We start from the raw sequence: 52,290 nt of genomic DNA on the forward strand, positions 1-52,290 counted from the left end.
TAGCTACGACTATCGCAACATGCATGCACCGACGCTGACCTTCGGCACCAGCGTCACGACGCCGGGCAACTTCCAGCTCGCGGAAATCCGCGACCGTCCGTCCAACGTGCTCAACCAGTTCCGCAATGCGCAGCTGCGCACCGAATGGGACGTGACCGACAATTTCACGGTCAAGGCCGGCGCGGTATGGCGGCGCTACAACTACGACATCGTGGCGTTTACCCGTGACACGGCGGTGTGCGGCAATGGCGGCGTCGATCGCGTGCTAGGCACCCTGACCTGTTCGCCGACCAGCCTGTTCGGTCCGACCGCCGTCTATGGCTTCCCGGTCACTGCGGCGCTGTCGGAGCTGTTCACGCTGACCGGCTCCAATGCGCCGTCGGGCACGACCACCAGCTGGCTGATCCCCAACCTCGAAGCCGCCACGGCCTATACCAACCTTTATGGCCGGACGGCGAACCTCGACGGCGGCAATAATCGCGGCGTCGTTGAGGAAACGACCGGTGGCTATCTCCAGTTCGATGCCAAGGGCGCGATGTTCGGGCTCGATTATGCGCTCAACGCAGGCATCCGCTATGTCCGCACCGACCAGTCGTCCTACGGCATCAACAGCGGCGTCGTGGTGACGGTCGAGCGCGACTATGAGGACTGGCTGCCCTCGTTCAACCTTGCCCTCTATCCGTCGAACGACATCATCATCCGCGGCGCCATCGCCAAGGTGATGACGCGTCCCTCGCTCGGCAATTTGACGCCGGGCGGTTCGGCCGATGGCTTCAACTATCGCGTCACCAGCGGCAACCCGTTCCTGCTGCCGTTCCGTGCGACCAATTTCGACCTGGCGTTCGAATGGTATTTCGCGCCCCAGTCGATCTTCTCGGTCGCGCTGTTCAAGAAGGATGTCGCGAGCTTCCCGGTCGCGATCACGCGCACCGGCACCTTCACCGAGACCGGCCTGTCGCCGTCGGTGCTCGTGCCGTCCTCGCCCGCAGCGCTCAACCCGATCCAGCAGTCGCAGCCGATCTGGACGATCGCGACCACCGGCAACGGCACCGGCGCATCGCTGGAAGGCGTCGAAATCGCGCTGCAGGCACCGTTCAAGTTCCTGCCCGGCTTCCTGTCGAACTTCGGCGGCATCGTGAACGCCACCTTCGTCGACAGCTCGGCCACCTATACCCAGCAGGGTCCGGCAACGACGCCGGGCGGATCGCTGCCGTCGGTTTCGGTCGAGAACACGCTCTATGGTCTGTCGAAGAAGCAGTACAACGCGACGCTCTACTATGAGGACAGCAAGTTCAGCGCGCGCGCGTCGGTCAGCTATCGTGACGGCTTCACCGATGCAGGTTCGGGCACCGGCAACGTGTTCGAAGGCTATGAAGCGATCACCAATGTCGATGCATCGGTGCGCTACAAAGTGACCGACTATCTCGAACTCTCGGTCGAGGGAACCAACCTCACCGACGCCTATCGCGAGCGCTGGACCGACATCAGCGCGCGTCGCAACTATGAAAACAACCACTTTGGCCGCACGATCCTCGTGGGCGCGCGGATCAAGATGTGACCGAGAGAGGGGGCATGGCGGATCGGAACGGGGTTCCCCTTCGACCCGACCGCCGTGCATTTCTCGTAACCGCCGGAGCGGGGGCGGCGCTGCTGGCGTCCGCCACCGCTCATGGCCAGACTGCACCGCCGGCCACCGGAACGCCGGGGCCGGCGGGGCTTCCCGACCCGACCGAGACGATCGACCTGTGGCCCAAGGGTGCGCCGGGCCTGCCCGCCACACCCCCGGTCGAGACGGTCACCGAACGCAGCACCGACCGCGACCTCACCGACCGCGCAGTGCTCGGCATCACCCGTCCGCGCATGGTCGTGTTCCGCCCGCACCGCCCCAATGGCGCGGCGGTGCTGATCACCCCCGGCGGCGGCTATCGCCACATCGTCGTCGATAAAGAGGGGTATGAGCTGGGCCGCTGGCTGTCGGCGCGCGGCTTTACCGTCTTCGTCCTCTTCTACCGCCTACCCGGCGAAGGCTGGGCCGCCGGGCCGAACGTGCCGCTCGCCGATGCCCAGCGCGCAATGCGCCTGATCCGCCACCGCGCGCGCGACTATGGCATCGATCCGCAGCGCGTCGCCGCGATGGGCTTTTCCGCCGGGGGACATCTCTGCGCCGACCTGCTCACCCGCTTCGACGCGCGCGTCTACGACCCCGTCGACGCCGCCGACCGCCACAGCGCCCGGCCCGACGCGGCCGCGCCAATCTACCCCGTCGTCACCATGACCGCGCCGCACGCCCATGCCGGATCGCGCAACTTGCTGATCGGCGCGCATGCCGACGCGACGCTGGAGGCAGCGCATTCGCCCGAGCGCAACGTCCCCGCCAACGCTCCGCCGGTGTTCCTGCTCCATGCCGAGGACGACAACGTCGTGCCAGTGGAGAACGCGCTGCTGCTCCGCGCCGCACTGCGCGCGAAGGGCATTCCGGTGGAAACCCATCTCTTCGCCCATGGCGGCCATGGCGGCCATGGCTTTGGCCTGCGCAAAACCCTGGGCAAGCCAGTTGCAGCATGGCCGGACTTGTTCCTGGCCTGGGCAACCGGCATCCTAGTCTGAACAATAGGGAAAGTACGATGCGTATGAACCGCCGCGACCTGATCGGTGCTGCTACGATGGGTAGCGCTATCACGCTGACCCCGGCGGCTACAGCGGGAAAGCAACGCCAGCCCCCAGCCCCCGACTGGAAGCGCGGCTTCGACAATCAGCGCATCCCCGACCTTGGCGATGGCCGATTCCTCAACCCGCTGATGGCGGGCGACCATCCCGATCCGACGATCCTCAAGGATGGGAAGGACTATTACATGACCTTCTCGACCTTCGACTCCTATCCGGGGCTGGTCATCTGGCACTCGCGCGACCTGATCAACTGGCAGCCGGTCGGCGCGGCGCTGACCAAGAATATCGGGTCGGTATGGGCGCCGGAGCTGTGCAAGCACAACGGCCGCTATTTCCTCTACATCCCGACCAAGGGCCCGAACACCAGCTGGGTGATCTGGGCCGACAAGATCGAGGGGCCGTGGAGCGAGCCGATCGACCTCAAGCTGCCCAACCATATCGACCCGGGCCATGCGGTGGGCGAGGATGGCTCGCGCTGGCTGTTCCTGTCGGGCGGCGACCGCGTGCGCCTGTCCGACGACGGCCTCAGCCGCATCGGCGAGCCCGAGCATGTCTATGACCCCTGGCGCTATCCCAAGGACTGGATCGTCGAGGGCTTTGCGCCCGAGGGGCCGAAGATCACCCGTCATAATGGCTGGTTCTACATGATCACCGCGGTCGGCGGGACAGCGGGGCCGCCGACGGGGCATATGGTGATCGCCGCACGCTCGAAATCGATCCATGGGCCGTGGGAGAATTGCCCGCACAACCCGCTGGTCCGCACCACATCCCTGCAGGAAAAATGGTGGTCGCGCGGCCATGCGACGTTGGTCGAGGGGCCGGGCGGCGACTGGTGGAGCGTCTATCACGGCTTCGAGAATGGCTATTGGACGCTCGGGCGACAGGCGCTGCTCGATCCGATCGAATGGACCGACGACGGCTGGTTCCGCATGAAGGGCGGCGACCTGTCACAGCCGATCGCCAAGCCCAAGGGCGGCACCAAGAGCGGCCCTCACGGCATGAAGCTGTCGGACGATTTTGTGACGCTGGATATCGGGGCGAAGTGGAATTTCTTCCGCCCCGCCCCCGATGAACGGTCGCGCGCACGGGTTGCGAACAACATTCTCCATCTTGACGCGCGCGGCACCGCGCCGTCCAGCTCATCGCCGCTGCTGCTGATCGCGGGCGACCCCGCCTATCGCTTCGAATGCGATATCGAGATCGCACCGGGCGGCACCGCCGGGCTGATCCTGTTCTACGACGACAAGCTCTATTGCGGCCTCGGCTTCGACGAGAAGCGCTTTGTCACGCACCAGTACGGCATCGAGCGCGGCCGCCCCGCCAATCCACATGGGCGCAAGATGCGCATGCGCGTGACCAACGACCGCCACATCGTCACCTATGACACCAGCACCGATGGCGGACAGACTTGGCACCGGTTCGACCGCGGCATGGAGGTGTCGGGATACCACCATAATGTCCGCGGCGGCTTCCTGATGCTCCGCCCCGGCCTCTATTCGGCCGGTGCAGGCACCGCGAAGTTCGCCAATTTCCGGTTCGAGGCGCTAGGTTGACGCTGTGTCGGCTTCGCTGACGCGGTGCCGCAGGAACTGAGAACGCCGCTATTCGTCCACGATTGGTCCGCTCGGCTTGATCTCCGCCTCGATCGCCATCCGCACGACCTCGGCCAGCGTGCGCACGCCGAGCTTGACCATCAGGTTCGCGCGATAGCTCTCGACCGTGCGGAACGACAGGTCGAGCCGCCGCGCGGTCATCTTGGCGGACTGGCCCATCATCATGCCGTAAACGACCTCAAGCTCGCGCGGAGTCAGCGGCGCGAACCGCTCGCGCGCGGCGGCCAGCTTTTCACGGCTCGCGGCAACGGTCATCCGGCGCACCTGCGCGATCGCGATACACTCCTTCAGCGTGTCGAGCTGAACCGGCTTTTCGACGAAATCGACCACCCCCGTGCGCAGCGCGGCAACCGCCGTCGCGATGCTGCCGGTGCCGGTCAGCATGACCACGACATGGCGGCTGTTGCGATCGACCAGCGCGGTGTGGACCTGCATCCCGTTCATCCCCGGCATGGTCAGATCGAGCACGACGCAGCCCGGCGGCAGATCGGCCTGCGCCGCCAGGAACGCCTCGCCGCTGGCAAAGCCCTGTACCGCATAGCCGGCTTCCGCCAGCGCGTCGGCGAGTTCGTCACGCAGGGCGGTATCGTCATCGACCAGATAGACGGGGTCGACGGGGCTGGCTGCGGGGTCGGTCATGTGAGCCTCCACGGATGGGACAGCGGAAAGGTGAGCGTCAGCGTCGCCCCTACCGCATCGTCATTATTGGCAAGAGTGATGGTGCCGCCGATCTCGTCGACGATCTGACGACAGATGAACAGGCCAAGGCCCGTGCCCTTGCCCGACGGCTTCGACGTGCTGAACGCGTCGAACGGCGAGTCAGCCAGATCATCGACCAGCCCGGTCCCATCGTCGCGGATCGCGACTGCGACATGGTGCGCGGTTTTGGTGATGTCGATCCGGATCGCGCCGGCGGTCAGTTGTTCGGCGCGCGCCTGTTCGATCGCGTCGGCGGCATTTTGCAGCGCATTGACGATGATCTGCTCGATCCCGATGCGCGGCAGCATCATCGGTTCGATCTGCGGCCCAGGGACAATAGTCAGGTCGATCCCGCGATTCTGCAGCACTGGACGCATGAAGCGCGCGGCATCGTGAATCGCCTGCACCAGATCGGTCGGCTCGCGATCGCCGCGCTCTTCGCGGGCATAGGCCGATGTCCGCTCGATGATCGCAGAGGCGCGCGCAACCTGCTCCAAAATGCGGGTGAACTTCTCGCCCGCCCGGTCACAGGCGGGCGGGTCGCGCTGCAGCATGGTCGCGCCATTCTCTGCCGCGAGCGAAATGGTGAACAGCGGCTGGCGCAGTTCGTGGCTCAGCGCCGATGCCATGCCGCCCAGCTCGATCAGCCGGGCATTGTGCAGCATCTTGGTCTGCATCGCCTGTGCCGCGCGCAACCGCACCAGACAGCCGAACCGCCACTCGCTCGTCTCCGCATCATAGTCGTGCGCAAGCAGCAGGAACCAATGCTGGCTGTCCGATCCAGCAAGGCGCAGTTCGGCCATGATGTCGTTGGTCCCGCGCAGCGAGATCAGGGTGCTGCGGTCCGCCGGATTGAACGGCACGACGCGCTGACACGCTCCCGCGCCCGGAGTCAGCTCCAGAAAGCGCAGCGCATCATCCTCGATCCGCAGGCCACTCAACAGCCGCAGGTCGATCGCGGTGCGCAGCTCGTCGACCGTCCGCGCGAGCCGCTCGCGCTCTTCGTCGGCGTCGAGATAATCGTCCGTCGCCTGGCGCAGCATGTTCAGCACTGCGTTCGACTCGATGAACGGTGCTTCGTCGCGCGGAAAGCGCTGGCGCGCCGCGAAGCTGTGCACCGCCGAGTCCCACAGGCGCATCGACCGCCCCAGCGCGCGCCGAAACCCGAACAGCGCCAGCTCGACCAGCACAAGGTAGGCCATCAGCGGCGACAGGCCGGTGAAGATCTCGCCAAAGCTTTCCAGCACGAGCGGGCGCGGCGACACCAATACGGTCCTTTCGCCATCGCGCCCGGCAACGACGCAGACCCGTAACCAATAGGTAAAGGTGTTGCGATCGTCCGGCCCGCCCTGATCCCCGCGATCGGTGCGGGTGCAGCCCAGCTGCTTTGCCCCCGCAGCGATATCGCGCGTCGGAACGACGATCAGCGGCAGCTCGACCGCCGACCCGGCAACGCGGATGTGCGGCGGCAACGGCGCGGCGGGAGCGCTGGCCCGCGTGTCGGCCACCACGGTCTGGATCTGATCCTCGACGATCGTCAGCCGGTCGCGCACATTGGTCAGATTGCCGATCAGGAACAAGGTCGCAGCCCCGGACACGGCAAGCGATACGACGGCATTCAGCGACAGCTGCAGCGACAAGGTCCGCGCCCGCTCCAGCCCCAGCCCCGCCGCGCGGCGCACGATCAGCAGCGTGACGATGTCGGCAATCCCGGCAAGCGTTACCTCGCACAGGATCTTGCGGAGCAGCAGCAATGCCGTCACTTCCATCGGGCTGTTGTAGCTGAACCGGAACAGCAGCACCGCCACCAGCGTGCCGAAGCTCAGCTGATAGAACAGGGTCACGGTCGAAAAACTGATCTGGCGAGGACGCGACCACGCGACGGCCAGCACATGGCCGACCGCCAGCAGGATCGAATAGCCGTGCCCCCACCACAGGATCGACGGCGCCATCGTCAGCACGGCGGTGACCAGACCCCAGCGCAACCCGAACCAGCGATAGGCGACGAGGTAGAAGAGCGGCCCCAGATAGAATTCAAATCCCGGCGCGACAACGAACCGGCTGCTCGACAACCACACCGCGCCAGCCAGCGCGACCAGCCACAAAGCAATCGCTGCAATGCGTGCCGGCGGGATCAGGGCAATGGCGCGTGGCAGTGCGATCATCGCGCCTCCCCTGCAACGCGCTCCGTGCCGATGCCATCGATGATCAACGCCCTCACCATCGACTCCCCCTAGCGCAACGTCGTCATCCTATCGTTAATCGCGCCACACGCGATTCCCGTAAGAATACGGTCAAATTGAAATTGCATGGTCAGGTCCGTCCGATGCAAGAAGCGCGCGACTGGAGCTATCCCATGACCTTCGACATCAGCCGCCGCACCTTTGCCGCCGGGCTTGCCGCCAGTGCCTTTGCCGGGCTGGCCCGCGTGCCCGCCATCGCTTCCGCACCCACTGCGCCCGGCTATGGCCCGCTGCGCGCGGACCCGGCCGGGCTGCTCGATCTGCCGCAAGGGTTCAGCTACCGCGTCATCTCGCAGCTTGGCGATGCGATGGACGACGGCTTCGTCGTCGGCGACCGCGCCGATGGCATGGGCTGTTTCGCAATCGACCGCCGCCGCGTCGCGCTGGTCCGCAACCATGAGTTGCAGGTAAAGCACCAGAAGACCGGCCCGTTCCAGCGCGGCGATGCGACCCGCATTCCCACATACGACCGCGACAGCGACGGGCGACCGCTGCCCGGCGGCACCAGCACGCTGATCTACAACCTCGCCACCGGGCGGGTCGAGCGCCAGCATTTGAGCCTCGCCGGCACGATCCGCAACTGCGCGGGCGGCACCACCCCCTGGGGCAGCTGGCTGACGTGCGAGGAAGACATGACCCGCGCTGGCAAGAACGTGGGCAAGGATCATGGCTGGATCTTCGAAGTCCCGGCTCGCGCACGCGGGCTGGTCGATCCGGTCCCGCTCACCGCGATGGGCCGCTTCAACCATGAGGCCGCCGCCGTCGATCCGCGCACCGGCATCGTCTATTTGACCGAGGATCGCGAGGACGGACTGTTCTACCGCTTCCTCCCCGACCGCCCCGGCCAGCTGGCGCACGGCGGACGGTTGCAGGCGCTCGGCCTGCGCGACCGGCCCGAAGGCGGCGACACGTCGAACAAGGGCCGCCACGACATCAGCGTCGGCGCGTGGAAGGCGGCGCGCTGGATCGACCTCACCGGCACCGACGCCCCCGATGACGATCTGCGCCTGCGCGGGCACAAGGCGGGCGCGGCGCGCTTTGCCCGTGGTGAGGGCATCCATTGGGGCAATGGCGAGTGTTACTTCACCTGCACCTCGGGCGGGGCCAAGGCGCTGGGCCAGGTCATGCGCTATCGCCCCTCCCCGCGCGAAGGACAGCCGGGCGAAACCGACGCGCCGGGCATGGTGCAGTTGTTCGTCGAATCGACCGATCCGCAGATGTTCAACTATGGTGACAATCTCACCGTCGGTCCGAACGGCCATCTGATCGTGTGCGAGGACCAATATACCGACGTTTCCGACAACTATCTGCGCGGGGTGACCCCGGACGGCGCGCTCTACCCCGTCGCGCGCTGCCGCGTGCAGACCGAACTTGCGGGTGCGTGCTTCTCACCGGATGGTTCGACCCTGTTCGTCAACATCTACAGCCCGACCAAAACGCTGGCGATCACCGGACCGTGGGCCAGCGCGGTCGCGTAAGCGCTCTTGCCGCTTGGCTTGAAGGCACTAGGCTGGGGCGATGATCGCACTCGCCCTCGCCCCGCTGCTCCTCGCCGCCGCCCAGACGGCCGCCCCCGAACCCGACGCCGCCACCCGCGCGCGGGTCGAGCGCGTCCTGACACAGGCCCCGGTGATCGACGGGCATAACGACCTCGCCTGGGAGTTGCGCACCTCCTATGACAGCGCGGTCGAGGCAGTCGATCTGACCCGCGACACATCGAAGCTGGCCAAACCGCTGCAGACCGACATCCCGCGCCTGCGCAAGGGCAAGGTCGGCGGGCAATTCTGGTCGCTCTACATCCCAGCCAGCCAGACCGGGGCGCAGGCGGTGCAGACCACTCTCGACCAGATCGACATCGTCCAGCGCTTCGTGCGCGCGCATCCCGACACCTTCATGCTCGCGCAGACCGCCGCCGATGTCCGCGCGGCGCGGACGCAGGGCAAGATCGCGTCACTGATGGGGATCGAGGGCGGGCACCAGTTCGGCGGCCGGCTGTCGGTGCTGCGCCAGTTCCGCGAACTCGGCGTGCTCTACATGACGCTGACCCACAGCAAGAGCCTGACCTGGGCCGATTCATCGACCGATGCGGCGCGCGCGGGCGGGCTCACGCCCTTTGGCCGGCAGGTGGTCGAGGAGATGAACCGCATCGGCATGATCGTCGATGTCAGCCATGTGTCGGACGCGACGCTGGACGCAGTGCTCAACGTCACCCGCGCGCCGGTGATCGCATCGCACTCCTCCGCCCGCGCCGTCGCCGATCGCCCGCGCAACATCCCCGACCCGCTGCTGCGCCGGATCGCGGAGAATGGCGGCGTGGTGATGGTCAATTTCTACCCCGCCTTCCTCTCGACCGTGTGGAATGACTGGGACAATAAGCGCATCGCCTTTGCCAAACTGAACGGCCTGACCACCGATCCGATCAAATGGCGCGACGTCCCCGCTCTGGTCGCGTGGGAACGCGCCAATCCGCAGCCGCGCGTCGATGTCGGCACCGTCGCCGACCATGTCGATCATATCGCCAAGGTGGCGGGCCATGACCATGTCGGGATCGGCGCGGACTATGACGGCATCAGCGGCACCGGTCCCGAGGGGATGAAGGGCGTCGACAGCTACCCGCTGCTGTTCGCCGAACTCGCCCGCCGCGGCTGGAGCGACGCGAACCTCGCCAAGCTGTCCCAGAACAATGTGCTGCGCGTGATGGAAGCGGTCGAAGCCACCGCGCGCGCGATGGCCAAAACCCCGCCGACCGACGCCAACGACCCCGGCTGATCGGGCAGGACAGTCCTCAGATGGCTGGCGATCAGTTGCGCGCGTGCCGGTCGATGACCGCGAGCAGCGCGCGGCTCCATCCGGTCCAGCTTTCCGCAAGGCTGGCGGGATCGACGGCGCTCGCATCGTCGGTGCGCGCATGGTGGAGGCGGTGGGCACCGATCGTCGCAATCATGTTGCGATAGCCGCGCTCGATGAAATGCCGCGCCTCGCCTGCGCTGTTCTCGATCGTGGCGGGATAGGGCTGCTGATAGCCTGGCAGCGTGGCGAGCAGCGGACGGAGCGTGCCGAGCCAGGCTTCGGGCGCGAGCAGATAGCGCTGGGCATCGGCGCCGGGCAGCGGCGCGAGCACGCCATCAGCGATCTCATGCCAGTCGCGCGCGGCGAAGCCTGCGCCGAGATGCACCCATAGCCGCACCTGATCGGGGGGCGGAGCGAGCGCGCCGACATAAGCGTCGCCGCCGACATATTCGCGCTCATGCCCGACCAGCCCGGCAAAGTGCAGATCGGCAGCGGGGTAGCGGCGCGCGAGTAGCGGCGCGACTTGCAGAAAGGCGGCGATCCCCGAGCCGCGCTCGCCCGCACAGCCGAACCAGCCGGACAGCGGCGTCGTGACGATGATCGCCCGCCCCTTTCCCTGCCGCCGCGCGACGAGGTTGGCCGAGGATGCGATGATCGCCTGACCCTCCAGCACGATCCGTCCCGTATCGCCGCGCGCCGCCGCCGCGATGATCGGCCCGGCGTCGCGCGGCGCGATCACGAGGGTCGGGACTGCTGAGACCGGGTGTTCGAGCGGGGCGTTGAGCGCCAGTGCTTCTCCCGACGGTCCGCGCGTCACCAGCACCAGCCCGACGCATCCGGCGGCGAGCGCGGCTTTCACGGGGCGTGCGGTGCGCCCTTCGAGGATCGAGGAATGGCGCGCATGGGGAAGCCGGATGACCGCGATCTTGCCGCTGAGGCGAGCGGGGTCGACCGGCTCGTCGGCGAGCACCAGCGGCGCGGACAGGCCGTCGGACCCGGTCGGACATGCCGGACGCTGGACGATCCCCTCTAGCCGGACAGCGCCGGTTGCGATCACGGCGCGGGTGATGTCATGGTCGGCGTAACGCATCGGCTGGCGCTGGACGGCGAACCCCGCCGCGCTGAGCCGCGCCTCCACCCAGTCCAGCGTCGCAAGGTTGCCGGCCGTGCCGGTGCGGTGCGGGCCGAGCGCGGCATAGTGCCGCACATCGTCCATCAGCGACGGCCCCGCCGCCGCGCGCGCCATGCCGGCGGGCAAGCTGGTCGCCAGACCGAGTGCCAGCGTCGTGCGCCGGTCGATCAACGGCCCTGCGGTCACGGCGTGACCCGCTTGTCAGTGCGGAAATCGAGATCGGGACGCTCGCCGACCAGCATCGTGCGGGTCGGCGCCTCGGCACTATCCTGAGCGGAGAGGCGCGCGATCAGCGCTCCGCCCTGCGCCGCCATCGCGCTGCGCCACGCCGCACTGTCGTCATACCAGAACACTGCGACATGGCTGTAACCGCGCGGGATTGCGGCGGCGTGGAGTTGCACCCGCCGGGTCTGCGGCAGCGCGGTGAGCGGGGCGAGCGCGTCCTTCACCCAAGCATCCGCGTCGGCGGTCCCGACGGGCGGGCGGATGAACACCACCCAGCGCGCATAGGGCACCGCCTTGTCGGGGGTGGCGGCGTCCTTCACCGCAACCGCTGGCAGTTTGACCGTCACCGTGCGCGTCTTGATCCCTGCTGCAACAGCGGGATCGGGCGGGGTCGGGCGATGCGCGGCCATTGCCTCCCCCGTCACCCCGGCGCGGAATGCCGCGACGCTGGCAAAGCCGATTTCGGTCAGCCGTCCGTCGACCAGCTTCAGCCGCTCGGCCTCTTCGGGAGTGAAGCGATAGCTGCGGTGGCTGACATAACGGGTCTGGCGGTTCTGCGCGCGCGCCAGCGTCTCGGGCGCGTGATAGGTGATGTACCAGCGATCAACCGCAAGCAGATCGACCGGCGGCGTCACCTCGACCATCACGAAATGCTGGATCGGCACCTCCTGCGCGCGCACCGCGGGGGCGGCCAGCGCGGCGAGTGCCAACAGGGGGGCAAGGAGCTTCATGGCATCACTTTCATCGCCACCAGCCGCTGCGGCAGCTTCCGATAGCCGGTTGAAAACACAAGATATTGCTCGCCTCCCGCCATATAGGTCATCGGCGCGCCGAGCATGAAATTGGGCAAGGTCAGCGTCGCGAGCACCGCCCCGCTCGCCTTGTCGAGCGCGCGCAGCCGGGGTTCGGCGGTGAACCGATCCTGCGGCCCCTCGCCGACGAACAGCAGCGTTTTGGTCGCGAGGATCTGCGCCCGGCCGAACGAACCCGCATCGCCGGGGTGGAGCGCGCGGAACGCCGGCAGGCGGCTCATCCCCCGGCCGTTCGGCGTCATCCAGCGATGGTCGCCGCTCGCCATGTCGATACAGGTGGTGCGGCCATAAGGCGGCTTGAGCAGCGGCAGCCCGCGCGGCCCGCGCGCAATCACGCGCGCCCCGGCGACCTCGACCTCGGCCTGTTCGGTCGCGCGGATATTGCCCTTGTCATCCAGCGCGATGTGCAGGGGCACGTTGACCGAGGGGATGAACAGCCGCCCGCTTTCCGGGTCGAACGCCGCGCCATTCCAGTTCGCGCCGCCGACAAAGCTTGGCATGATGATCGTCGGCGTGCTGCCCGGCGGTGTGAAGATCGACCCATGGAGATAGCCTGCCAATGCGGCCTGCGCCTCCGCCTTCAGCTCCGGCGTGAAGTCGATCAGGTCGTCGGGCGTGATCCCCTGTCGGTCGAACGGCAGCGGCCAGGTCGGGTGCGGCTGGGTCGGGCTGGTGCGCTCACCGGGCAGGGTGGATTGCGGGACGGGCCGCTCCTCGATCGGCCAGATCGGCTCCCCCGTTTCGCGGTCGAACACAAACAGGAAGGCGTGTTTGGTGACCTGCATCACGATCTTGCGGCGGCGCCCGGCGATGGTGACATCGCCCAGGATCGGTGCAGCGGGCAGGTCATAATCCCACACGCCATGATGCACCGTCTGAAAATGCCAGCGGCGCTTGCCGGTCTTGAGGTCGATCGCAACCAGGCTGTCGCCGAACAGGCCGTCGCCCGGCCGGTCGCCGCCATAGAAATTGTTGGTCGGCGTCGACACCGGGGCATAGACGATGCCCAGCTCAAGATCGGCACTCATCGGCGCCCAGACATTGGTGTTGCCGGTGCGGCGGTGCGATCCGTCCTTCCAGCTGTCGACGCCAAATTCGCCGTCGAGCGGGATGGTGTGGAACACCCAGAGCAGCCGCCCGCTGCGCGCGTCGAATGCACGGATGTCGCCGCGCGGCATCAACCGTCCGTCGGCGCGGTCGTCGATATAGCTGCCGATGACGACGACATCGCCCGCGACCAGAGGCGGAGAGGTGATGCCATAAATTCCCGGCGTATCCGGCACCGGCCGCACCATCCCAACACTGCGCAGATCGACCACGCCCTTGTCGCCAAACTCCGCGATCGGCTTGCCGCTGTGCAGCGCCAGCGCCATCAGCCGCCCGTCGCCAGTGGCGAGGATCACGCGCGCCGCCTTGCCCCTGCCCCACACTGCGACGCCGCGATGGAGAAAGCCTTTCGTCGTGGTCGGCCCGCGCCTCCAGCTCTCCGGGTCGAAGCGCCACAGCGTTTGCCCGGTGACCGGATCGAGCGCCGCGACCTGCGACATCGCGGTGCTGGTGATCAGCAACCCTTCGGCAAACACCGGGGTAGACTGGAACTCGCCGGGTTTGAGATCGGGGTTGGCGGCGAGGATCTCCGCATCCGGTGATTCCCACGTCCAGGCGACGCCGAGCCGGGCGACATTGCTGGCGTCGATGGCGTCGAGCGCTGAATATTTTTGCGCGGCGAGGTTGCCGGCGTAGTGTCGCCACGGCTCACCCTGAGTAGCGCGCGACGCCCGCGCGACGCCGGGAAATGCCAGCAGCGACGATCCGGCCAGCGCGCCCCCGATCACGCGGCGTCGCGACAGCCCCGCCATCACAGTCGCTCGATCGCCGGGGGCGACCAGCGCCCCTGCCGGATCGGCGCGCGCGGGACATAGGCGCGCAGTGACACCCGCATCGGTCCGTCCGGCGTGGGCAGCCAATTGCCCTCGCTCTCCGCCACCGGGTCGCGCGACAGGATGATGTCGATCGCGCCATCGGGTCGGCGGATCAGCCCCGGCGTGCGCTCCGACACCGAATAACGCTGGATCGGATTGGCGGCGAAGAAATAGCGGCCATCGGGCTCGGCCGCATACATGGTGATCGACCAGAAGCCGTCGACCGGAATCCCCTCGGCCGGAATGCGGATGCGATAGCGCCGCGCCGGATCGAGCGGATCGCCGCGATGGTCGCGGACCGAGCTGAAATACATCGCCTCGTCCGGCGGCAGCGCGGCCAGTCCGCTGAGCGCCACGGCGGCGCGCAGCCGGTCGTTGACGCCGAACGCGCCAACCTCGGTCGTCGACGCGCCCCAGCCATTCACCTGCCGCACGCCAGCGGTAAAGGTCTCACGCAGCCGCGCGACCGAGCGCGGGGTTTCGGCGCGCCATGCCGCCTGCAATGCTGGCGACAGCGCGGCAAAGCTGCCCGCGCCGCCGGGCCGGATGCCCGATGCGGCAAAGCGCCGCCAGCGCCGCGCCTGTCCCACCCGGTCGCTCGACCGGCTCAGCATCTCCGTCGCAGCATCGAAGATTTGCGCCGCATCGGTGCCGTCGACTGCCCGCACCTTTGGCGCGCGCACCGGCCCGCGTCCGGGGGCGGGCAGAACCGCAAACTTGTCCTGCAGCACGCGCACCGCTGGCAGGTCGGCAGGGCCGGCCACGAGGATGCGGATCAGCATCCACACATCGTTGGTTTCCGACCGGATCAGCGTCGCGTCCGCCGGAGCCTTGCCAATCCAGTCCGGCCCGACCAGCCAGAAATCCCCGCCCCGCCCCTTTGTCGCTTGCGTCCCAATCGTCCGGTAATTGTCGGTGAACGCATTCATCAGCGTGACCGAGAAATAGCGGTCGATAATGTCCGGGACGCGCAACCGCACCGGGCCGCCCGACAGCTCGAAGAAGCACGAGCTGTAGATCGTGTCGTTGTTGGGCGCAGTCACCTGCCGCGCGGTGGCGTCGGCAAGGACGCGGCGGTGGTAGATGCGGTTCAGCCGCTGATCGAGCGGCAGCGTCGGATCGGCAAGCTGCCCGATCCGCTGCATTGCGCGGCTGAACTCGAACAGCGGATAGGCATAGTCAAACGCGCGGGTCAGGTCCGGCGCGGATGCAGATATGGCGGCCGCCGGAAACATCGCCAGCGTCGCGGCCCCTGCGAGGAGCGTGCGGCGCCCGACCGTGAGCGTGCTATTGATACCGGACATCGTCTTACTCCGTCGCTGGCTGGACCGTCTGGAATGCAAGGCGCAGGAAGGTGCCGTCGGACCAGCCCTCCCCCGCTGCGCGCGCGGCGCTCGCATCGGCCAGCGAGAGCTGCGCGAGCCGCACGACGGTGATGCCGAGCCGTTTCGAGACATAGAGCCGCTGATCGCCTGCACCCGCCGCCATCAGCAAATCGTCGGGCAGCGCCCCTGCGGCGGCAAAGTCGAGCCGCCCGACCGCGCGCGGCATGCGATCGGGTGCCAGCGCCTGAAGCTTCGCCGGAAGCCACCAGGTCAGGCCATAGCCGGGAAAGGCCGGGGATGGCTGGTGGAACGCCGCCAGCCGCTGCGGCGCGAGCGAGGGCTTGCCATCGATCACGCCGTCGCGCCGCACCCATTCGCCGAAGCGCGCCCAATTCTGCGCAGTCAACGCCAGGCCCTGCGGCAGCAGCGGGTTGCCGTCCGGAGTGCGGCGCCACTGCCCGACCTGGATCCCGGCGGGGGTGAGCAATCGCTGTATCAGCCACTCGGCGGGGTCGGCCTGCAAACCGCGTGCAACGAGCTTGCGCCGCAGCACCTCGCCGAAAATCTGGAACGGTGCCGGGCCATAGGCAAAGCGCGTGCCCGGCGTCGCGACCGGACGCAGCTCGACTGCCCGCGCATACTCAGGAGGCCGTCCGACCACGCTTTCGATGCCCGAGCTCAGACTGAGCAGATGGCGGATCGTGACCTTTTGCCGATCGGTCCCGTCGCGCCATTCGGCCAGTGTCGCCGACACCGGCTCATCGAGGTCGAGCAAGCCGTCCTGTGCGGCGAGCACCGCCATCGCCCCGGCAAAGCTCTTGGTGCCGGAATAGAGCGGATGCGCGTCGTCTGCGCTCGTCCCGGCCGCATAGACTTCGCACACGGGCCGCCCGTCCTTCAGGATCAGCATGGCGCGCCCGCGATGCGCGTCGGAATAGGCCGCGACCGCCGCACAGGCCGGACTCACCGACCGCGCCTGCGCCCCGGGCGCAACCGCCAGCGCGCCGGCGAGTAGGGCAAGGCGCAGCCTCACCAGCGATAGCCGAGTTGGACGCCCCAGTTGCGCGGCGGGTTCAACCGTCGCGCACCCGCGCCGCGGAACACATCATAGGTCACGTCGGTCAGGTTGGACACGAACACGCTCGCCTCCAGTCCACCAAAGCGCAGCGCGGCGCGCGCGTTCAGCAGGTCGATCTTGTCCATGTCGAACGGGGCCGGCGCGCCGGGGGCGACCAGATCATGCACGCCGCCGCGCTGGCCGTTGTAATTGACGTTGACCAGCATGCTCACATCCCCGGACAGCGGCGCGTTGAGCGTGGCATTCGCGGCAAAGGTCCAGCGCGGAATCTGCGGCAGCAGCTGCCCGTCGAACGGCCCGTCGGTCACCCGCCCCTTCTGATAGGAGCCGCTGGCGCCCAATTGTAGATTGCCCGACCCGATCGCGATGCGCGACGCGATCTCGGCCTCCGCACCCCAGGTCCGCGCCTTGCCGGCGTTGCTGGAGAAGGTGACGGGCGAACTGTTGCACACGGTGCTCCCGATGAAACAGCCATTGTTCAGCGCGACGATGATGTCGGTGCTATAGGTCTGATAGGCCGCGATGCCGAAGGTGGTGCCGCGCGCGATCCGGCCCTTGGCACCCAGCTCGATCGAGGTGCTGCGCTCGTCGTCATAGGCCGCGGGGATCGGGATCGGCTGGGTCGCCGGGCCGAGATCCTGGTTAAACCCGCCGGCGCGATAGGAGCTGCCGACCTTGCCATACAGCGTCATCGCCGGCTGAGGTCGCCACGACAGCGTCGCGTTATAGCTGAAATTGCTGGGCGCATTGGCGAAGTCGACGACAAAGCCGGTCCCGCCCGAGGGCAATCCGGTCGTCAGATCGAACCGGCGCGACGTCGCGCTCTTCTCGTCCCAGGTCTGGCGTACTTCGCCGATCACGTTGAGCGTCGAGGTCAGCGCATAGTCGAGCGAGCCATAGACCGCCCAGCTGTCGAACGTCGTCCGCAGCGGCTGGCGGTTGCCCGGCGAGGGATTGGGAACGGTCGGCGTGCGCCGCGTGCGCTGTTCCGAATTGCTGCGCAGATGGAAATATTCGATGCCGGCGAGCCAGTTGAGCGCACCGTCGCCAAGGTCGCCGGTCAGGTTGAGGTCCTGGGTGAAGAATTGCGCATCCTCCTCCCGCTCCTGCGCCTGACCGGGGTCGACCGTGGTGCTGGTGATCGTGCCATCGGCGCGCAGCTGCGCGAGCAGCACCGGGTTCAACCCGTCGAGATCGAGCGCATAGTCGGCCTTGCGCTTGCGATACTGGGTCACCGAACGCAGCTTGGCAAAGCCGAGCTCCTGATTGAGCTCGCCCATCCAGCTCGTCACCTCCTGCCGCGAAAAGGCGTCGGTCGACCAGGGATAGGTACGCTCGGGCTGGATATAGCCGCGCGGGAAACCGGTGCGCGGCGGATCGATATAGGCGCGGAACGCGATCGCCGGCACGAACCCGCGCCACGTCTCGCCACGCACCACCAGGTCGGTGCCGCCCTGCTTCCACCGAATCTGCCCACGCAGCCCGGTCGAGTCGTTGCGGTCGAGCACCTTGTCCAGAAAATCATTGCGAAAAAAGCCATCGGCCTGCGTCACGAAATCGACGCCAAAGCGGATCGCCACCGCATCCGACAGCTTCACATTGGTCACGCCCTGCAGCTGCAGCTGCTCATTCTCGATCGCGTAACGGGCGTTGACGAAGCCGCTATTCTCGAACTCCGGCTTGGCCGACACGATGTTGACCGCGCCGCCGACCGAGTTGCGGCCGTACAACGCGCCCTGTGTCCCGCGCAGGACTTCCACACGGTCGATGTCGAACAGGTCGATGCGCGAAAAGCTGCGTCCGGAAAAGCCGCCGCCGCCGATATAGGCGCCGTCGCGGAACAGGCCGACGCTGGGGTCGCCCGATGTGCCGCGCGTGGTCGGCGATCCGCGCAGTGACACTTCATTGGTCATCGCAGACCCCGTGTCGAGGATACGGACGCTGGGTTGGCCGCCGAGCAATTCGACCGGGTTGGTCGCGCCGCCGCGATCGGCAATCGCGCTGCCCGTCAGCACAGTCGCCGCGGTCGGCACATCGATCAGCCGCTCTTCACGCTTGCGCGCCGTGACGACGACATCGGCGTCATCCTTGGCGGCCTCAGTCGCATCCGTCGCGGTGGTGGGTGCGGTCTGCGCAAGCGCCGCCGTCGGTGCGGTCAGTGCCGTGCAAAGCAGCAAGGTTGCATATCGAGCCATCGCCTATCCCTCTCCCTGTTCAGCGGTGGCGGCCCGGCCTTTGCGACCTTTACACGCCACTTACCGACCGGTAGGTAACTCGCCAGATCGCGCTTGTCCAGAGGTCAGCTGTGCAGCGCCGGGGATAGGAAATCGGCGTGCGACCCGTTACCAACCGAGCGATGAACGACGCGATGTGGCAGGAACATACGACCGGCACGCCCGCCATTATCGGACGCCGCGAACAGATTTACGTCCATGCGGCGCAGCTGTTCTGCACGCGCGGCTTTGCGGCGACCTCAATGGCCAATATTGCCGACGCGGTGGGGATCACCAAGGCAGGCCTGTACCATTTCGTGGCGAGCAAGGAGGAACTGCTGTTCACGCTGATGTCGTTCAGCATGGAGCGGCTTGAGGAAGATGTGGTCGCGCCGGCGCGGATGATCGCCGATCCGGTCGAGCGCCTGACCGCAATCGTCCGCGGCCATTTGCAAAGCGTGATGCAGGTGACGACTCCAGTCGGCAACCCGCTGACGATCGTGCTGGAGGAAACCAGTGCGCTCAGCCCCGACAAGGCTGCGCAGATCAAGGCGCGCAAGGCCGCCTATTCAGTCTTTGTCCGCGACACGCTGGACGAGATCAAGGCCGCCGGCCAATTGGCCGATGTCGATACGCGCATGGCGACATCGGCGATCATGGGGATCATCCTGTGGCTGGCACGCTGGCACCGCCCCGACGGGCCGATGGCGGTGGCCGATATTGTCGACAATCTTTCAGGCGTTGCCTTGCGCGGCGTGTTGAAGACCGACCCGCGCTGAAGCCGCGCTCAACCGCGCGGCCCGAGCAACGAGGCAGCCGGGTCGAACGCACCTGCGGCCGTGCGCAGCAGATAACGGGTCGCGCGACCCAGATAGCCGGGATTCTTGTCCCACCGGCCAATGGCGTCGAGCGGGCGGCATGCCGGATCGACATAGGTGATCGCGTTCAGCGCCTGCAGCGCGACCGGCTCGGACCCAGAGGCCAGCGCTTCGCGGAATGTCGCCAGCGCAAGCGCGGTTTCGCCGACATGGCTTAGCGCCTCGGCCAGCACAATGCGCACATGCGGCGATGTCTCGCGCTTCAGCGCATCGACCAGTGCCGCGCGCGCGGATACAGCGTGCGCCTTCCGGATCACCAGCCCGGTTGCCGCCCAATAGCGGAGGACTTCATTGGTCGCAGCAAGCCCGGCGATCAACGCTGACACGTGCGCGGGGTCACCAGCCGCAGCCTTCGCCGCCAGTTCCATGATGTCCGCGAGCGGATAGGCACCCGGCACGCGGCTCGCTTCATAGCCTTCGAGCGGCGCGCCCTCGGGAATAAAGCCGTTATCGTTGATCGCCAGCATGTGGCGGTCCAGCGCGCGCGCAAAGTCACGCACCCGCGCCCGCTGCCCCGGGGCATTCGCCAGATTGTGCAGCTGGTCGGGATCGGCGTTGAGGTCGTACAGCTCCTCGAAGGGCCGGGGTTCAAAGAACCGTGCCTGTGCCGCGTCGAGTTCGCCCGCCTGACGCCGCCGATACACGTCCTGATAGCTGCGCAGCATCAACGGGAAGGCGACGGGTTGCCCCATCGGACGATGCGGCATGTAATTGCGGATGTAGCGATACTGGCCATCCGACACCGTGCGGACGAAATCATAACGCTCGTCCATCCGGTTGCGCATGCCGAAGGCGAGCGGCTTGGGCCGCGCGACCCGGCGACCCAGGAACGGCGTGCCGGGCAGTTCCTTTGGTTGCTCCACCCCCGCGATCGACAACAGGGTCGGCACGAAATCGATGAAGCTGACCGGCGCCGCAATCTCGCTGCCCATCGCGAGCGGAGCGTAATCGGCCCATTTCGGGGGCACATGCACGACGAGTGCACAGCGCATCCCCTCTTCGCGGCAATGGCGCTTCGACCAGGGCAGGCAGCCGCCATTGTCGGAATAATAGAAGACGATGGTATCGTCGGCGAGGCCCTCACGCGCCAGCTCGGCGAGCTTTTCGCCGACCTGCGCGTCCATCTTCTCCATCAGATTGTAATAGCTGGCGATATCCCGCCGGACGCCGTCGCTGTCGGGCAAGGTCGGCGGGACCTGTACATCCTGCGGCTTCACCCGCCCTTCGGTCACGCCGAACAGCCGCGATTCATGCGTCGTTTCGAAGTTGAACACCGCCATGAACGGCGTGTTCGCGGGCCGGTTGCGATAATGCGCGGTCGCGCTGGACTCGTCCCAAATCGCCTTGGGATCGACCGTCGCGTTGTAATCGGTCTTCTCGTTGTTGGTGCAATAATAGCCCGCCGCACGCAGATGCTGCGGATAGGTCTTGAGGAAGGCAGGCAGCGTGGAGTCCGCGCGCATATGGTGGGCTGGGCCGTTCGACTCCGGGTGGATGCCGGTCAGCAGGCAAAAGCGCGACGGCGCACACACCGGAGCATTGGCATAGACCTTCCGATAGAGCAGCCCGCCACGCGCCATCGCGTCGATATGCGGCGTATGCGCCAGCCGGTCGCCATAGGCACCGATGAACGGACCATTGTCTTCGCTCACCAGCCAAAGGATGTTCGGGCGGCCGCGCGGATCGGATCGACTGCCCGCGCCGGTGGTGGCGCACCCACCGGCGAGACCGGCCCCGGCCATCCCGGTGAGCAGCGTGCGGCGATCGATCGACATCATCCTCTCCCTTACTCGGCTGCCGCTACGGGCTTTTCGGACCGCAACAGCCCCCACAGCACGACGACGCCAACCAGGTCGAACGCGGCGAGCATCACGAACAACGGGCTATAGCCGATCACCTCGGCCAGCCCGCCGACGATCAGCGTGAAGATCGCGCCGCCAATCCATCCGATCGATCCGGCCATGCCGGTGGCGGTGCCAACCGCCTTTTTGTCGAACAAGTCGGCCGACAAAGTGAGCAGCGCACCTGACAGCATCTGGTGCGCGAACCCACCGACACAGAACAGCGCGATTGCAACCGCCGGGGACGTCGCCAGCCCGATGCACGCCGGCCCGACCATCAGCAGCGCACCCAGCGTCACGGTCAGCTTGCGCGAGGTGAGCAGATCGACCCCGAACCAGCGGATCAGCGCCGGAGCGATCAGCCCGCCGATCATCGACCCCGCGTCCGCGGCGAGAAACGGCAACCACGCCCACAGCGCCAGGTCCTTCAGATTGAAGTCCCAGACCGTGACAAGATAGAGCGGGATGAAGAAGTTGAACGTCTGCCACGCCGGTTCAGCAAAGAAGCGCGGGATCGCGATCGACCAGAAGCCGCGCGTGCGCACCACATCGCGCCAATGCGCCGGACGTGCAACGACGCCGACATCGTCGCCTGCCATCTGGATATGCGCGAGTTCGGCTTGGCTCAGGCGCTTGCTCTGCTCGGGGCTGCGATAGACGAAGTACCAGATCGCCGCGAAGATCAGGCTGAGGCCCCCGGTGATCAGGAACGCCGACTGCCACCCGAAATAGAGGATGCAGAAGGCCACAAGCGCGGGCGCGATCATGTTGCCGATCGACGATCCCATGTTGAACACGCCGGTCGCCACGGTGCGCTCCCGCGGGGGGAACCATTCGGACACGACCTTGAGCCCGCCCGGGATCGCCGCCGCCTCGAAACTGCCGAGCAAGCCGCGCCAGAAGGCGAGGCTGAACCAGCCGGTCGAAAAGGCGTGGCACATATTGGCGACGCCCCAGCCCACCACGAAAATCGCAAAGCCGATCCGCGTGCCGAGCCAGTCGAGAATCGCGCCGCTGAACGTCTGCATGACGGTATAGGCGGCCTGAAACGAGAAGACGACCCAGCTATATTGCTGGGTGTTCATGTCGAACACCTGCATCAGCGTCGGCGCGGCGACCGACAGCGACGAGCGAGCGAGATAATTGAGGATCGTGCCGACCGTCACCAGCGTGATGATCCACCACCGCAGCCCCATGATCGGCATGCGCCTGTCGTTGTTCACGCTTACTCCCCCTGAAATTGGCTAGGCGGTTCAGCCCAGTGCCGCGATGTGCGCGTTCAGCGCCGCGCGATCTTCAGGCGTCGGCACCCAGGACGACGCCATCGGCCCGTCCGCATCGAACAGCGCCGCGACGATCCCCTCAGCTCCCGCCGTGCGCCACAGCGACGCGAGCGGTTCGGCGAGCGGATCACTGACATGCGGATTGTCGCCACGGACATGGACGATCCACGCCGCCAGCGCCGGAAGGATCGCCGGCGACGCCTTGCCCTGTGCCTGCCGGTCGGCGAGCGTCGCCAGCCAGCGCTGCGGGATTTTCTGCGACCCGTCCATCGCAATCTGCGCGAGACGGTGCGGCAAAGCAGGGTTGGCAAAGCGCGCGATCAGCGAATCGGCATAGGCGGCCAGATCCTGCTCGGGCGCGGGGGTAAAGCTGTTGGCGGCCTCTTCGCGCATCAGCCGACCGACCAGCGCGCCGATTTCGGGGTCGGCAATCGCCTGGTTGACCAGCTCCAGTCCCTTGGCGAGGCCCAGATAGGCCAGCGCCGAATGCGCGCCGTTGAGCATCCGAAGCTTCGCCGTTTCATAGGGCCGGACATCCGCGACGATCTGCGCGCCGGCGGCGTCCCAGGCGGGGCGCGGGCCGGCGAAGCTGTCCTCGATCACCCATTGCCGGAACGGCTCGGTGAACACTGCGGCTTCGTCGCGTAGCCCGATCCGTGCCTCCAGCGCATCGAGGTCGGCGGGCTGGGTCGCGGGCACGATGCGGTCGACCATCGAATTGGGAAAGGTGCAGTGAACGGAGCACCATTCGGCCAATGCGGGGTCCCGCGCCCCCAGCACGCGCAGCAGCATCTCGCGCAGCCGCGTGCCGTTTTCGGCAAGATTGTCGCAGCTCAGGATCGTCAGGCCAGCCAGCCCCTCCGCCCGCCGTCGCTCCAGCCCCTGCGCAAGATATCCGTAGATCGTCTGCGGAGCCGCGCGCGCCGCATCCTCGCAGAGCGAAGCAGGGAGATCAGCGTCGGCGGCGACGAGGTGATAGCCCTTTTCGGTCACGGTCAGCGTCACGACTTGCGTGCGTGGATCGGCCAGCGCCGCGACCACACAGTCGGGATGTTCGGGCGCGACGATCGCGTCGCCGACACAGCGGACGAGCCGGGTGACCGGAGCGCCTTCACCCTTGCTGGTCACCGTGAACAGATGGTCCTGTGGTGCAAGCTGGTCGCGCACCGTCGCGCTGCGCATCGACACGCCGATGATGCGCCAGACGTCGCCCGACGCGGCAATCGCATCCTCGGTCAGCACCGCCTGATGCGCGCGCGTGAAGGCGCCCATGCCGAGATGGACGATCTGGTGCGCCGCGCTGTCCCGGTCATACGCGACCCGGCGCACGGCATCGGGGAGCATCGCCGCCGTCGCCTGGGACAGTCTCACAGCTTGTACGCCGCCTTGGCGAGATTGTAGGCCAGGTCCTGCGCCAGTTCGGCGGCCTCCCAATCCTCCATGCGATGTTCGGCGACCAGCCGCGCGAGGAACCCGCAATCGATGCGGCGCGCGACGTCGTGGCGCGCCGGGATCGACAGAAAGGCGCGGGTGTCGTCGTTGAATCCAACCGTGTTGTAGAAACCGGCCGTCTCGGTCACCTGCTCGCGGAAGCGGCGCATCCCTTCCGGGCTATCATGGAACCACCACGCCGGGCCAAGCTTGAGCGCCGGATAATGGCCGGCGAGCGGCGCGAGTTCACGGGCATAGCTCGTTTCGTCGAGCGTGAAGACGATCACCGACAAACGCGGGTCGTTGCCATATTTCGACAGCAGCGGACGCAGCCCGCGGACATATTCGGTCTGCACCGGGATGTCCGCGCCCTTGTCGCGCCCGAAGCGCGCGAACAGCGCCGGATTGTGATTGCGGAACGACCCAGGGTGGATCTGCATCACCAGCCCGTCCTCGATGCTCATCCCCGCCATGACGGTCAGCATGTGCGCGCGGAACAGCTCGGCATCGGCGGCGCTGACCGAATCGCCGGTCACCCGGTCGAACAGCGCGCGCGCCTCCGCATCGCTCAGGTCGGCGGTCGCTGCGGTCGGGTGGCCATGATCGGTCGAGGTCGCGCCCATCGCCGCAAAATAGGCGCGGCGGTTGCGGTGCGCGGCGAGATAGCCGTCATAGCCGAAGCAATCCTTGCCGGTCAGGTCGGACAGGCGGCGCAGATTGTCGCGAAACCCCTCGAACTCCGGGTCGATCACCGGATCGGGGCGATAGGCGGTGATGACGCGGCCCGACCAGCCGCTCGCGGCGATCTTGCGATGATGGTCGAGCGGGTCGAGCGGCGATTCGGTGGTCGCGATCACCTCGATCCCGAACCGGTCGAACAATGCGCGGGGACGGAAACGGTCCTGCGCCAGCTGTTCGCCGATCGCGTCGAAATAGGTGTCGGCGGTTTCGGCATTTAGCCGCTGCGTCATCCCGAACACCTCGGCAAACACCCAGTCGAGCCACATGCGCGACGGCGTGCCGCGGAACAGATGATAGTGCGCGGCAAAGGTCCGCCATGCTTCGCGCGGCGTCACCTGCGGCTGCTCGCCGCGCGGCGTCACGCCCAGCTGCTCCATGGCGATGCCCTGACTGTAGAGCATGCGCAGCACATAATGGTCGGGGGTCAGCAGCAGTTCGGCGGCGTTGGTGAAGGGCTGATCGTCCGCAAACCACTGCGGGTCGGTATGACCGTGCGGGCTGATAATCGGCAAGTCCGCGACCTGCGCATAGAGCGTGCGGGCAATGTCCCGTGTGGTCGCATCCGCCGGAAACAGGCGATCGGGATGCAGCTTCAGCGGGGTCATGTCCCTCTCCATCTTTGTTGAAATCGTCCCTTGCCATACAATGTCTGACCAATCTACTATTGATTGTAAGACGATGCCGAATGCGGCACCGGAGGGGAGTTAAGCCTGAAATGAAGATTACCGCCGCACGGGTCATCGTGACCTGCCCGGGACGCAATTTCGTGACGCTGAAGATCGAAACCGATCAGGGCGTCTACGGCATCGGCGACGCCACGCTCAACGGGCGTGAACTGTCGGTCGTCTCCTACCTGCAGGATCATGTCGCGCCGTGCCTGATCGGGATGGACCCGCGCCGGATCGAAGACATCTGGCAGTATCTCTATCGCGGGGCCTATTGGCGGCGCGGGCCGGTGACGATGCGCGCGATCGCTGCGGTTGACGTGGCGCTGTGGGATATCAAGGCCAAGATGGCCGGGATGCCGCTCTACCAGCTGCTCGGCGGACGCAGCCGCGACGGCGTGATGGTCTATGGCCATGCCAACGGGTCGGATATCGAGCAAACGGTCGACGCGGTCGGCCAGTATATCGACATGGGCTATAAGGCGATCCGCGCTCAGACCGGCGTGCCGGGGATCAAGGACGCGTACGGCGTCGGGCGCGGCACGATGTATTATGAGCCTGCCGATGCGGCGCTCCCCTCGGTCACCGGCTGGGATACGCGCAAGGCGCTGAACTACATCCCGAAGATGTTCGACAAGGTCCGCGCGACCTATGGCTTCGATCATCATCTGCTGCACGACGGGCATCACCGTTACACGCCGCAGGAAGCCGCCAATCTCGGCAAGATGCTCGAACCCTATCAACTCTTCTGGCTGGAGGATGTGACCCCGGCGGAAAATCAGGAAGCGTTCAAGCTGGTCCGTCAGCACACGGTGACCCCGCTGGCGGTAGGTGAGATTTTCAACACGATCTGGGACGCCAAGGACCTGATCCAGAACCAGCTGATCGACTATATCCGCACCACCATCGTCGGCGCTGGTGGCGTCACGCATCTGCGCCGCATCGCCGACCTCGCGTCGCTGTATCAGGTGCGCACCGGCTGCCACGGGGCGACCGACCTGTCGCCGGTGACGATGGGCACCGCGCTGCACTTCGACACCTGGGTCCCGAATTTCGGCATCCAGGAATATATGCGCCACACCGAAGAGACCGATGCGGTCTTCCCGCACGATTACCGGTTCGAGGACGGCTACCTGTTCTCCGGCGAAACCCCGGGTCACGGCGTCGACATCGACGAAGAGCTGGCGGCAAAATATCCCTACAAGCCCGCCTATCTCCCGGTCGCGCGGCTCGAAGATGGCAGCATGTGGAACTGGTGACGCGCGCCGTTCCGCCCCCGACCTGCACGACGATAGGACGCTGACCATGCCGATGACCCGCCCGGTTCGCCTTGCCGCTTCGATGCTGGCGATCAGCGTCGCGCTGAGCGGGTGTGCAGCGACGCGCGACGCCACGCAGGCACCGACACAGCCGGTGATCGCTGCGCGGGGCAAGCCGGTGCTCACGGTCTCCGGGCTGCGGTTCAAAGATCTCAACGCATCGGGCACGCTCGACGCTTACGAGGACTGGCGACTGCCCCCGGAGACGCGGGCACGTGATCTCGTCAGCCGCATGACCCTGGCCGAAAAAGCCGGGATGATGCTGATCGCGACGCACAATCCCGATTGCGATGGATCGGTCACGGCGGACGGGCGCGCGCTGGTTGAGAAAGAGGAGATGAGCCGCTTCATCCTTCGCGCCACCGTCTCGACCCAGCCCGCCGATTGCTCGGTCAAGCTGACCGGATTCCGCCTGCGCGGCGGCTATCGCCAGACGCCCGACCAGATGGCGCGCTTCACCAATGCGGTACAGGAATTGCGCGAAGGGACGCGGCTCGGCATCCCGGCATTGTTCAAGGATAATGCCCGCAACCATGTCGAGGTCAGCCCGACCTTCGGCATCGGTCAGGGCGCAGGCGCTTTCACCGAATTCCCCAAGGAAGCGGGCCTCGCCGCCGCCGCGCTCGGCGCCGCTGCGCCACCGCGCGCCGATGCCGGAGCAACGGCCGCCGGACTGCGCGGCGACATGGGCGTCATCCGCGATTTCACGCGCGTGATGGGGCAGGAATGGCGCGCGATCGGGCTGCGCGGCATGTATGGCTATATGGCCGATCTCGGCACCGAACCGCGCTGGTCGCGCTTCCACGAAACGTTCAGCGAGGATGCCGATCTGGTCGGCGATATCGCCGCGTCGCTGGTCGAGGGGCTTCAGGGCGCCAAGCAGGCGAACGGCCTGGCGCTGTCACCCGCAACCCATGTCAGCATGACGCTGAAGCACTTTCCCGGCGGCGGCCCGCAACAACTCGGGCTCGATGCGCACTACAGCTTCGGCAAGGACCAGTTCTACACCGACCCCAGCGGCCGCTACGGCTTCGACTATCACCTCCGCCCGTTCGAGCGCGCGATCAAGGCCGGAGTCGGGTCGATCATGCCCTATTACGGCGCTCCGGTGGACGCACGCCACGGCGGGCGGAATGTCGAAAGCATCGGCATGGCCTTTTCGCGCCAGATCGTCACCGGCATCCTGCGCGATGAGCTGGGGTTCAAGGGCTATGTGAACTCGGACAGTGGTATCATCGAGGAACGCGGCTGGGGGCTCGAGGACAGCCGGATCAACCCCGCGACCGGGCACAACTACACCGTCGCCGACCGCACCGCGCTGGCGATCCGGGCCGGGACCGATGTCCTGTCGGAGTTCCGCCGCAAGGATACGATCATCGACCTGGTTCGTGCCGGCGCACTGGACGAAGCGCGCGACCTCAACCCGGCGGTGCAACGGCTGCTGACCGAGCAATTCGCGCTCGGCCTGTTCGAAAATCCCTATGTCGATGCCGAAGCGGCGGCGGGCGCGATCGGCACCCCGGCAAACCGCGAACTGGGGCTGGAGATGCAGCGCCGCTCGCTGGTGCTGCTCCAGAATCAGGCGGTCGACGGCGCACCGGTCCTGCCACTCGCGGCAAAGAGCCGGATCTACACGATGGGCTTTGCGGGCGCGGATTTCGCCAAGCGCGGCTTCGTCGCGACCGACGGCAATTACGACGCGGCTAAGGGCCAGACGCGCCCGCGCGTGCCGGAGGGGACGCGGTTCGCGGTCATCAATGTCCGCGTCAACAACAACCCCGCGCGCCGCTATTCGAGCAAGGATGCGCAGACCGGCCGCCGCACGATCGACCCGTCGGTGTCGATCCTCGACCGCACCACCGGCAAGCGTCAGCAAAGCTGGAGCGAACAGGATCCCTGCGCCGCGTCCGACGCCGATCCGAAGCGCGCCTGTGTCGACGATAACCTGATCTTCGGCGGCAGCTTTCCGTGGGAGGCGGGGATGCTGTCCTTCTCCGCCATGGCACAATCGCAAAGCTGGTCACTCTATCCCTCGCTCGCGGACATCCAGGGGGTGATCCGCGAGATCGGCGACCCGCGCCGCGTGATCCTCAACATCTATTTCCGCCAGCCCTATGTGCTCGATGCCGAAAGCGGGTTGCGCGGCACTGGCGCGATCCTGGCGAGCTTCGGCGCAAGCGACGCAGCGCAGATCGACGTGCTGACCGGCGTCAGGGCGCCAGCAGGGCGGCTGCCCTTCGCGCTCCCCGCATCACTCGCGGCGATCGATCGCCAGCATTCGGACGCGCCGGGCTATGGCGAGACCGCACAGGGCACGCTCTATCCCTACGGTTTTGGTCTGACCTATCGCTAACCGAAAAGCTCAGCTGAGCGCCTGCGCGTAACGCGCGCGCTTCGATGCCGAGAGCTTGCGCGCTTCCTCGATTGCGCGCTCTTCGGTCGCGAACAACAGGCTGTCGAGCACCGCCGACAGATGCGCGCGCATCGCCGCGCGCGCGGTCACCGGATTGCGCGTGCGCAGCGCGTCGAGGATCACCTGATGCTCGTCCACCACCGGCTTGACGTTCGCCGATCGTGCCTTGGCGTAGAGCAGCGCGCTCTCCGGCGACTTGGCCCGGAGCGACCACAACGTATCGATCAGGTTGACCAGCGCCGAATTGCGCGTCGCCCTGGCAATCGTCAGGTGGAATTGCCGGTCCGCGTCCTCCGTCCCGGCGTTGCGGGCATTTTCGCGGGCGATCTCGTCAATCAGCTTGGCCAGCGTGTCGAGCTCCTCGTCCGTGATCTGCGCCGCCGCCAGCGCCGCAGCTTCCCCCTCGATCAGCAGCCGCGCCTCGGTCAGTTCAAACGCCGTGACGTTGAACTGGGCCTCATTCGTCGCGTTGGGCAGGCCACGCAGATACGCACCCGATCCCACGCGCACCTCGACAATCCCCTGCACTTCCAGCGCAATGATCGCCTCACGGATCGTCGGTCGGCTGACATTATACTCGATCGCCAGCTCACGCTCGGTCGGCAAGCGGTCGCCGGGTTGGTATTTGCCGCTGGCAAAAACCTCCAGCAATCGCCGGGCGATCGCCTGGTAGAGCCGGTCCCTGCCGCCTTCGCCTTCATCTGCCATGATCGCTCTCGATTGCCCCTGTTCTGCGGCGGTCGCGTAACCGCTACCGCGATATGCCCCAATTGGCCAGACCTGTGTTGGCTAGCGCACCCTTGGCTAGCACCGCCGGGCAAGAGGCCGACGGGGCCTAATCGAACGTGCCACATACAATCCCCCTTTTCACTCTCGCGAAGATATGGCATGACCAATTTTGCCGCAGCGTCCTGACCATATGGAAGAGAGGGCGCGCATCGAGGGAGGAAGATGTCATGAATTGCACGAAATTGGTGAGCTCGGCCGCGCGCATTGCGCTGATCGCCGGATGCGCGACTCTCACGACGCCTGCATTCGCGCAGGACGGCGCCGCAACGCAGACCGAGGCGGACAGCCAGGAAATCATCATCACCGCGCAAAAGCGTGAACAGAATATTCTCGACGTCCCCAGCGCCGTGTCCGTGATCAGCCCCACGATCATTGAGGCGGCTCAGGTCGATGACTTCACCGACATCGCGCGGGTCTCGCCCTCGCTGACACTGAACGAGGGCGGCAATGCAGCGTCCTCGACGGTTTCGCTGCGCGGCATCGGCACCTTTTCCTTCTCCACCAGCACCGAGCCAGCGGTTTCGATCGTCGTCGACGGCGTCGCACTGCTGCAGCAGGGGCAGGCATTCAGCGGCGGCCTGAACGATATCGCCCAGATCGAAGTTTTGCGCGGCCCGCAGGATTCGCTTTACGGCAAGAACGCTTCGGCCGGTGTCGTGAGCATCACGACCAAGGCGCCGACCTCGACGCTCAGCGGCTATGCTGAGGCGCTGCTCACCGACGATGATGAAACGCGCGTTGCCGCCATGCTCTCCGGCCCGATCGGCGGGAATGCCGGCTTTCGGTTGAACGGTTTCTATTCCGACCGCGAAGGGCACATCACCAACCTAACCAATGGCAACCGGTTGAACAGTGCCGAGACCTACGGATTTGGCGGGAAGTTCACCTATGACGCAGGCAATCTCAGCCTTGAGCTGAACGGCAATTACAGCAACACCAAGTCGAACGGTAACGCATCGACTTACTATTTCATTCGTCCTGGCACGACCCAGAACGGCGCGCCTGTCGATCTCACCGGGATCACGCCAGGTGTGGGAAACACGAACGTCCGGTTCAGCGACGATCCCTATGCCAACAGCTTCCAGTATTTGCTGTCGGCCAAGGCTGATCTCGATCTGGGGTTCGCCACGCTGACCTCGATCAGTGCCTATCAGCGGTGGAAGCTGGAAAGCGGGAACGATCTCGATTTCTCTGCAGCCCCCACGCTGTTCCAGGGCGGACCCTATGACGCAACGCAGTTCTCGCAGGAGCTTCGTCTGACCTCCAAGGGGTCCGGAGCGGTCGAATATCTGTTCGGACTGTTCTACGCTGACGGCAAGACCGATCGTCAGTTCATTCGGACCGCACCATCATTCCTGTCGTTCCTGCGCCAGAATTGGGATTCGACCGCATCGACCGAAAGCTATGCGGCGTTCGGGCAGCTTGGTTACGAGTTTTCGGATCAGACCAAGCTGACGCTCGGCGCGCGCGTCAATCACGAGACGGTCGGCGTATTCTTCCGCGACAACCGCCCCGCCACGCCGATCGTCTACCAGGATCAGCGCAGCGATACGGCGTTCACCGGGAAGGTCTCGCTGCAGCACTTCGTGACCGACACGCTCATGGTCTACGGCTCGGTCGCCAAGGGGTATAAGGGGCAGGCATACGACATCTCGTCCGGCTTCAACCAGTCGCGCATCGACAATCTGGTAAAGCCCGAACATTCGGTGTCCTATGAAATCGGGACCAAGGGCCGCTTCTTGGGCAACCGCGGGACGTTCGCGATCACCGGCTTCTGGACCGACTATGACGATTTCCAGGCCCAGAGCGCCGAGTTCATCGCCGGAGCGCCGCAGTTCATTCTGAAGAATGTCGGCAAGCTCCGCACCAAGGGTATCGAGCTGGAGGGCTCGGTGCGTGTGGCGCGCGGGTTCAACATCTTTGGGTCGGCCGCCTATATCGACGCAAAGATTCGCGAGTTCCCGGGCGCGGCCTGCTATCCGGGCCAGACAGTGGCGCAGGGCTGTGTCACGCTCCCCGGCAGCACCGCGCTGGTCCAGGACCTGGCCGGCGCCGATCTGGCCAACTCGCCCGACTTCAAATTCAATATCGGCGGCTCGTACGAAACGCCGGTTTCGAACAGCATCAACGTCTATCTCAACGCGAACTACACCTGGCAGGATGACGTCAACTTCTCGCTGGACCGCAACCCGCTGACCCGCTTCGACGCCTATGGCATTGCCAATGCGGGCGTCGGACTCCGCGGCAATGATGGGGCCAATTGGGATCTGTCCGTCTTCGTCAATAATCTGTTCGACAAGGCGTATCCGGGTTCGATCACCGATTACACCGGCAACGGATATTCGGCCTCGACGCTGATCCAGCAGGTGCCGCGCAACTATAAGCGCTATGTCGGTGTCCGCCTGCGCGTGGGCTTCGGGGCGCAATAACCGGATCCGTCTGGCGGGCGAGCCGGTCACCGCTTCAAAGGGGGAACGGATGAAGTTCGTTGAACGCACGGTCAGTCGCATCCCGCGCGCGGGAAGGGCTGTCCTGTTCGTGATCGCTTCGCTTGTCGCGGCCTCCCCGGCACATGCCGGGGGGGCCGCTGACCGTGCAGCACCGCGTGTTGCCGTGACCGGCGGGACGATCGAGGGACAGCCCCTGGCGGGCGGCGTTATCGCCTATCTCGGCGTCCCCTATGCTGCGCCGCCGGTGCGCGATCTGCGGTGGCGCGCGCCGCAGCCGGTCGCGCCCTGGCAGGGGGTCCTTCATGCCGACCGGGTTGCGCCGCAATGCGTCCAACCGCAACGCAACGTGCTCAGCAACCATTATTCCGGACCGGAGGTTACCAGCGAGGACTGCCTCTACCTCAACATCTGGGCAAAGCCCGGTCTGAAAAAGGCCCCCGTCATCGTCTATATCCATGGCGGGGCGTTCTTCATCGGGTCCGGTGGTGCCGCACTCTATGCCGGTGACCGGCTGGCCGAGCGCGACGCGGTCGTGGTGACCATCAACTATCGCCTGGGGCCGCTGGGCTTCCTGTCGCACCCCGAGCTTACCAGGGAATCGCCCGCCAAGGCTTCAGGCAATTACGGCTTTCTCGACCAAATCGCGGCGCTGCGCTGGGTCCGCGACAATATTTCCCGGTTCGGCGGCGACGCCCATAATGTGACGATCGCTGGCCAGTCGGCCGGGTCGATGTCGGTGCTGGCGCTTCAGTCCAGCCCGCTTGCAAAAGGACTGTTTCACCGCGCCGTCGGGATGAGCGGCGCGCTGATCGGGTCGGCAGGGCCGATGGCGATGCGTCCACTGGCCCGCGCCGAACAGGATGGCGTTCGGCTGCAGGAAATCTGGAACGCCAAGAGCCTTGCCGAGATGCGGGCCATGCCCGCTGATCGCTTGGTCGCCCCGCGCGCACCCGGATCCCCACCGGTCGGACCGATCGCCGACGGCTTTGTCCTGCCGATGCCGATCGATGAGACATTTCGCCGCGCGCAGCAAAACGATGTGCCGCTCCTGCTCGGCTTTACGCAGGACGAGGCGTTGGGTGGGCTGGGCAAGATCGACGGCCTTGCCAGCTATCGCAGCCGCGCCACCGCGCTGTTCGGTGCGCGCGCCGCGGCGTTCCTGGACCTCTATCCCGCGCGCAGCGATGCCGAGGCGCAGGCCCAGGCCCGCATTGCCGATCGCGACGCAACGATGGTGGCCGCGATGGACGCCTGGGCACGCGCTCAGGTCGCAACGGGCACGGCACCGGTTTACAGCTATCTGTTCGCGCGTCCGCATTCCTATGTTGACGGCGTGACGATCACCGACCTCGATCCGGCAACGGCCGGCGCCTATCACACGTCCGAAGTGCCGTTCTGGCTCGACACGCTGGACAGCTTCAACCGCTATCGTCCGACGCGCGCGTGGACGGCAGCGGACAGGGATTTCGCTGCTGCGATGGCCGACGCGCTGGTCGCGTTCGCGCGATCGGGCGCGCCGAACACCCGCCGCTTGAACTGGGTAAAGTTCGACCCGGAACACCCGCAGTTGCTGACCCTTGGAAATCATGTCGGGTTGGGCGGATGGCCTGATCAGCGTCGGCTGGATTTCTTCCGCGGTACGTCCGCTCAAACGCCAACCCCTTCGGCGCGCGACTGATACGAGATTTCGGCCGCGACAGGTCAAGGACGACGCGGCAAGGAGAGAATGAATGAAGCGCTTCACCGGATCGACCGCACTCGCGCTTGCAGGGATCGCTTCGGTTGCCACCGGCACGGCCACCGCCGCCGCGCCCCGCGATCCGGCACCCATTGTTTCGGAAGGGACCACACCCCGCACGCGCACCGTGCTGGCCGAAGGGTGGCAATTCAACTTCGTCGGCGATGCCGGCCCCGAAGCGCACACCCCCAAGCCGGAGAACTGGAAGCCGGTCTCCGTCCCCCACACCTGGAACCGCGTCGGCTATTATCTCTCCGACCCGCAGACCCATGTGAACAGCGCGGAAAGCGTCAACAAGACGCAGGGCGTCGGCTGGTATCATCTGTCCTTCACCCCCGCCGCCGATGGTGCGGGCAAGCGCGCCTTCCTCGAATTCGACGCGGCCAGCCGTTCCGCGGAAGTCTGGCTCAACGGCGTCCGGTTGGGCGAACATCGCAATCCGTTTGGCCGCTTCCGCCTCGACGCGACCGACGCGATCCGCTTCGGCCAGCCCAATGCGCTCTACGTAAAGGTCGACAACACCCAGCCGCGCTTGGGCAACAGCACGGCGGACGTGCTGCCGATGACCGGAGATTTCTTCGTGCGCGGCGGCCTGTATCGTCCGGTCAGCCTGGTGCTGGCCAACCCGGTGCATGTCGACCTGCTCGATTCCGGCGGTCCTGGTATCTACGCCGCGACGCGCAGCGCCGATGCCGCCAGCGCCACGATCGATCTGGTCACGCGGCTGAAGAATGACAGCGGCACCGCGCAAACCGTTACTATGGACGTGCAACTGCTCGACGACACCGGGAAGGCGGTTGCGACCTGGCGACATAGCGGGCCGGTCGCGACCGATGCCGCCACCGAGATCAAAGGCGTGCTGACCGTCCCCAATCCGCGCCTTTGGAACGGCACCGCCGACCCCTATCTCCACACGCTGCGGGTCGAACTGCGCAGCCCGGACGGCGCATTGCTCGACACGCTCGATCAGCGTTTCGGCATTCGCACGATGCGGCTCGATCCGAATGAAGGCTTCATCCTCAACGGCAAGCGCGTGCCATTGGTCGGCGTCGGCATCCATCAGGACAATGAAGCGACGGACTGGGCGATGACCGAACAGGATGTCGCCGAGACGATCGATATCGTGCGCGACATGGGCGCGAACACGATCCGCCTCGCCCATTATCAGCATGGCCAGCCGATCCACGACCTCGCCGACCGCTACGGCCTGGTTCTGTGGGATGAAATTGGCCTCGTCACCGCCTGGACCAACGCCAAGGATCAGGTCGAAACCCCGGAAGGCATTCGCGCCAACGCCCGGCTGCAGCTTCAGGATCTGATCAAGCAGAATTACAACCACGCCTCGGTCGCGGTGTGGGGCATCGCGAACGAGGTCGATTTCGGCCCGGGCCGCCCCGACTTCCTCGGCCGCCCGCCCGAAGTGATCGCCGATCCGCTGCCGCTGCTGAAAGATCTCTACGGGCAGGCCAAGGCCGCCGACCCGCTCCGCCCGGTGGTGCTTGCCCAATGCTGCGAAGAACGTGGCATGCGCGACGTGCCGTCGGTGGCGGACACGGTCGATGCAGCCGGGGCGAACCGCTATTATGGCTGGTATTATGGCAAGCCGCACGAGTTGGCCGCGCATCTCGACGCGTTGCGTGCCAAGCGGCCCAACCAGCCGCTCTCCATCAGCGAGATCGGCGCGGGCGGCGCGCCCAACATGCACTCGGACAACCCGCTCGGTGGGCCGATCGACTCCGCCGGGCGTGTTCAGCCGGAAGCCTTTTTCTCCTGGTATCATGAGCAAAGCTGGAAGGTGCTGAAGGACCGTCGCGACCTGTGGGGGGTGTGGCTGTGGAACGGGTTCGATTTCGGCACGACGGTGCGACGCGAAGGCGATGCGCAGGACATCAATACCAAGGGTGTCGTCAGTTATGACCGCAAGATCCGGAAAGACGCCTTCTACTTCTACCGCGCCAACTGGTCCAACAAGCCGACCGTCCATATCACCGGCCGCCGCTACATCGACCGCGCCTATCCGGTGACCGATGTGCGCGTGTACAGCAACGCCACCGCGACCAGCCTGCACGTCAATGGCCGCGCCTTGCCGCAGCTGACCGATTGCCCGGACCGGATCTGCGTCTGGCGCGACGTCCGGCTGAAGCCCGGCACCAACCGGATCGAAGCGCGCGGCACGTTCGCGTCGGGGCCGATCACCGACCGGGTCGAATGGACCCTCGCCGATAGCGCGGCGCGCAGCTTCCGCATCGACAGCGGCACGATCGTCGCCGGCCGCGCGGACCAGCGCTTCGGTTCAGACAATTTCTTTGTCGGCGGGGCGGCAGGCACGGCCGACACACCCGGCGGCCGTGGCCGCCAGCCGGTGCTGGTCGACATCGCCGCCACCGATCGCCGCGACATCGTCGCCACCTTCCGCAGCGGCACCGACTTTCGCTATCGCGTGCCGGTGGCCAAGGGTCGCTATCGCGTCACGCTGAGCTTCGTCGAACCGCGTGAAGCGAAGGGCGCACGCGTGTTCGGCGTGAACGCCAACGGCACTCCCGTGCTGGATGGCTACGACATCCACACGCGCGCCGGCGCCCTGCTGACCGCAACGCGCGAAACCTTCCCAATCACGGTTACGAGTGACACGCTCGACCTGCACTTTGTCGCGCAACGGGGTGAGGCGATCGTGTCGGCAATCGAGATCGAGCCGGTCACTGACTAAGCGCCGGCACGCGCCGGCACGGAGCAGCGCGGGCCGCTTATTGTCACGCCGCCGAAATCCGTCTCGCTTTGGTTTAAGTTCCGAATTATCCGTGTCCCCGATTTGAGAATCGCGTGCCTCATTTTTGTAAATGTTGGTTATTTTGGCTCGGGGGTGATTGATGGAAGCGTTGGGACAGCCACGTCTGGGCCACTTGCGATCGGATGAAATCGCTGACGTTACCCCGCATGCCGACCATATTTCCGGGACCGGAGGAAATGACCGCGTCATCCTGGCCATCGGCAATTATGCGTCCATTTATGATGGTGTATTCCGCACGACGTTGGTCGAGACTGGAAACGGTGACGACTGGGTCGAGATTACCCACGCAGGACGAGGGTTCGTCTCCGTCGATCTTGGCGCAGGAAATGATGTCCTGGTTCTGGGTAACGACCAGGACCGGTATCTTGCCGGCCAGACGGTCATATCGTTGGGCGCAGGAAGCGACCGGATCCTGTTGAGCTACGGCTTTGGCGCAGGTCTGCCAACGGCGCTCAACCTGAGGCCAATCACGATCACCGACTTCGTTGCGGGTAATGGCGGAGACATTCTCGATCTCCAGAACATGATCCTGGGCTATTACCAGTCCCCCGCGCCCACGACGATCTTTCCTGCGGCCAATCCCTTCAGCAGTGGCCATTTGCGATTGGTCCAGGACGGAGCGGACGTGATCGTGCGCTGGGACTATGATGGAACCGGCGGCGGCGACGGGGCGGCCTACACCCGTGATCTGTTCCGGCTTTCCGGAGTCAATCTGTCCGCGCTGACCAGCTTCAACTTTGCCGGTTTCGATCCGGCCGGCGGGCCTGTCGTCTCGTCGACGATCTCCGGAAGCGCGCAGGACGATGTTCTCGTCGCAAATGGAAATGGCTCGCGGGTGGAAGGGTTTGGCGGCAGCGACCGGCTGATCGGTTCGGGCGGGCGCGACGATCTTCGCGGGGGCGATGGCGACGACGTCATCGACGGCGGCTGGAATGACGACATCCTGACCGGCGGGGCTGGCAACGATGTGCTGAACGACAATCTGGGCAGCAATCGTTACGACGGCGGCGGCGGTGATGACATCATTCGGTTTGAAAGCCCCTATGAGCTCCTGCCCTATCAGCATGTTCGGTTCGCTCAGACCATCTTCGGCGGTGACGGCAACGATCAGGTTCATCTGGGGATCACCTTCGATCGGCCGCGAACGGGGGGCAGCAATAGCGGAACGGCCGTGGTTGACCTGGGAAGCGGGAACGACCGCCTCTACCTGCGCAATTGGGTTATCGAAGTCACCGCCACCTTGGGCGCGGGTCAGGATCGCGTCGAACTCGGCGACGCATATATCGTGGCGACGAATCGTGCCTATCAGCCGCTGATCATTACCGATTTCGAGGCGGGTAATGGCGGCGATGTGCTCGATTTCGGGAGCCTTGCGAATACCGATGGTTGGACGGTCGCAGCCAACCCGTTCGGCACAGGCCATCTCCGCGCTGTTCAGGAAGGGGCCGACACGGTCATCTACCTCGATTATGACGGAATTGGTGGCTCTAGCGAGCTGACTCAGGTCGTACGCCTCAACGGCGTGGCGTTGTCGTCGTTGACCGCCTTCAACTTCAATGGAATGGCGGTCGACGGATCGCCACTGGTCGGGGCGCAGCGCAGCGGGACCGAGGGCGCAGATCTTATCGACGGGATGGCCGGAGCCGATATTCTGATCGGTCTTGGTGGCGACGACCAAATTTACGGCGGGCATGGTGACGACCGGATCGAGGGCGGCGCAGGCAATGATCGGCTATCCGGCGGCGACGGCGACGACGTCCTGATCGGTGGCGACGGTGATGACGTCCTTCTCGATATCGGTGAAGGGTCGGACACGCTCGACGGTGGGGAGGGTAACGATCATATCATCGTCTCGCACGGGTCGCGTTCATTGGCGGAGCTGGTGCAGATCACCGCAGGTGGTGGCAACGATCTGGTCGAGTTTGGCAGCGGGCATCAGGGCAGCACGGTAAGAGTCGATCTTGGGTCAGGCGACGACCGTTTCGTGCTGCGCAACATGACCGAGCTGGCCGGACCACTCCGGTTGACGCTGGGCGGCGGACAAGATGTGATCGTGATTGACGAAGCGGCCGCATCCAACGCGCAGGCGGCAATCGAAATCACTGATTTCCAGACCGGCAACACGGGGGACCGGATCGACTGGCTGGCATTTGCACAGCAGCGGCTGAACGTTGTCGGCGACCCGGCGACGTTTGATCCGTTCTTGGCGGGCGCGACGTTGAGCCAATCCGGCGCCGACACCGTGCTGCGTCTCGGGAGCGCAACTCTCTTCATTTTCCGCAATACCAATGTTGCGGATTTCACCGAATATAATCTGGGTGTCGTGGTGCGGCCGCCTGCGACCGTGGCGACCGCGGGCGATGATCTGTTATCCGGGACTGCAGCCGATGACACGCTGGCGGGGCTCGGTGGCAATGACATGCTCATTGGCCAGGGCGGCAACGACGTCCTGCAGGGCGGCGACGGTCACGATGTCCTTTCCGGTGAGCTGGGCAATGACACGCTCGACGGCGGAGCGGGTCGGGATCACCTTGATGGCGGTGATGGGGACGATCGCATCGTGGATGCCGACGGGCAGGATGTCTTGCGCGGCGGTGCCGGCAACGATGTGTTCACGGTCGGAGCGGGGCCTGACCACGATACATCGCCGACGGGCTCGCTCGACGGGGGCAGCGGCAATGACGTTGCGACGGTGGCCGCGCGTCGTGGCTATTTCGTGTCGATGGGCAGCGGTGACGACCGCCTGACCTTGGCCGCCGGGTCCGGTGGAGCCTATGTCGGCCTGGATGACGGCCACGATTCCGTGTCGGTCGGCTCGCTCTCGTCGGACATCGACCTGGCCCTGGGCGGCGGCAACGATGTCGTGAGGCTGACTGCGGGCTTTGGAACCGGGGGCGGCGTCCTGCGCGTAAGCGACTTCAACACCGTGTTTCCGCACACGGTGGATCAGGTCGATTTTGGCGCGGCACTTGCTGCGATTACCGGCAACGCGTGGACCCCGGCGTCCGGCTTGAACCCATTTGCAACTGGGCATGCGCAAGTGCGCGACAGTGCCGGGAATGTGGAATTGTGGTTCCATCCCACCGGCTTTGCCGGCGAGGCCAGCGTGCTCGTGATGGTCTTTTCGCAGCTTCGCGTTTCCAATCTGACGGCAGCCAGCTTCGGTGGCTATGATCCGACAGAGTCCAACCCCGGTTACTTCCGCGTGACCGGTCAGCACACCAATCCCGAAGGTACGACGCTCACCATCAGTAACCCCGGCTATCTCGAGGAGGTCCGGCCCGGTCTGGTTTTTGGATCAGCGCAAGGTGGGAGCCAGTCCTTCCTGAACTCTGGCACCATCGAGGTCAGCCAAGACGGCTATGGCGGTTCCTACGGCCCTCTTGCGGGAATTTATCTGCCGTTCGCGGGGGGCAGTTCCAACGCATTGTTTCACAACACGGCGACCGGGACGTTTATCGTCGAGACGCGGGGCATCGCCGACACGGGGCCGCCGCTCTCCAGCGGGCGCACCTATGGCTATTACCAGCCATCGTCGGGCGATGTCGATTTCCTGAACGACGGATTGTTTGAAGTTCGCGGCGGCTATCTGCACGCGACCGGGATCGCGACCCGTCAGGATGTCTCGATCGTCAACAACGGCGTCTTGCGCGTTACCAGTGCGTATGATGCCATCGGCATCGACCGTAACAACCGTGACAGCGCAGTCACGAATACCGGTCTGATCGAGGTGACGGGCGGGCGGACCGCGATCGGCGTTAACATCGAGAATTACGAGAATGGCGGGTTCGTCAATTCGGGTGAGATCGTTGCGACGACCGCTCCCAATTCCCCCTATGCCAGCATCGGTGTGCTGCTGGAGCAGAACTCCCGCGTAACCGGCGCCCCGGCAGTGCTGGTCAACAGCGGCACGATTGCCGCCGACATCGCAATCCTGGTGAGTTCGACGCATAGCGGCACGCATTACATCGCCGCCGAACGCATCGAGAATAGCGGGAGCATTCTGGGCGACGTCTATCTCGCTTATGGTGATGATCAGGTGATCAATACCGGCCTGATGACCGGCGCGACGATGCTCGAATCCGGCAACGATCTCTATGACGGGCGCGGTGGGGAGCATCGCGGCGTCGTGGACGGCGGGACCGGCGACGACCGGCTGCTCGGCGGCGACCATGACGACTGGCTGATCGGCGGGCGCGGCGACGACCTGATCCTCGCGGGCGGCGGCGAGGATGTGGTTCAGGGCGGCAGCGGGCGCGATGCCCTCGACGGAGGCGCGGGCTATGACACGCTCAGCTTCCTCGACGCATGGCAGGGGGTCGAGGTCGATCTGGCGCTCGGCACCGCGATCAATCGCGGGACGTCTTACGTCCGCGGGTTCGAGTCAGTGGTCGGATCGGTCTATGCCGACACGATCCGCGGCTCGGCCGCAGCGGATTTCCTTGAGGGCGCGGCGGGCGACGATACGCTGGTCGGTGGCGATGGCGACGATGTGCTGCTCGGTGATTCCGGTGCAGACCGGCTCACCGGCGGCGCGGGGAATGACCGGTTCCTCTTTTCCGACGGCGACGGGGTGGACCGGATTACGGACTTCGCTGCCGGGGACCGGATCGAGGTCTTCGGATACACCGGCTATCAGTCGATCGCACAGGAGGGCAACAATGTTCGCATCACGCTGTCCGGCGCCGATGCGATCATTGTCGAGAACGTCCAACTCTCGGCGATCAACGCCTCCAACCTGCTGTTCCGCGCCAACGATCTCGCACCCGAACCGGCCGGCCAGGTACCGAACTTTCTGATGGTCAATGAGCCGGTGTTTCTGGTCGAGGCGGGCACGACGCTGCACCTGACCAACCCAGACTATCAGGCGCATTTCCGGCTCGGGCTACACCAGTCCCCCTTGTGGCTGGAAGGCGTAGAAGGGGGGATACAAAGCTTCATCGCCGGCACCGTTCGGATCGAAGCCGATGCGAGCGAGGCTCCGCTCGCCGGGATGATCGGAGGAAATGTCGTTTCAGGGCCGACTGGCTACGTCTCCGGCGAAAGCGAGTTCGTCATCTTGCAGGGCGGGACATTCGAGGTCATCGCCCATGATGGCGACGCATGGGGTGTCATGGGCACGCCATGGAATATGGGCACGATCCGGGCGGTCGCCGCTGATGCCGGGGCCGACGCTATCGCCGTCAATTGGCCGTCGGGCATCGTTCAGAACAGCGGAAGCATCATCGCAGAGGCGGGCGGGCGAGCGACCGGAATCTTCTACAATCAGGCCGGGTTCCAGAACAGCGGCACGATCATCGCACGCGGCGGCGAGGCAAGCATCGGTGTCGACGTCTTCTTCAACAACGGCCCATCCAGCCCAGCTGGAAATGCAGTCAATAGCGGCACCATTACCGTCAGCGATTCGACGACCGCGCTCGACAGCGCGGCAGTGCAGATCTCGGTCAACGGTCGCGGATTCTTCTGGAACAGCGGCACCGTGACCGGCGATTATGCCATCGACGGCGGTGCGAACGCGGACAGCAGCTTCACCATCTACAATAGTGGTCGCCTGGAGGGAGTCGTCCGCCTGGGCGCCGGTGCCGAGTTGCTGCAGAATAGCGGCGTCGTCACCGGATCGGTCGACCTGATGGGCGGCAACGACGTCTACGACGGTCGGCTGGGGCGTGCGCTTTCCAGCGTCTCGGGCGGCGATGGCGACGACCGGCTTTATGGGGGCAGCTATAGCGACACGCTGCTCGGCGGGTTCGGCGAAGACTGGTTGATCGGGGCCGGCGGCGATGACCTCCTCACCGGCGGGGCAGGGGCCGACCGATTCTACATCGGCATCGGGTCGGGCCATGACGTGATCACCGATTTTGCGGCGGGCGCAAACGGCGACATCATCTATGCCGTGGGCTATTCCGCCTACACCGCGATCGAACAGCGCGGTGCGGACGTCCTGGTGACATTTTCGGCCACAGACACGCTATTGCTTCGTGGCGTCCAGGTTTCTGCGATCACCACTGAGAATTTCCGGTTCAACGCCACCAATCTGCCAGCCACTGTTGCGCCGCCGCCAGCCCCGCCGCCGCCGGCAGCGGGGACTGCGCCAGTCTATCCGGGTCTTGCCGGCGTCGGTGCGCGGTTCGAGTATTTCGGTACCTCTGGACCGGATCAACTGGTCGGCGGAGCAGGCCCCGATTTGATCGATGGCGGTGCAGGCGCCGACCGGCTCTATGGCGGCACGGGCGACGATCTCTACTATGTCGATCGTCCGGATGATCTGGTCTTTGAGTTTGCCGGTGGCGGCGTCGACAGCGTGATTGCGACCGGTAGCCACTATCTGTGGCAGCACGTCGAGCATCTGACCCTGGCCGAAGGCGCAGGCGACCTGTTCGGCGTCGGCAACGAACTGGCGAACACGATCATCGGCAATAGCGGTTCGAATCTGCTGATCGCCGGCGCGGGCGACGATGTCGTGCGCGGCGGCGGCGGGATCGACTCGCTGTTCGGGCAGGATGGCAATGACCAGCTCTTCGGCGATGGGGGTATCGACTATCTTGCCGGCGGCGCGGGCAATGATGTGATCGAAGGCGGAGCTCAGGCGGACGCGCTGTACGGTGAGGATGGCGACGATATCCTGACGGGCGGGTCCGATTTCGAGACCGATATTCTGGTCGGCGGTGCCGGCAATGACATCCTCTACGGCAATAGCGGTGCCGGCGATCACGACCTGATGGACGGCGGCTCGGGCGACGACATCTATTATGTCGACACCCCGGCCGACCTGACCTTTGAAGCCGTAGATGGCGGCATCGACACGGTTTATGCGCGCATGAACAGCGCCGGTTACTATCTGTACGCCAATGTCGAGAATCTGGTGTTGCTCGACTACACTCCATTTGGGGTCGGCAACGAGCTGAACAACCGCATCACCGGCAGCCAGCATGACAATTGGTTGCTGGGTGGCGCAGGCAACGACATCCTCAATGGCGGGGGCGGTCGCGACGTGTTGTTCGGCGAGGCAGGCACCGATATCTTCGTATTCGAGCGTGGGACCAGCGCCGACGTAATCGGTGACTTTCAGGTTGGCGTTGATCGTATCGATCTCAGCGCCTTTGGCCTGACCTGGCAGGATGTACTGAATTCGATGCACGAAAATGGCGGAACGACGGCCATCGACCTCGGCGGCGGCGACCCCTTGCTGAACAACGGCGACATGATCGTCCTGAATGGCGTTGCGCGCGCGAGCCTGTCGGAACGCGATTTCATCTTTGCGGCGTCGGCCCAGCAGCAACCCGTGCTTGCCCAAGAATATGGCGGAGACGATCGCGGGCTGCTCGCGGGGCTGATGCATGACTTCCACAATCCGCGGCTGTTCGTCGACTTCTTGGAACTTTGAGCTCGGATCTTTGGGGGAGCGCCGCATCATCCCGATGACATGCGATTTGGTTGCATGTTCTTCAATCGATGAAGAACCTGGAGGTTGAACAACGGCTCGACCAATCCCCAAAACCCACTGTCAGAAGCGTGCACTCATCCCGATACGAATGTCCCGGCCAGCAAGTGGTGCATAGTCCTTGAGGAAGCTGGCGTGCCGCCGCGCCTCGACATCGAACAGATTGGCCACGGACAGGGTGAAGCGCAGGTCGCGCCCCGCCCAGGGTTTCCAGTCGCCGCTCAGATTAACCAGCGTGAAGCCTGGCGTCGCGGATTCAAAGCCCGTGGTGCGGGTCTGACGGGTCGTCCGCTCGCCCTCGACTCGCGCGCCCCACCGGTCGCCGCGCGCTTCGACCCCGCCACCGTAGCGCAGCGGGGGGATGCGGGGAGCGGGGCCGAACCCGTCGATCGTCGCCTCCACCGCATCGACCAGCGCATCGGCGGTCAGTTCGACCGGTCCTTCGATGAGTGTCGCCTGCGCCTCGACCTCCAACCCGCGATAGGTGGCGTCGCCCTGTTCGAACTGGAAGACCGGCAACTCATCGATCACCGCGCCGGTCTCATATTCGTAGATATAGCCCGAAAAGCGCGTGCGATAGGCCGACGCATCCAGCCGCCAGCGACCTTCGCCAAGCCGCGCGGCCAGCTCAACGCCCCTCGCCCGCTCGATCCCGAAATTCGGATTGCCGATCTCATAGCTCTGGGTGCCGACATGCGGACCGTCGGCAAGCAACTCCTCTGCCGACGGGGCGCGCGCGGTGCTCGACAGGTTGAGGCCGAATTTCACGCCCTTCGCCGCCGTCACGAACGCTCCCGCTGCGATCGAGCGCGCGGTGAAGCTGCGATCAAAGCCGATCGATTGCGAGACGATGGCGGTCCGCTCGATCCGCCCCCCAGCTTCGAACCGAACGGGCCCCAGTTCAAGCTCCTGCAAGGTGAACAGGCCGAACTGTTCGGTCACGTTTGGCGGGACGAACGCCTCCGCTCCGACCGCCAGGAAGTCGCGCGCGAAATATTGCACGCCGCTCACGCCCTGCCAGCCCCCCTGCTTGCGCTGCCGCAATTCTATGCGCGCCTCGATCCCCTCATTCGCGAACAGCGTGCCCACGCCGCCGTCCGCCTCGCGTTCGACATGCGAATAGTCGGCATAGCCGGCGCGCAGCGACAGGCGTTCAAGCAACCCGTCTCCCAGCGCCACCGAAGCGCGCAGGTCCGCGCGCCATTGCGGACCATCGATCGACACGGCTTCCTGCTTGGCACCCGGCGTCAGGTTGAAGCGGATGGGCAGGCCATAGCTGCTCTCGTAGCGCGTCACTGCCACGCCGAGGTCGCCGCGCTCATCGATCAGAGCCGCGCCCAGGCTGGCAGTGCGCGTCTTCGATCCGCTGTTGGGTAACCGCCCGGCAAGCTCGGCCAGCGCACGGATTTCAGGATCGGCATTCGCACGCGCCTGCGCCCGAAGCGGTGCGGACAGCAATGGCCCACCGACGCGCAGGTCGTCGGTATCGGTCGCGCTGCCGCCGCCCGACAGGACCAGCTTGTCCGACAGCCGGACCGAGACATAGGCACCAGCGGATCGCGCATCCGCCGCAGTGGCGAAACCTGCACGCGCCTGACCCGCGAACACACCATCAGGCACTTCGGTCGGGATGCGCAGATCGGTCACATTGACCACCCCGCCGATCGCCGACGAACCGAAGCGGAGCGAGGCCGGGCCGCGCAGCACCTCGACCCGCTCGGCCAGCAGCGGATCGATCGCGACGGCGTGGTCGGCGGAGGTATTCGATACGTCGAACGCGCCGATGCCGTCGGTCAGCACCCGCACGCGCTCGCCGCCCAGTCCGCGCAGGATCGGCCGCGAGGCATTGGGGCCGAAGCTGCTCGCCGATACGCCGGGCTGGCGCGCGAGTGACTCGCCAATCTGCGGGCGCAACTCGCGCTCAAGCTCGGCGCCGATGATCACCGACACTGGCGACGCGCTGTCGCGTTGGTCGCGCTGAAACGCGCCGGTGATGACGATCTCGGGCTCCGCCGGCGGGTCGGCGGGCGGCTCGGTCGGGGCCGGCTCTCCCGCCAGCGCTGCGCTCGCGACGAGCCAGAGCATCAGTTGAGCCCCCGGTTCTTGAGCAGCGCATCGGCATTGGGCAGCCGACCGCGAAACGCGATGTAGCTTTCCGCCGGATCGCGCGTATTGCCGCGCTCCAGCACTTCCTTGCGCAGCTTCGCGGCCAGCGTGGGATCGAAGATATTGCCCGTTTCCTTGAACGCGGCGAAGCCATCGGCATCCATCGCCTCGGCCCAGGTGTAGGCGTAATAGCTGGCCGAATAGCCGCCATCGAAGATGTGGCTGAAATGCGCGAGGCGATGCCGCATCCCGATCGCATCGGGCACCCCCAGCTGCTTGAGCTGCGCCGCCTCCCACGCTCGCGCGTCGAAATTGGCGGGGAGCGACTGGAGCGTATGGAGCCGCATGTCGAGGATCGCCGAGGATAGCTGCTGGACGGTCAGATAGCCCTGATTGAACGTCTGCGCCTTCAGCAGCGCCTGAAGCATCGCGTCCGGTATTGGCTCACCCGCAGCATTGCGGGCGTGCTTGCGCAGTATTTCGGGTTCGGTGACCCAGTGCTCATAGACCTGGCTCGGAAACTCGACGAAATCGCGCGAGACGGCGGTGCCCGACAGGCTGGGATAGCGGACCTTGCTGAGCAGGCCGTGCAGGCCATGGCCGAACTCATGGAACAGCGTCTGCGCCTCATCGATCGAGATCAGCGTGCGCTGACCCGCCGGGGCGGGGACGATATTCTGGTTGTTCACCACCACCGCCGTCTCGCCGAACAGCGTGTTCTGATCGCGCAGACTGTTCATCCACGCGCCGGGCCGCTTGGTCGGCCGGGCGAACCAGTCGGCATAGAAGAGGCCGATCTTGGTCCCGTCCGCCTCGCGCAATTCCCATACCCGCACGCCATCGGCATAGACGGGCACGTCCTTCCGCTCGTGCGCGGTGATCCCGTATAATTTGTTGGTGGTTTCGAACAGCGCAGCGACCATGCCGTCGAGCGGCAGATATTGCTTTACCGCCGCCTCATCGAGCGCGAACCGTTCCTTGCGCACCTGCTCGGAATAATAGCGCCAGTCCCACGGCTCGACCTTGGAGATGCCGTCCTTGGCGGCATGCGCCGCGACGTCCTTCATCTCCTCGCCCGCGCGCACCAGTGCGGGGCGAAACACCTGCATCAACAGCTCGGTCGCCGCCGCCGGGGTTTTCGCCATCGAATCTTCTAGGACGAACTCGGCATGGGTGTCGGATCCCATCAGCTTCGCGCGCTCGATCCGGAGCGCGACCAGCCGGGCGATGATGGCGCCGGTATTGTTCGCATTGTCATTGTCGCCGCGCATCACGAAGGCGCGCCACACCTTCTCCCGCGCCGCGCGATTGGGGGCGGCGGTCAGGAAGGGCTCGGCGGCAGAGCGTGTCGCGGCGAACAGATAGCTGCCGTCGCGTCCAGCTGCCTTGGCTGCGGTCGCAGCTGCATTGCGCTGGTCTTCGGGAAGCCCCTCGACCTCCGCCGCAGTCAGGAAGACACTGCCTGCCTTCTGGTCGGCAAGCAGCTTCTGTCCGAACTCGACGCCGAGCTTCGCCATCTCTTCGTTGATCGCCGCCACGCGCGTGCGCGCAGCGGGGGCAAGTGCCGCGCCGGCGCGGACGAAGCGATTGTGCGTTTCCTCCAGCAGACGTATCTGTTCGGGGGTCAGCTTCAGCGTCGCGCGCGCCTTCCACAGGCGGTCGACCCGCGCGAACAGCTTCTGGTCGAGATAGGTGTCGTTCGGCAGCCGGGTCAGCTTCGGCGTCACCGCTTCCTCGACCTGCTGAATCGCATCGGTCGCGTCGGCCGAGGCGACGTTGAAGAAGGTGCTGGCCACGCGGCCCAGCGGACGCCCCGCGCCTTCCATCGCCTCGATCGTGTTGGCAAAGGTCGGTGCCGCACGATTGTCCGCGATGCGGCGATAGTCCGCGCGCGCCGCCGCGATCGTCGCGTCGAAAGCGGGTTCATAGTGTTCGGGCCGGATCCGGTGATAGGGCGGCACCCCGTCCGGGGTCGTCCAGTCGCCGAGCAGGGGATTGGCCGCTAGCGCCTGTTGCGACGACGGCGGCGTGCGCGCGGCGCCGGGGGCAACCAAAGCGAGCGCGATCAGGCTGGAGGCAAGCAAATGGGCGGAACGCATGGTGGACTTCCTGACTGAAGAGAGGTTCATTCGGTGACGGGATCGAGGACGAGCAGCAGGCGTTGTTCCCCGGTTGCAGCGATTGGTGGCGACCGGTGCAGCACCGGCGGATCGTCGAGCAGCATCCGCCCCTTGAAGATCGCGACCTCGCCCGCCCGCATCTGCGCGACCGCGTCGGGGCGGTCGGTTTCGATCCATTGCGTGGCCTGGCCGCGATAGGTGGTGAGGAGGCGATAGGTCACGAAGTCGGAATGGAAGCGGCGGCAGGCGTCGGTCTCGATGACTTCGAGCCGCAGCTTGAAGCGCGTCCGACCGACGACCGCCGCAAAGCGGCCTGCGAGGGCAGCAATATCCTCGGCCAACAAGGCGACGACGTCCGAGTTGTAGCCCGCATCCTGCAACGTGACGGTGAGGTCGGCAGCGGATATCGGCGCCTCGATCGCCGCTTCGATGTCGTCGACCGCGTCGAGGACCAGAGCGTCGATCGATGCGGCCAGCCCCGCCGGAGCAGCGCGGTTCCAGATGGCTAGCGCGACCTCAGGCGCGGTGACCGACAGCAGGACCTCCGGCGATGCCGCGATCTGGACGGGCTCCGGCTCCTGCGCCCACAACTGCGTCGCCATCACGCCGCCTCCATCTCGGGCTCCCAGTCCGGGAAGGGATCGCGCAGTCCGATCCACATTTCCGGGGTGAACTGCTTGACCGGCAACAGGCAGGCGTCGAGGCGGGCGCGGATCCGCGCCTCGTCGATGCCGATGCCGATGAACACCAGCTCCTGCCGCCGGTCGCCCCACACCGGGTCCCAATGTTGCAGCACGAACCGCTCGAACCGGTCGTCATCCGGCCAGTGATTTTTAGGAATCGATCCCCACCAGCGGCCCATGCGCGCGGTCATCGTCTGACTGCCCGCCACGGCCAGTTCCCCGACCCAGTCGGGGCGGGTCGCCAGCCAAAAATGCCCCTTGGCGCGCACGACATGGTCGAGCCCGCCATCGGTCAGAAATGCGTGGAGCTTGGCCGGATCAAAGGGCTGACGCGCACGATAGACGAAGCTCTCGATCCCATATTCCTCGGTCTCGGGCTGATGCGTCGCATAGCCATAGAGTTCCTTGGCCCAAAGCGGGTGTTGCGCCGCCTTGTCCTCGTCGAACAGGCCGGTGCCGAGCACCGTGTCGAGCGGCACGCGGCCAAAATCCGCCGTGACGATCCGCGCATCGGCGTTGAGCGATGCGACCAGTTTCTTGACGATAGCGAGCTGATCGGGGGAGACGGCGCCCGCCTTGTTGACGATCACGACATCGGCGAACTCGATCTGCTCGACCAGCAGCCCGACCAGGCTGCGCGTATCATCCTCGCCCAGGCTCTCGCCGCGGTCGGCCAGAAAGTCCTGGCTCGAATAATCGGCGAGCAGGTTGAGCGCGTCGACGACGGTGACCATCGTGTCGAGCCGGGCTACGTCGCCCAGGCAATTGCCGTCTTCGTCGCGGAACGAGAAGGTGGTGGCGACCGGCAGCGGTTCGGAAATGCCGGTGCTTTCGATCACCAGGCTGTCGAACTTTCCCGCTTCCGCCAGCGCGCGCACTTCCTTGAGCAGATCGTCGCGCAACGTGCAGCAGATGCAGCCATTGGTCATCTCGACCAGGCTCTCCTCGCTGCGCGCCAGCGCCGCATCGCCGCCACGGACGAGATCGGCATCGATATTCACTTCCGACATATCGTTGACGATCACCGCAACGCGGCGACCCTCCCGATTGGCGAGGATATGATTGAGCAGCGTCGTTTTACCCGCCCCCAGAAACCCGGACAGGACGGTAACGGGCAGGCGATTGTCATCTGACGACATGGCGATCCTTGACTTTAATGATACAGTATATCATCTCCTGATTTATCCCTTTGTGATGTCGATGTCCAGCGCTTCAACTCCGGAGAATGACAATGCTCGCTACCCGCCAACGCCTGTTCGACACATTGGCGATAAGCGCATCGGCATTGTGCCTGGTGCATTGCCTTGCGCTGCCAGTGCTGTTGATGCTGGTGCCAACGCTGGCCGCTTATCTCGCACTACCCGAGAGCTTTCATATCGGCGCGCTACTGTTCGCGGTTCCGACCAGTATCCTGGCGCTAGCCGCCGGCTATCGTCGGCATCGCTGGACGGTGCCTGCGCGGCTTGCGGTGCCGGCCATCGCGCTGCTCGCGCTCGGCGCCTTTGCTGCGCCGGAGGAGTGGATTGAAACCGTGCTCACCGTCGTTGGCGCTACCCTGCTCGCCGTCGCGCACGCGCTCAACTGGCGCGCACTCCCGCATCGGCATGCGCGTGACGACCAGCCGGCATGAGCTTGATCCTGTCCTCCACGCATGCGCGGATTCCGCTGTCGCTGCTCACCGGCTTCTTGGGTAGCGGCAAGACGACCCTGCTCAATCAGCTCGTCCGTGACCCGACGATGCGCAAGACGCTCGTTATCATCAACGAGTTCGGCACAATCGGTATCGACCATGACCTCGTCTCGGCCAGCGAGGAGCGGGAAGTGGTGGTCGAGATGTCGAGTGGGTGCCTGTGCTGCACGATTCGCGGCGATCTCGTACGCACGCTGCGCGATGCCCCGTTCCGCTTCGCTCGCGACGGCATCTGCTGGTTCGACCGGGTGCTGATCGAAACGACCGGCCTCGCCGACCCGATCCCGATCCTCCACACCGCGCTGATGGATGAGCGGATCGCGCAACTCTACCGGCTCGACAGCGTCATCACCACGGTGGATGCCGCCACCGCGCTGGCGACGCTCGACGCGCAGGATGAATCGGTGCGTCAGATCGCGGTGGCGGATCGGCTGGTCCTGACCAAGACCGATCTGGTCGCGCCGACCGACATTGCGGTGGTCGAGGCGCGCGTGCGCACGATCAACCCGGCCGCCCCCCTTCTGCCTGCGGTCAACGGTGCGATCGACCCGTCAGCGCTGTTCGACGCCGGGCTCTATGATCCGGCGACCAGGGGGGAACAGGTGCTCGTCTGGCTCAACGCGGAGGCCTATGCCGGGGCCCATCACCACCACCATCATCATGGTGACCATCACGACCATAACGACATCAACCGCCACGACGATCATATCCACGCAATCTGCCTGACGTTCGACGAGCCGCTGCGCGGCGAGGCGTTCGAGCGCTGGATCGAGGTGCTGACGCTGTTCGCAGGCCCGCAGATTCTGCGCATCAAGGGCATATTGAACCTGGCCGAGTTCGATCGCCCGGCGGTGATCCATGGCGTCCAGCACGTCTTCCATCCGCCGGTGCTGCTCGAGGCATGGCCGAGCGATGACCGACGATCCCGGATCGTATTCATCACCCGCGACATTGGTGAGGCCACGCTGCGCCAGACGCTCGACATCATGACCGCCGGCATCTCGCATTTTGAAGTCTATGGTCCGCAAGGGTCGGACTTCAGCGCATCGCTCGACACGCTTCCGGCATTTTCGAACGGCGACAGTTTCTCGCTGACCCGCAGCTAGAGTCGTATTGAATTAGGCGGCACCGGCCCGCTCCCCCACCCGGCCACCCAACGACAGTGTATTCTATGGGTGGCCGGGTGGGGGAGCGG

Annotated in this window: 31 protein-coding genes (1 of these 31 cut by a window edge); 14 read left to right on the forward strand and 17 right to left on the reverse strand. The window is 65.7% G+C overall.

Annotated elements, in window-relative coordinates; genetic code table 11:
- The 3 genes in view from KYX69_RS15415 to KYX69_RS15425 are tightly spaced (at most 17 nt apart) and all read left to right on the forward strand, a layout consistent with a single transcriptional unit that may run on beyond the window.
- Positions 1-1,558 carry the 3' portion of a TonB-dependent receptor gene (locus KYX69_RS15415; protein WP_300498747.1) on the forward strand. It extends 1,262 nt beyond the left edge of the window, so only the last 1,558 of its 2,820 coding nucleotides appear in the window; its start codon lies off the left edge, out of view; its stop codon occupies positions 1,556-1,558.
- 14 nt (positions 1,559-1,572) lie between these two features.
- Complete coding sequence (locus tag KYX69_RS15420; RefSeq protein ID WP_300498748.1) at positions 1,573-2,607, forward strand: alpha/beta hydrolase; 1,035 nt, start codon at positions 1,573-1,575, stop codon at positions 2,605-2,607.
- 17 nt (positions 2,608-2,624) lie between these two features.
- On the forward strand, positions 2,625-4,220 hold the full coding sequence (locus tag KYX69_RS15425) for a family 43 glycosylhydrolase (RefSeq protein ID WP_300498749.1): 1,596 nt from the start codon (positions 2,625-2,627) through the stop codon (positions 4,218-4,220).
- Between the two features lie 48 nt (positions 4,221-4,268).
- Here KYX69_RS15425 and KYX69_RS15430 read toward each other — a convergent pair whose 3' ends face one another.
- Both KYX69_RS15430 and KYX69_RS15435 read right to left on the reverse strand, forming a co-directional pair.
- Positions 4,269-4,919 carry a response regulator gene (locus KYX69_RS15430; RefSeq protein ID WP_300498750.1) on the reverse strand — a complete coding sequence of 217 codons (651 nt, stop codon included), beginning with the start codon at positions 4,917-4,919 and terminating at the stop codon, positions 4,269-4,271.
- Positions 4,916-7,144, reverse strand: a complete 2,229-nt coding sequence (locus KYX69_RS15435; protein ID WP_300498751.1) for an ATP-binding protein — start codon at positions 7,142-7,144, stop codon at positions 4,916-4,918. Before KYX69_RS15435 ends, KYX69_RS15430 begins: the two co-directional genes overlap by 4 nt.
- A gap of 191 nt (positions 7,145-7,335) precedes the next feature.
- Between KYX69_RS15435 and KYX69_RS15440 the strand changes: the two genes are divergently transcribed.
- Positions 7,336-8,700 (forward strand): alkaline phosphatase PhoX, encoded by a 1,365-nt coding sequence (locus KYX69_RS15440; RefSeq protein WP_300498752.1) that lies wholly within the window; start codon positions 7,336-7,338, stop codon positions 8,698-8,700.
- Between the two features lie 40 nt (positions 8,701-8,740).
- Positions 8,741-9,991 (forward strand): dipeptidase, encoded by a 1,251-nt coding sequence (locus KYX69_RS15445; protein ID WP_300498753.1) that lies wholly within the window; start codon positions 8,741-8,743, stop codon positions 9,989-9,991.
- Positions 9,992-10,022: 31 nt separating this feature from the next.
- On the opposite strand, the gene KYX69_RS15450 is transcribed toward KYX69_RS15445, so the two are convergent.
- From KYX69_RS15450 to KYX69_RS15475, 6 genes are read right to left on the reverse strand one after another with little or no spacing between them, the layout of a single operon-like run.
- Positions 10,023-11,330 carry a hypothetical protein gene (locus tag KYX69_RS15450; RefSeq protein ID WP_300498754.1) on the reverse strand — a complete coding sequence of 436 codons (1,308 nt, stop codon included), beginning with the start codon at positions 11,328-11,330 and terminating at the stop codon, positions 10,023-10,025.
- Positions 11,327-12,100 carry a hypothetical protein gene (locus KYX69_RS15455; RefSeq protein ID WP_300498755.1) on the reverse strand — a complete coding sequence of 258 codons (774 nt, stop codon included), beginning with the start codon at positions 12,098-12,100 and terminating at the stop codon, positions 11,327-11,329. The genes KYX69_RS15450 and KYX69_RS15455 overlap by 4 nt, the downstream gene beginning before the upstream one ends.
- Complete coding sequence (locus KYX69_RS15460; RefSeq protein ID WP_300498757.1) at positions 12,097-14,148, reverse strand: pyrroloquinoline quinone-dependent dehydrogenase; 2,052 nt, start codon at positions 14,146-14,148, stop codon at positions 12,097-12,099. The genes KYX69_RS15455 and KYX69_RS15460 overlap by 4 nt, the downstream gene beginning before the upstream one ends.
- A complete protein-coding gene (locus KYX69_RS15465; protein WP_300498759.1) occupies positions 14,040-15,407 on the reverse strand; it encodes a DUF1254 domain-containing protein in 1,368 nt (455 codons plus the stop codon). The genes KYX69_RS15460 and KYX69_RS15465 overlap by 109 nt, the downstream gene beginning before the upstream one ends.
- A gap of 4 nt (positions 15,408-15,411) precedes the next feature.
- Positions 15,412-16,461, reverse strand: a complete 1,050-nt coding sequence (locus tag KYX69_RS15470) for a serine hydrolase (RefSeq protein WP_300498761.1) — start codon at positions 16,459-16,461, stop codon at positions 15,412-15,414.
- Positions 16,458-18,701: a TonB-dependent receptor gene (locus KYX69_RS15475; RefSeq protein WP_300498763.1), complete on the reverse strand. Its 2,244-nt coding sequence runs from the start codon at positions 18,699-18,701 to the stop codon at positions 16,458-16,460. Before KYX69_RS15475 ends, KYX69_RS15470 begins: the two co-directional genes overlap by 4 nt.
- 161 nt (positions 18,702-18,862) lie before the next feature.
- Here KYX69_RS15475 and KYX69_RS15480 point away from each other — a divergent pair, with 161 nt between their 5' ends.
- Positions 18,863-19,498: a TetR/AcrR family transcriptional regulator gene (locus KYX69_RS15480; protein ID WP_300498765.1), complete on the forward strand. Its 636-nt coding sequence runs from the start codon at positions 18,863-18,865 to the stop codon at positions 19,496-19,498.
- An 8-nt stretch (positions 19,499-19,506) separates the two neighbouring features.
- On the opposite strand, the gene KYX69_RS15485 is transcribed toward KYX69_RS15480, so the two are convergent.
- Genes KYX69_RS15485 through uxaC form a run of 4 tightly spaced genes read right to left on the reverse strand, consistent with a single transcriptional unit; the run spans position 19,507 to position 25,498 of the window.
- On the reverse strand, positions 19,507-21,372 hold the full coding sequence (locus KYX69_RS15485) for a sulfatase-like hydrolase/transferase (RefSeq protein ID WP_300498767.1): 1,866 nt from the start codon (positions 21,370-21,372) through the stop codon (positions 19,507-19,509).
- A gap of 11 nt (positions 21,373-21,383) precedes the next feature.
- On the reverse strand, positions 21,384-22,661 hold the full coding sequence (locus KYX69_RS15490; protein ID WP_367280211.1) for an MFS transporter: 1,278 nt from the start codon (positions 22,659-22,661) through the stop codon (positions 21,384-21,386).
- Between the two features lie 30 nt (positions 22,662-22,691).
- The gene (locus KYX69_RS15495; protein ID WP_300498768.1) at positions 22,692-24,092 is read right to left on the reverse strand and encodes a mannitol dehydrogenase family protein; all 1,401 of its coding nucleotides are present in this window, start codon (positions 24,090-24,092) and stop codon (positions 22,692-22,694) included.
- Positions 24,089-25,498, reverse strand: a complete 1,410-nt coding sequence (uxaC, locus tag KYX69_RS15500) for a glucuronate isomerase (RefSeq protein WP_300498770.1) — start codon at positions 25,496-25,498, stop codon at positions 24,089-24,091. Before uxaC ends, KYX69_RS15495 begins: the two co-directional genes overlap by 4 nt.
- A gap of 110 nt (positions 25,499-25,608) precedes the next feature.
- Here uxaC and manD point away from each other — a divergent pair, with 110 nt between their 5' ends.
- Complete coding sequence (gene manD / locus KYX69_RS15505) at positions 25,609-26,817, forward strand: D-mannonate dehydratase ManD (protein ID WP_300498771.1); 1,209 nt, start codon at positions 25,609-25,611, stop codon at positions 26,815-26,817.
- A gap of 46 nt (positions 26,818-26,863) precedes the next feature.
- Positions 26,864-29,230, forward strand: a complete 2,367-nt coding sequence (locus KYX69_RS15510) for a glycoside hydrolase family 3 N-terminal domain-containing protein (protein WP_300498773.1) — start codon at positions 26,864-26,866, stop codon at positions 29,228-29,230.
- Between the two features lie 9 nt (positions 29,231-29,239).
- Here the strand turns inward: KYX69_RS15510 and KYX69_RS15515 are convergent, their stop codons facing one another.
- Positions 29,240-29,998: a FadR/GntR family transcriptional regulator gene (locus KYX69_RS15515; RefSeq protein ID WP_300498774.1), complete on the reverse strand. Its 759-nt coding sequence runs from the start codon at positions 29,996-29,998 to the stop codon at positions 29,240-29,242.
- A gap of 266 nt (positions 29,999-30,264) precedes the next feature.
- Between KYX69_RS15515 and KYX69_RS15520 the strand changes: the two genes are divergently transcribed.
- The 4 genes from KYX69_RS15520 to KYX69_RS15535 all read left to right on the forward strand — a co-directional run bounded on the left by KYX69_RS15520 (position 30,265) and on the right by KYX69_RS15535 (position 44,439).
- Positions 30,265-32,508, forward strand: a complete 2,244-nt coding sequence (locus tag KYX69_RS15520; RefSeq protein WP_300498776.1) for a TonB-dependent receptor — start codon at positions 30,265-30,267, stop codon at positions 32,506-32,508.
- Positions 32,509-32,557: 49 nt separating this feature from the next.
- Complete coding sequence (locus KYX69_RS15525; RefSeq protein WP_300498778.1) at positions 32,558-34,207, forward strand: carboxylesterase family protein; 1,650 nt, start codon at positions 32,558-32,560, stop codon at positions 34,205-34,207.
- Between the two features lie 52 nt (positions 34,208-34,259).
- Entirely contained in the window at positions 34,260-36,974 is a 2,715-nt protein-coding gene (locus KYX69_RS15530) for a glycoside hydrolase family 2 TIM barrel-domain containing protein (protein WP_300498780.1), read from the forward strand.
- 193 nt (positions 36,975-37,167) lie between these two features.
- Entirely contained in the window at positions 37,168-44,439 is a 7,272-nt protein-coding gene (locus KYX69_RS15535) for a hypothetical protein (protein WP_300498782.1), read from the forward strand.
- 120 nt (positions 44,440-44,559) lie between these two features.
- Here KYX69_RS15535 and KYX69_RS15540 read toward each other — a convergent pair whose 3' ends face one another.
- Genes KYX69_RS15540 through KYX69_RS15555 form a run of 4 tightly spaced genes read right to left on the reverse strand, consistent with a single transcriptional unit; the run spans position 44,560 to position 50,544 of the window.
- On the reverse strand, positions 44,560-46,581 hold the full coding sequence (locus KYX69_RS15540; RefSeq protein ID WP_300498784.1) for a TonB-dependent receptor: 2,022 nt from the start codon (positions 46,579-46,581) through the stop codon (positions 44,560-44,562).
- A complete protein-coding gene (locus KYX69_RS15545; protein WP_300498786.1) occupies positions 46,581-48,701 on the reverse strand; it encodes a M3 family metallopeptidase in 2,121 nt (706 codons plus the stop codon). The genes KYX69_RS15540 and KYX69_RS15545 overlap by 1 nt, the downstream gene beginning before the upstream one ends.
- Before the next feature lie 26 nt (positions 48,702-48,727).
- On the reverse strand, positions 48,728-49,324 hold the full coding sequence (locus tag KYX69_RS15550; protein ID WP_300498787.1) for a DUF1826 domain-containing protein: 597 nt from the start codon (positions 49,322-49,324) through the stop codon (positions 48,728-48,730).
- Positions 49,324-50,544 carry a GTP-binding protein gene (locus KYX69_RS15555; RefSeq protein WP_300498789.1) on the reverse strand — a complete coding sequence of 407 codons (1,221 nt, stop codon included), beginning with the start codon at positions 50,542-50,544 and terminating at the stop codon, positions 49,324-49,326. The genes KYX69_RS15550 and KYX69_RS15555 overlap by 1 nt, the downstream gene beginning before the upstream one ends.
- A 92-nt stretch (positions 50,545-50,636) precedes the next feature.
- On the opposite strand from KYX69_RS15555, the gene KYX69_RS15560 reads away from it, so the two are divergent.
- The gene (locus tag KYX69_RS15560) at positions 50,637-51,035 is read left to right on the forward strand and encodes a MerC domain-containing protein (RefSeq protein WP_300498791.1); all 399 of its coding nucleotides are present in this window, start codon (positions 50,637-50,639) and stop codon (positions 51,033-51,035) included.
- Positions 51,032-52,201 (forward strand): GTP-binding protein, encoded by a 1,170-nt coding sequence (locus tag KYX69_RS15565; RefSeq protein ID WP_300498793.1) that lies wholly within the window; start codon positions 51,032-51,034, stop codon positions 52,199-52,201. The genes KYX69_RS15560 and KYX69_RS15565 overlap by 4 nt, the downstream gene beginning before the upstream one ends.
- Positions 52,202-52,290 lie beyond the last annotated feature (89 nt).

Origin of the sequence: Sphingomonas sp. (assembly GCF_030145815.1) — a bacterium.
In the GTDB taxonomy this organism is placed as follows: Bacteria; Pseudomonadota; Alphaproteobacteria; order Sphingomonadales; family Sphingomonadaceae; genus Sphingomonas.

Bases quoted from the DNA above. Each gene is read 5' to 3' on its own strand.
- KYX69_RS15420 (WP_300498748.1), top strand. From the start codon at position 1,573: ATGGCGGATCGGAACGGGGTTCCCCTTCGACCCGACCGCCGTGCATTT.
- KYX69_RS15425 (WP_300498749.1), top strand. From the start codon at position 2,625: ATGCGTATGAACCGCCGCGACCTGATCGGTGCTGCTACGATGGGTAGC.
- KYX69_RS15430 (WP_300498750.1), bottom strand. From the start codon at position 4,919: ATGACCGACCCCGCAGCCAGCCCCGTCGACCCCGTCTATCTGGTCGAT.
- KYX69_RS15435 (WP_300498751.1), bottom strand. From the start codon at position 7,144: ATGATCGCACTGCCACGCGCCATTGCCCTGATCCCGCCGGCACGCATT.
- KYX69_RS15440 (WP_300498752.1), top strand. From the start codon at position 7,336: ATGACCTTCGACATCAGCCGCCGCACCTTTGCCGCCGGGCTTGCCGCC.
- KYX69_RS15445 (WP_300498753.1), top strand. From the start codon at position 8,741: ATGATCGCACTCGCCCTCGCCCCGCTGCTCCTCGCCGCCGCCCAGACG.
- KYX69_RS15455 (WP_300498755.1), bottom strand. From the start codon at position 12,100: ATGAAGCTCCTTGCCCCCCTGTTGGCACTCGCCGCGCTGGCCGCCCCC.
- KYX69_RS15465 (WP_300498759.1), bottom strand. From the start codon at position 15,407: ATGTCCGGTATCAATAGCACGCTCACGGTCGGGCGCCGCACGCTCCTC.
- KYX69_RS15475 (WP_300498763.1), bottom strand. From the start codon at position 18,701: ATGGCTCGATATGCAACCTTGCTGCTTTGCACGGCACTGACCGCACCG.
- KYX69_RS15480 (WP_300498765.1), top strand. From the start codon at position 18,863: ATGAACGACGCGATGTGGCAGGAACATACGACCGGCACGCCCGCCATT.
- KYX69_RS15485 (WP_300498767.1), bottom strand. From the start codon at position 21,372: ATGTCGATCGATCGCCGCACGCTGCTCACCGGGATGGCCGGGGCCGGT.
- uxaC (WP_300498770.1), bottom strand. From the start codon at position 25,498: ATGACCCCGCTGAAGCTGCATCCCGATCGCCTGTTTCCGGCGGATGCG.
- manD (WP_300498771.1), top strand. From the start codon at position 25,609: ATGAAGATTACCGCCGCACGGGTCATCGTGACCTGCCCGGGACGCAAT.
- KYX69_RS15510 (WP_300498773.1), top strand. From the start codon at position 26,864: ATGCCGATGACCCGCCCGGTTCGCCTTGCCGCTTCGATGCTGGCGATC.
- KYX69_RS15515 (WP_300498774.1), bottom strand. From the start codon at position 29,998: ATGGCAGATGAAGGCGAAGGCGGCAGGGACCGGCTCTACCAGGCGATC.
- KYX69_RS15525 (WP_300498778.1), top strand. From the start codon at position 32,558: ATGAAGTTCGTTGAACGCACGGTCAGTCGCATCCCGCGCGCGGGAAGG.
- KYX69_RS15530 (WP_300498780.1), top strand. From the start codon at position 34,260: ATGAAGCGCTTCACCGGATCGACCGCACTCGCGCTTGCAGGGATCGCT.
- KYX69_RS15540 (WP_300498784.1), bottom strand. From the start codon at position 46,581: ATGCTCTGGCTCGTCGCGAGCGCAGCGCTGGCGGGAGAGCCGGCCCCG.
- KYX69_RS15545 (WP_300498786.1), bottom strand. From the start codon at position 48,701: ATGCGTTCCGCCCATTTGCTTGCCTCCAGCCTGATCGCGCTCGCTTTG.
- KYX69_RS15550 (WP_300498787.1), bottom strand. From the start codon at position 49,324: ATGGCGACGCAGTTGTGGGCGCAGGAGCCGGAGCCCGTCCAGATCGCG.
- KYX69_RS15555 (WP_300498789.1), bottom strand. From the start codon at position 50,544: ATGTCGTCAGATGACAATCGCCTGCCCGTTACCGTCCTGTCCGGGTTT.
- KYX69_RS15560 (WP_300498791.1), top strand. From the start codon at position 50,637: ATGCTCGCTACCCGCCAACGCCTGTTCGACACATTGGCGATAAGCGCA.
- KYX69_RS15565 (WP_300498793.1), top strand. From the start codon at position 51,032: ATGAGCTTGATCCTGTCCTCCACGCATGCGCGGATTCCGCTGTCGCTG.